The 57,176-nt window shown below is 66.0% G+C and carries 49 protein-coding genes and 2 pseudogenes (1 of these 51 running past the window's edge); 33 read left to right on the top strand and 18 right to left on the bottom strand.

Annotated elements, in window-relative coordinates; translation table 11 throughout:
• The first annotated feature begins 179 nt into the window (after window positions 1-179).
• From OH705_RS03300 to OH705_RS03225, 16 genes are read left to right on the top strand one after another with little or no spacing between them, the layout of a single operon-like run.
• Window positions 180-1,529 (top strand): UDP-glucose dehydrogenase family protein, encoded by a 1,350-nt coding sequence (locus tag OH705_RS03300; protein WP_023630082.1) that lies wholly within the window; start codon window positions 180-182, stop codon window positions 1,527-1,529.
• The gene (locus OH705_RS03295) at window positions 1,526-2,590 is read left to right on the top strand and encodes an NAD-dependent epimerase (RefSeq protein ID WP_038706031.1); all 1,065 of its coding nucleotides are present in this window, start codon (window positions 1,526-1,528) and stop codon (window positions 2,588-2,590) included. Before OH705_RS03300 ends, OH705_RS03295 begins: the two co-directional genes overlap by 4 nt.
• On the top strand, window positions 2,587-3,333 hold the full coding sequence (locus OH705_RS03290) for a sugar transferase (RefSeq protein ID WP_023630802.1): 747 nt from the start codon (window positions 2,587-2,589) through the stop codon (window positions 3,331-3,333). The genes OH705_RS03295 and OH705_RS03290 overlap by 4 nt, the downstream gene beginning before the upstream one ends.
• 1 nt (window position 3,334) lies before the next feature.
• Window positions 3,335-3,982 (top strand): CpsD/CapB family tyrosine-protein kinase, encoded by a 648-nt coding sequence (locus OH705_RS03285; protein ID WP_267300963.1) that lies wholly within the window; start codon window positions 3,335-3,337, stop codon window positions 3,980-3,982.
• 22 nt (window positions 3,983-4,004) lie between these two features.
• Window positions 4,005-5,024, top strand: coding sequence for a polysaccharide biosynthesis/export family protein (locus tag OH705_RS03280; RefSeq protein WP_038706030.1), 1,020 nt, complete (start codon window positions 4,005-4,007; stop codon window positions 5,022-5,024).
• Between the two features lie 14 nt (window positions 5,025-5,038).
• Entirely contained in the window at window positions 5,039-6,613 is a 1,575-nt protein-coding gene (locus OH705_RS03275; protein ID WP_023630804.1) for a GumC family protein, read from the top strand.
• Complete coding sequence (locus OH705_RS03270; protein ID WP_244891317.1) at window positions 6,610-7,716, top strand: glycosyltransferase family 4 protein; 1,107 nt, start codon at window positions 6,610-6,612, stop codon at window positions 7,714-7,716. Before OH705_RS03275 ends, OH705_RS03270 begins: the two co-directional genes overlap by 4 nt.
• The gene (locus OH705_RS03265; RefSeq protein WP_038706029.1) at window positions 7,713-9,083 is read left to right on the top strand and encodes an O-antigen ligase family protein; all 1,371 of its coding nucleotides are present in this window, start codon (window positions 7,713-7,715) and stop codon (window positions 9,081-9,083) included. Before OH705_RS03270 ends, OH705_RS03265 begins: the two co-directional genes overlap by 4 nt.
• On the top strand, window positions 9,080-10,045 hold the full coding sequence (locus OH705_RS03260) for a glycosyltransferase (RefSeq protein ID WP_267300956.1): 966 nt from the start codon (window positions 9,080-9,082) through the stop codon (window positions 10,043-10,045). Before OH705_RS03265 ends, OH705_RS03260 begins: the two co-directional genes overlap by 4 nt.
• A complete protein-coding gene (locus OH705_RS03255) occupies window positions 10,038-11,174 on the top strand; it encodes a glycosyltransferase family 2 protein (RefSeq protein ID WP_038706027.1) in 1,137 nt (378 codons plus the stop codon). The genes OH705_RS03260 and OH705_RS03255 overlap by 8 nt, the downstream gene beginning before the upstream one ends.
• Before the next feature lie 9 nt (window positions 11,175-11,183).
• Window positions 11,184-12,194 (top strand): polysaccharide deacetylase family protein, encoded by a 1,011-nt coding sequence (locus OH705_RS03250; RefSeq protein WP_267300953.1) that lies wholly within the window; start codon window positions 11,184-11,186, stop codon window positions 12,192-12,194.
• Window positions 12,191-13,495: an oligosaccharide flippase family protein gene (locus OH705_RS03245; RefSeq protein WP_094011226.1), complete on the top strand. Its 1,305-nt coding sequence runs from the start codon at window positions 12,191-12,193 to the stop codon at window positions 13,493-13,495. The genes OH705_RS03250 and OH705_RS03245 overlap by 4 nt, the downstream gene beginning before the upstream one ends.
• Window positions 13,492-15,402 carry a hypothetical protein gene (locus tag OH705_RS03240; RefSeq protein ID WP_267300951.1) on the top strand — a complete coding sequence of 637 codons (1,911 nt, stop codon included), beginning with the start codon at window positions 13,492-13,494 and terminating at the stop codon, window positions 15,400-15,402. The genes OH705_RS03245 and OH705_RS03240 overlap by 4 nt, the downstream gene beginning before the upstream one ends.
• Window positions 15,403-15,436: 34 nt before the next feature.
• On the top strand, window positions 15,437-16,126 hold the full coding sequence (locus tag OH705_RS03235) for a GNAT family N-acetyltransferase (protein WP_023632340.1): 690 nt from the start codon (window positions 15,437-15,439) through the stop codon (window positions 16,124-16,126).
• A gap of 4 nt (window positions 16,127-16,130) precedes the next feature.
• The gene (locus OH705_RS03230; protein WP_094011224.1) at window positions 16,131-17,303 is read left to right on the top strand and encodes a GNAT family N-acetyltransferase; all 1,173 of its coding nucleotides are present in this window, start codon (window positions 16,131-16,133) and stop codon (window positions 17,301-17,303) included.
• The gene (locus tag OH705_RS03225) at window positions 17,275-18,054 is read left to right on the top strand and encodes a ChbG/HpnK family deacetylase (protein ID WP_038706022.1); all 780 of its coding nucleotides are present in this window, start codon (window positions 17,275-17,277) and stop codon (window positions 18,052-18,054) included. The genes OH705_RS03230 and OH705_RS03225 overlap by 29 nt, the downstream gene beginning before the upstream one ends.
• Before the next feature lie 79 nt (window positions 18,055-18,133).
• Here OH705_RS03225 and OH705_RS03220 read toward each other — a convergent pair whose 3' ends face one another.
• The gene (locus OH705_RS03220; RefSeq protein ID WP_416383564.1) at window positions 18,134-20,377 is read right to left on the bottom strand and encodes a putative bifunctional diguanylate cyclase/phosphodiesterase; all 2,244 of its coding nucleotides are present in this window, start codon (window positions 20,375-20,377) and stop codon (window positions 18,134-18,136) included.
• Window positions 20,378-20,525: 148 nt separating this feature from the next.
• Between OH705_RS03220 and OH705_RS03215 the strand changes: the two genes are divergently transcribed.
• From OH705_RS03215 to OH705_RS03200, 4 genes are all read left to right on the top strand, one after another.
• Window positions 20,526-24,074: a dermonecrotic toxin domain-containing protein gene (locus tag OH705_RS03215; protein ID WP_267300947.1), complete on the top strand. Its 3,549-nt coding sequence runs from the start codon at window positions 20,526-20,528 to the stop codon at window positions 24,072-24,074.
• Window positions 24,075-24,171: 97 nt separating this feature from the next.
• Window positions 24,172-25,791, top strand: a complete 1,620-nt coding sequence (locus OH705_RS03210) for an NADP-dependent glyceraldehyde-3-phosphate dehydrogenase (RefSeq protein ID WP_267300945.1) — start codon at window positions 24,172-24,174, stop codon at window positions 25,789-25,791.
• 143 nt (window positions 25,792-25,934) lie between these two features.
• Entirely contained in the window at window positions 25,935-26,402 is a 468-nt protein-coding gene (locus tag OH705_RS03205; protein WP_038706019.1) for a VOC family protein, read from the top strand.
• Between the two features lie 87 nt (window positions 26,403-26,489).
• On the top strand, window positions 26,490-27,683 hold the full coding sequence (locus OH705_RS03200; protein ID WP_267300944.1) for a hypothetical protein: 1,194 nt from the start codon (window positions 26,490-26,492) through the stop codon (window positions 27,681-27,683).
• Between the two features lie 227 nt (window positions 27,684-27,910).
• On the opposite strand, the gene yiaY is transcribed toward OH705_RS03200, so the two are convergent.
• Window positions 27,911-29,059, bottom strand: a complete 1,149-nt coding sequence (gene yiaY, locus OH705_RS03195) for an L-threonine dehydrogenase (protein WP_104443955.1) — start codon at window positions 29,057-29,059, stop codon at window positions 27,911-27,913.
• A gap of 82 nt (window positions 29,060-29,141) precedes the next feature.
• Window positions 29,142-30,704, bottom strand: coding sequence for a threonine ammonia-lyase, biosynthetic (gene ilvA / locus OH705_RS03190; RefSeq protein WP_267300943.1), 1,563 nt, complete (start codon window positions 30,702-30,704; stop codon window positions 29,142-29,144).
• A gap of 352 nt (window positions 30,705-31,056) precedes the next feature.
• Between ilvA and OH705_RS03185 the strand changes: the two genes are divergently transcribed.
• Entirely contained in the window at window positions 31,057-32,058 is a 1,002-nt protein-coding gene (locus OH705_RS03185; RefSeq protein WP_094011218.1) for a FecR family protein, read from the top strand.
• Between the two features lie 108 nt (window positions 32,059-32,166).
• Here the strand turns inward: OH705_RS03185 and OH705_RS03180 are convergent, their stop codons facing one another.
• A complete protein-coding gene (locus tag OH705_RS03180; protein ID WP_267300941.1) occupies window positions 32,167-33,486 on the bottom strand; it encodes a Na+/H+ antiporter family protein in 1,320 nt (439 codons plus the stop codon).
• A 262-nt stretch (window positions 33,487-33,748) separates the two neighbouring features.
• On the opposite strand from OH705_RS03180, the pseudogene OH705_RS29190 reads away from it, so the two are divergent.
• The 7 genes and pseudogenes from OH705_RS29190 to OH705_RS03150 all read left to right on the top strand — a co-directional run.
• Window positions 33,749-35,038, top strand: a pseudogene (locus OH705_RS29190) (HAMP domain-containing protein); the annotation flags it as partial.
• A gap of 102 nt (window positions 35,039-35,140) precedes the next feature.
• Window positions 35,141-35,896, top strand: coding sequence for a methyl-accepting chemotaxis protein (locus tag OH705_RS29185; protein ID WP_371041468.1), 756 nt, complete (start codon window positions 35,141-35,143; stop codon window positions 35,894-35,896).
• 167 nt (window positions 35,897-36,063) lie between these two features.
• Window positions 36,064-37,074, top strand: coding sequence for an ABC transporter substrate-binding protein (locus OH705_RS03170; RefSeq protein ID WP_267300940.1), 1,011 nt, complete (start codon window positions 36,064-36,066; stop codon window positions 37,072-37,074).
• Window positions 37,071-37,919 (top strand): ABC transporter permease, encoded by an 849-nt coding sequence (locus tag OH705_RS03165; protein WP_046855806.1) that lies wholly within the window; start codon window positions 37,071-37,073, stop codon window positions 37,917-37,919. The genes OH705_RS03170 and OH705_RS03165 overlap by 4 nt, the downstream gene beginning before the upstream one ends.
• 68 nt (window positions 37,920-37,987) lie before the next feature.
• Window positions 37,988-38,851 carry a LysR family transcriptional regulator gene (locus OH705_RS03160; RefSeq protein WP_267300938.1) on the top strand — a complete coding sequence of 288 codons (864 nt, stop codon included), beginning with the start codon at window positions 37,988-37,990 and terminating at the stop codon, window positions 38,849-38,851.
• Window positions 38,852-38,983: 132 nt separating this feature from the next.
• Window positions 38,984-39,901 carry an AEC family transporter gene (locus OH705_RS03155; protein ID WP_267300936.1) on the top strand — a complete coding sequence of 306 codons (918 nt, stop codon included), beginning with the start codon at window positions 38,984-38,986 and terminating at the stop codon, window positions 39,899-39,901.
• Between the two features lie 46 nt (window positions 39,902-39,947).
• A complete protein-coding gene (locus OH705_RS03150; protein ID WP_023632291.1) occupies window positions 39,948-40,559 on the top strand; it encodes a cell wall hydrolase in 612 nt (203 codons plus the stop codon).
• 3 nt (window positions 40,560-40,562) lie between these two features.
• Here the strand turns inward: OH705_RS03150 and OH705_RS03145 are convergent, their stop codons facing one another.
• From OH705_RS03145 to OH705_RS03090, 12 genes are all read right to left on the bottom strand, one after another.
• Complete coding sequence (locus OH705_RS03145; protein ID WP_267300935.1) at window positions 40,563-42,947, bottom strand: TonB-dependent siderophore receptor; 2,385 nt, start codon at window positions 42,945-42,947, stop codon at window positions 40,563-40,565.
• A gap of 65 nt (window positions 42,948-43,012) precedes the next feature.
• Window positions 43,013-43,960 carry a FecR domain-containing protein gene (locus tag OH705_RS03140; RefSeq protein ID WP_104443961.1) on the bottom strand — a complete coding sequence of 316 codons (948 nt, stop codon included), beginning with the start codon at window positions 43,958-43,960 and terminating at the stop codon, window positions 43,013-43,015.
• Complete coding sequence (locus tag OH705_RS03135) at window positions 43,957-44,472, bottom strand: sigma-70 family RNA polymerase sigma factor (protein ID WP_104443962.1); 516 nt, start codon at window positions 44,470-44,472, stop codon at window positions 43,957-43,959. Before OH705_RS03135 ends, OH705_RS03140 begins: the two co-directional genes overlap by 4 nt.
• 141 nt (window positions 44,473-44,613) lie before the next feature.
• Window positions 44,614-44,850, bottom strand: a complete 237-nt coding sequence (locus OH705_RS03130) for a hypothetical protein (protein ID WP_023632539.1) — start codon at window positions 44,848-44,850, stop codon at window positions 44,614-44,616.
• 232 nt (window positions 44,851-45,082) lie between these two features.
• Window positions 45,083-45,706, bottom strand: coding sequence for an urease accessory protein UreG (gene ureG, locus OH705_RS03125; RefSeq protein WP_023632538.1), 624 nt, complete (start codon window positions 45,704-45,706; stop codon window positions 45,083-45,085).
• Window positions 45,707-45,717: 11 nt separating this feature from the next.
• On the bottom strand, window positions 45,718-46,392 hold the full coding sequence (locus OH705_RS03120; protein WP_094011209.1) for an urease accessory protein UreF: 675 nt from the start codon (window positions 46,390-46,392) through the stop codon (window positions 45,718-45,720).
• Window positions 46,392-46,937: a HupE/UreJ family protein gene (locus OH705_RS03115; RefSeq protein ID WP_038706008.1), complete on the bottom strand. Its 546-nt coding sequence runs from the start codon at window positions 46,935-46,937 to the stop codon at window positions 46,392-46,394. Before OH705_RS03115 ends, OH705_RS03120 begins: the two co-directional genes overlap by 1 nt.
• 19 nt (window positions 46,938-46,956) lie before the next feature.
• A complete protein-coding gene (ureE, locus tag OH705_RS03110; protein WP_038706007.1) occupies window positions 46,957-47,442 on the bottom strand; it encodes an urease accessory protein UreE in 486 nt (161 codons plus the stop codon).
• Between the two features lie 10 nt (window positions 47,443-47,452).
• Window positions 47,453-49,156: an urease subunit alpha gene (gene ureC, locus OH705_RS03105; protein ID WP_038706006.1), complete on the bottom strand. Its 1,704-nt coding sequence runs from the start codon at window positions 49,154-49,156 to the stop codon at window positions 47,453-47,455.
• Window positions 49,153-49,470, bottom strand: coding sequence for an urease subunit beta (locus OH705_RS03100; RefSeq protein ID WP_023632872.1), 318 nt, complete (start codon window positions 49,468-49,470; stop codon window positions 49,153-49,155). Before OH705_RS03100 ends, ureC begins: the two co-directional genes overlap by 4 nt.
• A 10-nt stretch (window positions 49,471-49,480) precedes the next feature.
• The gene (locus OH705_RS03095; protein ID WP_038706005.1) at window positions 49,481-49,783 is read right to left on the bottom strand and encodes an urease subunit gamma; all 303 of its coding nucleotides are present in this window, start codon (window positions 49,781-49,783) and stop codon (window positions 49,481-49,483) included.
• Between the two features lie 10 nt (window positions 49,784-49,793).
• The gene (locus tag OH705_RS03090) at window positions 49,794-50,627 is read right to left on the bottom strand and encodes an urease accessory protein UreD (RefSeq protein ID WP_038706004.1); all 834 of its coding nucleotides are present in this window, start codon (window positions 50,625-50,627) and stop codon (window positions 49,794-49,796) included.
• A 283-nt stretch (window positions 50,628-50,910) separates the two neighbouring features.
• On the opposite strand from OH705_RS03090, the gene OH705_RS03085 reads away from it, so the two are divergent.
• The 5 genes and pseudogenes from OH705_RS03085 to OH705_RS03065 all read left to right on the top strand — a co-directional run bounded on the left by OH705_RS03085 (window position 50,911) and on the right by OH705_RS03065 (window position 54,991).
• A complete protein-coding gene (locus OH705_RS03085; protein WP_038706003.1) occupies window positions 50,911-51,279 on the top strand; it encodes a glyoxalase superfamily protein in 369 nt (122 codons plus the stop codon).
• Window positions 51,276-51,630: pseudogene (locus OH705_RS03080) on the top strand (hypothetical protein). The gene OH705_RS03085 and the pseudogene OH705_RS03080 overlap by 4 nt, the downstream one beginning before the upstream one ends.
• A gap of 120 nt (window positions 51,631-51,750) precedes the next feature.
• Window positions 51,751-52,770: a branched-chain amino acid aminotransferase gene (locus tag OH705_RS03075; RefSeq protein ID WP_038706002.1), complete on the top strand. Its 1,020-nt coding sequence runs from the start codon at window positions 51,751-51,753 to the stop codon at window positions 52,768-52,770.
• Between the two features lie 171 nt (window positions 52,771-52,941).
• The gene (locus OH705_RS03070) at window positions 52,942-53,622 is read left to right on the top strand and encodes a response regulator transcription factor (RefSeq protein ID WP_038706001.1); all 681 of its coding nucleotides are present in this window, start codon (window positions 52,942-52,944) and stop codon (window positions 53,620-53,622) included.
• Complete coding sequence (locus OH705_RS03065) at window positions 53,600-54,991, top strand: sensor histidine kinase (RefSeq protein WP_038706000.1); 1,392 nt, start codon at window positions 53,600-53,602, stop codon at window positions 54,989-54,991. Before OH705_RS03070 ends, OH705_RS03065 begins: the two co-directional genes overlap by 23 nt.
• Before the next feature lie 118 nt (window positions 54,992-55,109).
• Here the strand turns inward: OH705_RS03065 and cysS are convergent, their stop codons facing one another.
• Both cysS and OH705_RS03055 read right to left on the bottom strand, forming a co-directional pair.
• Window positions 55,110-56,492, bottom strand: a complete 1,383-nt coding sequence (cysS, locus tag OH705_RS03060) for a cysteine--tRNA ligase (protein WP_038705999.1) — start codon at window positions 56,490-56,492, stop codon at window positions 55,110-55,112.
• A 9-nt stretch (window positions 56,493-56,501) separates the two neighbouring features.
• A protein-coding gene (locus tag OH705_RS03055; protein WP_104443965.1) for a glutamine--tRNA ligase/YqeY domain fusion protein crosses the window boundary here: on the bottom strand, window positions 56,502-57,176 show its 3' end. The gene runs 1,029 nt beyond the window's last position; only the last 675 of its 1,704 coding nucleotides appear in the window; its start codon lies off the right edge, out of view; the stop codon is at window positions 56,502-56,504.

Here is a 57,176-nt window from a genome sequence, read left to right as displayed (position 1 = left end):
ACTAGCTATGTTCGCTAACACACGGATTGGAAACGGGTTGATGGCAGATGGCCCTTTTGCTTGGCGTCTGTAAATGCGACGAAACATGCCATTGCTTTGACGCAATTCCACCGAGCTGAGCTATACCCAATTCACACCACTGTTTCATCTCCCTTACTCATCCATTCGAGGCACCGCGCATGGACGTGAGCGTTTTTGGCACCGGTTATGTCGGACTGGTACAGGCAGCAGCCCTGGCGGACGTAGGTCACCGGGTACTGTGCGTGGATGTCGATACCCACAAGATCAACCAGTTACGTCAGGGCGTGCCGCCGATCAGCGAGCCGGGCCTGTCGGACCTGCTCGAGGACAACATCAAGGAAGGTCGCCTGCTGTTCAGCACCCAGGCCAGTGACGCCGTCAGCCATGCCGAGCTGATCTTCATCGCCGTCGGCACGCCACCCGACGAGGACGGTTCGGCCGACCTGACCCATGTGCTCAATGTCACCCGGCAGATCGCCGCGCTGATGGAAACCGACCACACCCTGATCATCAAGTCCACCGTGCCGGTGGGCACCGCCGACCAGGTCATGGCGCTGGCCCGCGACGAGTTACAGCGCCTGGGCAAGGGGCAACTGCAAGTGCGCGTGGTATCCAACCCTGAGTTTCTCAAGGAAGGCAGTGCGCTGGCCGACTGCATGCGCCCGGACCGCATCATCGTCGGCACCCTCGACGAAGTTGCCCATGACCAGCTGGCCGAACTGTACGCGCCGTTCTGCCGCAACCACGAAAAACTGATGTTCATGGACAACCGCAGCGCCGAACTGACCAAGTACGCCGCCAACGCCATGCTCGCCACCCGCATCAGCTTCATGAACGAGCTGGCCAACCTCAGCGAACACTTGGGTGCCGACATCGAGGCGGTACGCCGCGGCATCGGCTCCGACCCGCGCATCGGCTACCACTTCATCTACCCCGGTTGCGGCTTCGGCGGTTCGTGTTTCCCCAAGGACATCAAGGCCCTGCTTCACACCGCGGCCCACAGCGGCATGCCGCTACGCCTGCTGCAGAGTGTCAGCGAGGTCAACGACCAGCAACGGCGCATCCTTTTCGCCAAGCTCAAGCAACGCCTCGGCGGCCTGGCGGGCAAATCCATCGCCCTGTGGGGCCTGGCTTTCAAGCCCAACACCGACGATATGCGCGAAGCGCCCAGCCGCTACCTGATGGAAGCACTGTGGGCCGAAGACGCCACGGTGCGCGCCTATGACCCCGAAGCCATGGATGAGTGCCGGCGCCTGTACGGCTACCGCGACGACTTGCAATTGTGCGCCACCCGCGATGACACGCTGCAGGACGCCGACGCCCTGGTGATCTGCACCGAGTGGAAGAACTTCCGCGTAGTGGACTTCTCGATGCTGGCCAGCAAGCTGCGCGCGCGGGTGATCATCGATGGTCGCAACTTGTACAACCCCGAGCAGGTGGCCGCCCACGGCCTCCACTACAGCGGCATCGGCCTGCGTCAGGTTCGTCCGCAGGCGGATGCGCCATGAAAGTGCTGGTCACCGGCGCGGCCGGTTTCATCGGTGCCCACACCTGCCGCCAGCTGTTGCTTGAAGGGCACCAAGTGGTGGGGCTGGACAACTTCAACGACTACTACGAGCCGTCGCTCAAGCATGCCCGCGTGCACTGGGTACGCCAGACGGCGGGCGATTTCCCGCTGCACTGCCTGGAACTGGGCGACCGCGACGGCATGGCCCGGCTGTTCGCCAGCGAACGCCCGGACGTCGTGGTGCATCTGGCGGCCCAGGCCGGGGTGCGCTACTCGCTGCAGAACCCGCAGGCCTACCTGGACAGCAATCTGGCCGGTTTCCTCAACGTGCTCGAAGGCTGCCGCCGGCACCCGGTCCAGCACCTGCTGTACGCCTCGTCCAGTTCGGTGTACGGCGCAAACCAGCAAACGCCGTATCGGGTCGAAGACGCCGTGGACCACCCGCTGTCGTTGTATGCCGCCACAAAGAAGGCCAACGAGGCCATGGCCCACAGCTACAGCCACCTGTACGCAATTCCCTGCAGCGGCCTGCGCTTCTTTACCGTGTACGGCCCCTGGGGCCGCCCGGACATGTCGCCGATGCAGTTCGCCAGGGCGATCAGCGAAGGGCGGCCGATCCAGCTGTTCAACCATGGCCGCCACCAGCGCGACTTCACCTATATCGACGACATCGTCGAGAGCCTGGTACGGCTGATCCCCCTGCCCCCGGCCGCCGACCCGCAGTGGGATGCGTTCGCTGCGGACCCGGCCAGCAGCCACGCACCGTGGCGGCTGTACAACATCGGCGGGCAGCGTCCGGTGGAGCTGCTCGACTACCTGGCGCTGCTGGAGAAGCACCTGCAGCGCAACGCGGTGATCGAACTGCTGCCGCTGCAACCAGGAGATGTCCTGGCCACCTGCGCCGATGCCAGCGCCCTGGCCAGGGTAACCGGATTCACCCCACAGATAGGCCTCGATGAGGGGCTCAGGCGCTTCGTCGCCTGGTTCAAGAGCTACTACTCGCCCGCCGCCAGCGAAGCGGCGCCCACGGGCGAGCAGCCAGATCAACGGAGGGCGGTATGACAGGACAACCCAAGAGCGCGCAACTGCAGGCGCTATACCAGGACAAACGCATGGACCCGGCGCACCGGCAGCGCATCGATGCCGCCATCCACATGCAGGGCCGCGGCTGGATCACCGGCCGCGTCGGTGGCCGCCCCTGGACCCTGTCACGCACCAACCGCGTGCTGTCGTGCCTGGCCGCGTTGACCCTGCTGCTGCTGCTGTCGCCGCTGTTCCTGGTGCTGGCGCTGCTGATCAAGCAGTCCAGCCCGGGCCCGGTGTTCTTCGTGCAGAAACGTACCGGCTACCGCGGCCGCGCCTTCGGCATGTTCAAGTTCCGCACCATGGTGGCCAACGCCGAAGCGTTGAAGGATTCGGTACGCCACCTCAACAAGCATGGCGCCGATGCCATCGACTTCAAGATCGACAAGGACCCGCGCATCACCTCGGTCGGCGGCTGGTTGCGCAGAAGCAGCCTGGACGAACTGCCGAACCTGATCAACGTGGTCACCGGCGACATGCGTCTGGTGGGCCCGCGCCCCACTTCCTTCAACGCCTACCGCTACCACGACAACCACCTGGCGCGGCTGTCGATCTACCCGGGCATGACTGGCCTGTGGCAGATCTCCGGGCGCAGCGATATCGATTTCGACCAACGTGTGGAGCTGGACCTGAGTTACATCAACGAACAGAGCCTGATGCTGGACCTGAAGATCCTGCTCAAGACCCCGTTCAAAGTTTTCACTGGCCACGGAGCAAGCTGAGATGGACGGTTCATCCTCGAGAAGCCTGACTATCGCTACCCCAAGCGAGACCAACCTGACCGCCACCGTGCTCGACCTCGACCAGCGCACCTTGCTGCTGACCGCGGCCAACACCGGCAGTGGCACCAGCACCAGCGCCCTGGCCTTCGCCAGCCAACTGGCCCTCATGAGCGCGGGCAACGTGCTGTTGATCGATGCCAGCCTGGCGCCTGGCGGCCTCAGCCAGCAGCTGGGGGTGGCCAAACTGCGCGGCTACAGTGACCTGCTGTTCAATCAGGACACCCCACCGCTAGCCCAGGACTGCATCGTGCGCCTGTCCGATCAGCCGTTCGACGTGCTGCCGGTGGGCACGTGGAAACGCGGCCGCGACCGTCTCGACCCAGAGCAGTTGCGCGTGCTGCTGCACCAATTAAGCAACCAGTACCGCTTCGTCGTGATCGACGGCGAGGCCATCTACGCCAGCGCCGACAGCCTGGTGATCGGCACCCTGGTCGACGGCGTGATCCTGGTGGTGTGCGCCGAGGAGACCCGCTGGGAGGTGGCCCAGGCCGCCAGCCAGCGCCTGACCCAGGCCGGCGCGCGGCTGATCGGCAGCGTGTTCAACAAGCGCAAGTACTACATGCCCAAGTGGCTGTACGAAAATCTCTGAGAGGCCGCACAGGATGAACGCCATGAGATATCCCTCGATTGCCCTGTGCGTACTGGCCCTGGCCGGCTGCGCCAGCCAGGAAAACCGCGAGATGCCGGTGCAGATCCTCACCGCGCCTCCCGCCGAAAGCCAGGCCACCGAAGTCGCCCGCCGCGAGCAGGTACTGCGCCCGCAGGACGTGCTGGAAGTGATCTTCCACGTCAGCAACCGTTCGGCCGGGGTCTACCGGATCCAGTCCGGTGACACCCTGGACCTGAACTTCATGGCCGCCAGCGGCCTGAACGGCAACCAGCTGGTGCAGCCCGACGGCACCATCACCCTGCCCAGCACCAACGCCGCGGTGCGCGTCGAGGGCATGACCCCGGGCGAAGCCGAAAGCGCCATCCGCCAGGCCTACCAGGACAAGCGGGTGTTCAAGCCCAACCGTGACCAGGTCACCGTGCGCGTGATCAGCCCGATGACCGACGAGGTCAACCTGAAGAACGCCCTCAGTCACCCCGGCACCGGCATGAGCCGCGACATCACCGTGGGCAACGACGGCCGCGCCACCTTCCCGGAAATCGGCTCGGTGCCGCTGCAGGGCATGACCGTCAACCAGCTGCGCGACTACCTCAACGAGCGCTACGCCACGTTGCCAGGGCGCATGAGCGTGGACGTGCTGCTCAAGTCCACCGCCGCCAACGAGATCTACGTGCTCGGCGAAGTCGGCCAGCCCGGCGCCTTCCAGATCCGCCGCCCCATCTCTGTGCTCGAGGCACTGACCCTGGCCCGCGGCCCGACCCTCAAGGCCAAGCTCGGCTCGGTGGTGATCATGCGTCGCGAGGGCAATACCGTGCATGCGGTCAACTACGACGTCGACCAGGCGCTCTCCGGCGGCAGCCAGAAGCTCGCCTACCTGCAGCCCGAGGACATGCTCTACGTACCCAAGACCAAGCTGGCCAGCGCCGCCGAGCTGTCCCGGCAACTGGCCGACGTGGTGCTGTTCCAGGGCTTCGGCTTCAGCTTCAGCTACCGCGTCGACAATAAAGAAAGCAACAACTGACCGGGGGACGGACCATGACCACGCAACCGAAAGAAAACTATGTGCATGAGTTCTTCCGCATCTTCTTCGCCAACCGCCAGTTGGTGAAACGGGTGTTCCTGGTGTTCGCGGTGATCGCCGTGCTGTTGCCGCTGGTGCTCAAGCAGAGCTACGACATCACCGCCGAAGTCATCGTGCAGTCCAAGAAACTCTCGCAGAGTGACACCACCTCGGCGCTCAGCCAGCAGGCCGACCAGTTCATCCCGCCGTCGCTGGCCGATATGGAGACCGAGAGCAACATCCTCCGCTCGCCAACCCTGATCCGCCAGACCATCGGCGAGCTGCGCAAGGAAGGCCACTATCCGGACGAGCCCGGCCTGCTGCGGCGCACCGTGCTCGACCCGCTGCGTCACGCAGTGATCGAGCCCCTGCACCAGCTGTTCGGCAACACCGTGGCAGACGATCGCGACACCCAGCTCGACACCCTCACCGACCAGGCGGTCAAGGACCTCAAGGTCGAGACCCTGCCCGGCTCCAACGTGATCTCCATCACCTACAGCGCCAATGACGCGAAGCTGGGCACGCTGTTCGTCAGCCGTCTGCTGGAGAACTTCCTGGCCAACCGCCAGGACCTGCAGTCCAACGAACTGCCCGAGGCCTTCTACGAGCAGAAGAAGCTGCACTACCAGGCCCGCCTGGGCGACCTGGAAAGCCAGCGCCTGGGCCTGCTGACCGCCATCGGTTCGTCGGATCCCAAAGAGGAGATCACCTTCCGCCTCAACGCCATCAACACCGAAGAGCAGGCGCTCAACCTGCAACGTGACCGCCAGCTGCAGAACCAGAAGTGGCTGGATTACCTGCAAAGCAGCCTGGCCGCGGCCAACAAGGCGAAGATGGCCGACTACGCCTTCCCCTACACCTTCACCACCACGGTCGACAACGTCGCCTTCGAAGACCGCGAGATCAAGCAACTCGGTGAGCAACTGACCACCCAGCTGGCGCGCTACAACGGAGACGCCACGGTGTTCCAGCCAGGCTCCGACCAGATGGTGATGGCCCGCCAACAGATTGCCCAGTTGCGCGCGCAGTTCCTCAAGATCGTCGAGAACCGCATTCGTGAACGCCAGCAGGACCTGGCCGTGACTCAACAGGTGATCGAGCAGAAGACCCAGCGCATCGCCGACTACAGCAAGCGCATCCTCCAGTTGCGCGAGACCCAGAGCAAGACGCGTCAGCTGGATACCGAGATCGACGCCCTGCACAAGGCCTTCTCCACCTACGCCCAGCGCTACGAGGAAAGCCGCGGCCAAGGCCTGCTCGATGGCAGCCAGTCCAACGCGCGCATCCTCAGCGCCCCCTACGAGCCCACCGCGGCGAGCTTCCCGAAACCCGGCCTGATCATTCCGTTCGGCCTGGTCACCGGCCTGCTGCTGGCCATTGCCGTGGTCTACGTCAGGGAGTTCTTCGACCACCGCTTCAAGCATCCGGCACAAATCAACCACGAGCTGGGCCTGCCAGTGTTGCTGGTGATCAACGATCAGGTTCCGGCGCTGCCCAACCCGCATAAAAGCTGGTCGCTGCCACGCCTGTGGCACTGGGTGCGCAATTGAACGCCGCGCTGCACGCCGGCCGGCCGATCCTGCACCTGCTGAGCAGCGGCGGATTCTACGGCGCCGAGCGCATGCTCCTGGACCACTGCCAGGCGACCCCGGGGCGGCATCGGGTGCTGTTTCTCGATGCCCCGGCCGAACTGGTGGCGCGCTTTCGCGAGGCGGGTGTCGAGTGCGACACCTGCCAGGGCCTGGGGGCGGTGCTCAAGGCGCTTGGCGCGCAGCGCGGCGAACGTCCGCTGGTCAACAGTCATAACTTCAAGGGGCAGCTGTTCGGCTGGATCGGCGCCAGCCTGTTGCGCCTGCCGATGGTCAGCACCCAGCATGGATTTACCCCGCGCAGCCGCAAGCAGCGCTTCTACACCTGGCTGAGCCTGCAACTGTGCCGCACGCCGAGGGTGGAGACGGTGGTGTGCGTGGCCGAGAGCATCGCCCGCATCCATCGCGATGCCGGGGTGCCAGCGGCCAAGCTGCAGGTGATACCCAACGGGCTGCCCGAGATCTATGAAGCGCAGGCAAAGGATGGCGTGGGCGCGGCACAGCCAGGCGGCGCTCCCTGGCTCGCTGCCTACGTCGGCCGGCTTTCCAGCGAAAAAGGCCCCGACCTGTTCCTCGACACGCTGATCCCGGTGTGCCAGCGCCACCCACAGGTCCACGCCGTGATGCTTGGCGAAGGCCCTGAGCGCGAAGCCCTGCAGCAGCGTATCAACGCTGCCGGTCTGGGCGAGCGCATCACCCTGCCGGGCTTCCAGCGCGACATGCGCGGCTGGATGAAACGCCTGGATGCGCTGGTCATCAGCTCGCGCACCGAAGGCACGCCGATGATCCTGCTCGAAGCCATGCAAGATGGCGTGCCGGTGGTGGCCTTCGGCGTTGGCGGTGTCCCCGACGTGATCGAGCACGGCCACAACGGCCTGCTTGCCCGTCCCTTGGCCACGACCGAACTGGGCGAGCATCTAGAAGCGCTACTGCAAGACCCCGAGCAGGCCGCCGAACTGGTTGCCCGAGCCCGCCAGACTCAACGCCAACACTACCACCTGCCGACCCTGGCACAACGCTGGGCCCGAGTGTATCGGGGCACGGCCGAGGAGGTTGTCGCATGATCATTCCCCTGTCGCTGGTGGCCGTAGTGGCCTTGCTCAGCCTGGGTCTGCTGGCCAGCCCTTATCCGTTCCTGGCCCCCGGCGGCGTGATCGGCCTGGCCGGCGTGCTGGTGCTGTACCGCAAGCCGGCCTGGGGCCTGCTGGCGATCGCTACCCTGGTGCCGCTGGAGGGCCTGCTCAAGGACGGCCTGGTGTCCGGCGCCAAGCTGGTGGGCATCGGCCTGGTGCTGATCCTCAGCCTGCAACTGGCGGTGCGCCAACTCCCCGGCGAGCGCCTGCGCAGTAATCAATGGCGTCTGTTGCTGCCGTTCATGGCCTTGTACCTGATGAGCCTATGGACCAGCGACGACATGGGCCTGTCGGGCGGGCACCTGCGTGAACTGCTGGTGGGCCTGGTGGTGTTCGTCATCACCCTGCTGGTCGGCCGTGACCTCAACCTGCCAATGCTGGCACGGCTGATCACCGTCAGCGTGTGCGTGACCTGTCTGTTCGCGATCTTCTCCACCAAGTACCAGGAGCAGGGCCGCGCTTCGGCCATGCTCGACCCCAACGCCTTCGCCCTGCTGATCACCATCGCCATGCCCCTGGGCCTGTGGCTGGCGATCAAGGCGCGGCAGATCCCGGTCAAGCTGTTCTGGGCCGGTTGCTGCCTGTTGCTGCTGGTGGGCATGACCAAGACCGAGTCGCGCTCGGGGCTGGTAGTACTGCTGATCAGCCTGGGCATCGTGCTGCACAACTACCGCGAGCAGCTGACGCGCATCCGCCCACGCCACCTGGGCTTCGCCATGCTCGGCCTGGCCATTGTCCTGCCCTTGGGCGTGGCCCTGATGCCCGCTGGCTACGCCGACCGCATCCAGTCACTGATGCTGCTCAAGTCCGGGGTCAACGCGCACCAGGACGAATCGCTGGGGCGGCGCGCCTCCTACCTCGTCGTAGGCAAGGAAATGATCAGCCATAGCCCGCTGCTGGGCACCGGCCCGGGTACCTTCCCACTGCACTATGCCGACACCGGTTTCTCCAAGGCCTTCGCCCCGGTAAACAGCAAGACCACCGACCTCTACCGCCGCGCCCACAACACCTACCTGGAGCTGTTCAGCGAGGTCGGGCTGCCGGCGGGCCTGCTGTTCGTCGGCATGATCGTGCTGGCCCTGCGCAATTTCTGGCAGGCGCGCGCGGCCTTCCGCGAGGCCGGCGACCCGGATCGCGCCGACCTGATGACCCACCTGACCATGAGCATGCTGGCGATCGGCCTGTTCCTGATGTTCCTCAGCGCCCCGAGCCACAAGTACCTGTGGCTGATGCTGGCGCTGTCCAGCGTGCTGCTCGGCCAGTCACGTGAGCAGCAGCCCGTGGAGGTGGCCCGATGAGCCGGGTGAGTATGGTCATCCCGATGTTCAACGAAGCCCGCCATATCGGCCGCACCCTCGACGCCGCAAGGCGCTCGGCCAGCGCGGCGGGGCTGGCCTGCGAGCTGATCGTGGTCGACAACGGCTCCAACGACGACGGCCCGGCGATCGCCCGCGCCCATGGCGCCCAGGTGCTGAGCGTGCCGGGCGTGGCCATCGGCGCCCTGCGCAATGCCGGCGTGAACGCCAGCCAAGGCGACTGGCTGGCCTTCCTCGATGCCGACATCGAGGTCCCGGAACACTGGCTGGACCTGCTGCTGGACCTGCAACGCCGTGGCGAGGGCGATGTCTTCGCCCTCGATTGCGACACCCCGCGCCACGCGCCGTGGTTCGCCCAGGCCTGGCAACGGCGCACCCTGCGTACCGGCCAGACGGTGCAGGACTGCACATGGCTGCCCACCCCCAACCTGTTGATGCGGCGCAGCTGGTTCGAGCAGGTCGGCGGCTTCGACGAGCGCCTGCGTACCGGCGAAGACAAGGACTTCACCTTGCGCCTGCACGAGTCCGGGGCGCGCCTGCGGGTACTGCGCCAGCCTGCGGTGCTGCACTGGGGCTACGAGGCCAACTGGCGCGAATGGCTGGGCAAGGAGATGTGGCGCCAGGGCAGCCACCTGCAATTACTGCGCAGCCATGGCGTGAGCCTGCGCCTGCTGCGTTTCCCGATACTTTCGATAGGCGCCTGGGTGCTGGACGCCGTGGCCCTGTCGGCGCTGCTCGACGGCTTCCCCCATGTCGCCCTGTTCTTCCTGCTGGTCAGCGCCGTGCCCGCGCTGCTCCTCAGCCTGCGCCAGAGCCGCAGGCAGCGCGACCCGCTGCTCACGCTGCAGCTCTGGGGCCTGCACTGGCTGCGCCTGCACCTCGCCGGCGCGGCCTTCATCCTCAGCCTGTTCAACCGCACCGCAAGGAGGCCCGCCCGTGGCTGAGTTCATTTTCTGGCTATGCCTGCTGCTGCCGTTATATGCCTGGGTCGGATACCCCCTGCTGCTGACCCTGGCCGCACCGTTCTTTGCCCGCCGCACCCATTCACCATTGCCGCCGCAGCGAGTGAGCGTGGTGATCGCCGCGCACAACGAAGAGCGGCATGTCGAAGCCAAGCTCGCCAGCGTGCTGGCCCAGGATTATCCGGCCGCCGCACTGCAGGTGGTCGTGGCCAGCGACGGCTCGAGCGACCGCACCGTGGCGCTAGCCCTAGCCCTGGGCGATCCCCGCGTGCAGGTGCTGGACCTGCCGCGCCTGGGCAAGGCCGAGGCGCTGAACCGAGCCGTGCAGGTGTGCACCGGCGACCTGCTGGTTTTCACTGACGCCGACAACCAGTGGTCGACCGACACCCTCGGCCTGCTGCTGGCCCCTTTCGCCGACGCCGCAGTCGGCGGCACCGCAGGCCATATGATCATCCCCGACCCGGGCAAAGGTCTGAGCATCGGCGACAGCCTGTACCGCCATTACGAAGCTTGGGTGCGCAAGGTTGAGAACCGTACCGGCTGCATGGTCTCGGCCGACGGCGCCCTGCTCGCACTGCGTCGGGGGCTGTACCAGCCGATTCCGAAACAGGTCAACGACGACTTCTTCATCAGCACCTGCGCGCCCGCTGCCGGCTTGCGCATTGTCTACGTGCCGGAGGCGGTGGTCCTCGACCAGGGCGTGGACGAAGCCGACAAGCAGTTCCGTCGCCGTCAGCGCGTCACCGTCGGTGGCCTGCTGAGCCTGGCCGCCCGCCGCGAACTGCTCAATCCGGCGCGCCACGGCCTGTATGCCATTGCCCTGATCAGCCACAAGCTGCTCCGGCGTCTGGCCCCGGTACTGCTGCTGCCGTTGCTGCTGGCCAACCTGTGGCTGGCCGCCGAGCCCGGTTTCTACCGCCTGACCCTGGCCCTGCAACTGCTCGGCTACGCCGCGGCCATCGCCGGCCTGCTCGACGCCCGTCGGCGCTTGCCCCGCCCGTTCCGCCTTGCCGCCTTCGTGCTGGTCACCCTCGCCGGCATGAGCGTGGGCCTGTGGCAATTCCTGCGCGGGCACAGCTACAGCCAATGGAACCCCGACCAGAATCGATGAGCGACGGACATGCCGATCAAGACCCCTATCAAGCAGGCCAGCGGCTGGTTCTATTTCAATTCGCCACGCGGACGCGCCGAACTGCGCGGCGCCGGGGTGATCCTCATGCTGCACAGGGTGCTGGCCGATGACGCCAGCGCCGCGTTGCCCCACCGCAACGAGCTGTGCGTCGGCCCGCGGGCCTTCGAGGGCTTGTTGCGCTGGCTGCCCCGGCATTTCGACTGCGTCAGCCTCATGGACCTGCTGCAGAGCCACGAGGAGCCTCGCAGAGACTGCCGCCCCAAGGTGGCCCTGACCTTCGACGATGGCTGGCGCGACAACGCCGTCAACGCCTTCCCCCTGCTGCAGCGCCACCAGGTGCCGGCAAGTATCTTTTTGTCCACCGACTACATCGGCAGCCGCCAGCGTTTCTGGTGGGAAAGCGTCGGCGAGACCCTGTGGGGCAGCCATGGCGAAGAGGCCCGGCGGCAACTGATCGAACGCCTGCGCAAGCTCGGCCGCCCGCTACCGGCGGCCTACTTCATGCACGACCACAGCAAGGCCCGCAGCCTGGTGCTGGCACGCTACCTGCAAACCCTCAAGAGCCTCAGCCCCCAGGCCTTGCACGTCCTGACCGACGCCTGCCCCACGGAATCGCTGCCCCAGGCCATGGACTGGCAGCAAGTCCGCGCCCTGGAGGACTCCGGCCTGGTGCGCTTCGGCCCGCATGGCGCCAGCCATGCCCTGCTGCCCTACCTGGACGACCATCGCCTCAACGAAGAATTGACCCGCAGCCATGCGGCACTCAACGAAGGCTGCCGCGCGCCGCTGCCGGTGTACTGCTATCCCAACGGCGACCACGACGAACGCGTGCGCGCCCAGGTCGCCGCGCATCGTTACCCCTACGCCCTGAGCACCCGCCCGGGCATCTGCCAGGGCCACGACGACCCCCTGGCGCTGCCGCGCATCGGCGTCAGCCAGCGCAATGCCAGCCGGCCCTCGCTGCTGGCCTGGCGCATCAGTCGCGGAGAACGAGGATGAACCGCAACAGCTACCTGCGCCATCTGGCGCTGAGCATGGGAACAAAGCTTGCGATGATCGCCCTGCGCCTGCTGCGCAACGTGCTGCTGGCGCGCATCCTCGGGCCCAGCGAGCGTGGCCTGTTCGCCCTGCTCAGTACCCTGCCCGACCTGATCAGCGCCGCCACCAGCGGTGGGCTCAACAGCGCGGTCGGCTACCAGGCCGCCAAGCAGCGCGACATGGGCCTGCTGCTGACCCAAGTACTGGTCTACGGTTGCCTGCTGGCCGGCGTGCTGACCCTGGCCTGCGTGTTCCTGGTGCGCGAGTTCGGCGCCGACCTTGAGGTTACTGTGCAACTGGGCCTGCTGGCCTGGCTGTTGCTGCTGGCGGTACCTATGACCGTGCTCAAGAGCGGCCTGCTGACACTGCACAACGCCAGCGGCGGCGTCGGCGCCTTCAACGCCCTACGCCTGACCGAATCGCTGGCACCGCTGCTGCTGTTCCTCGGGTTGTTCTGGATGTGGCGCGACGAAGCGCTGGAGGCGGCGCTGATCAGTTGGTTGTGCGGCATCGCCCTGGTCCTGGCGCTCGGTTTGTGGTGGCTGCGCCGTCAGCACCCGCTGGCGCTGCGCTGGGACCGTGGCGGCCAACGCGAGCTGCTCAGCTACAGCGCCAAGAGCCACCCCGACCTGTTGTTCCAGCAGCTGATCCTGCGCTCGGACTACCTGTTCATCGGCGCGCTGCTCGGCAGCACCGCCCTGGGCCACTACGCCATGGCCAGCGCCGCCGCCGAACTGCTGCTGATCGTTCCCGAGGCGGTGACCACGCCGCTGATGAAGCGCCTGCTGCAGCAGGATGCCGGCATGGAGCGCATCACCCCCCTGGCCCTGCGCCTGACCGCCACGGTGATGCTCGGTGCTTGCCTGGGTATGGCGCTGATCGGCCACTGGTTGATCGTCACCTTGTTCGGCGCCGACTACGCCCCGGCCTACCCGGCCTTGCTGGCGTTGCTGCCGGGCCTGCTGGGCCTGTGTTATGCCAGCATCCTGCGCCTGGACCTGCTGGGCAAGAACCGCCCCGGCACGGTATCGCTGATGATGGGCGCCGGTGCTGCGCTGAATCTGGTGCTCAACATCCTGCTCATCCCGGCCTGGGGCATCGTCGGCGCGGCCGCGGCCTCGTCCATCGCCTACCTGGCGGTCACCGTGGCCATGCTGGTGCTGTACTGCCGCCTGAGCGGCGTGCCGCTGGGCCAGACCCTGGTCATCCTGCCCGCCGACCTGGCACCGCTGCGGCAGATGCTGCAACGGAGGGCGGCATGAAAGCGGCATTGCTGTGCGGCGCGCTGCTGGCCCAAGGTGCGTTCGCCGCACCTGTGCAGTGGGGGGATCTGCGCGACGGCAGCTTGTACCTGCTGCCAGCACGCGCCGATGAACTGCGCATCCAGTGGCGTCCGGCCTGGCAGGCCGACGCCAACGCTGAACACCTGTATCTGCTGGACGGCCACGGCCGCCTGGCCGGCGAACGGCGCATCGAAGCCGGCCAGGTACGCGGCGAACAACGCTGGCCATTGCCCGCGAACGGCGGCACCTATCGGTTGGAGGTGCCCGGCTATAGTTTCCGCGACTACCGCATCCAGCACGATGCCAGCACCCGCGCGCTGTTCACTCCGGCGAAGGTGCACTTCTGCGCCGAAGTCGGGCCAGGTGTCGAGCTGTATTTCCGGGTCAAGGCCGGCGAGCAGGCGGTGTTGGCCGGCAAGCACCATGGCGGGGTTCATGGCCTGTTCGCCGAACGCCTCAGCGACGGCCGTCGCATCCAGCTGCCGCTCAAGCCCTACCGCGCCTACTGGCGCTTCGATCAACAGGCGTTGCCCACCAGCGGCCGCGACGAGACCTGGCGTCTGGGCCTGCAGGGCAGTGGCAAGGCAGCGTTCTGGCTCGACGGCAGCGCCAACCTGTTCGCCCAACGCCCCGCAGACCTGGGCGAGCTGCCGCAACTTCCCGGTCAGGTCACCCTTGCCCTGGGTGACAAGGTGCTCGGCCCCACCCCACGCTTAGGGGTTGCCCTGCCCTACGTGCTGCCACCAGCCTCGAGCTTCGCCGCGCTGGACGCCCTGCGCCCCCAGGCCGCCGGCTTCTACAGTTTCGTCGACGTACTGCAACGCCAGCCAGACTTCGAGAACGCCTGGCGCAAGCTCTATCAGGAGCGCTTCGGCATCCTCCAGGACATCACCCTGCTGGCCGGCAGCGCCCGAGTCGCCGACCTCAGGAGCGACCGCACCAGCACCGATGGGTTGAGTGCCTGGCTCGAGGCGACCAAGGCACTCGGCGGCAAAGGCACCCACTACCTGGCCTTCGCCGACGAGCCGAACCTCAACTATCGCGACTACGCCAGCTACCGCGATTTCTTCCAGGCCATGGCCAAGCGCGTGCGCGACTACCCCGGCGCCCGCGACGCTGGCGTACGCATCGCCATGCCGGCCTCCTCGCGCCTGCTCGGCGGGCCCTTCAGCGACGACGGCAAACAGCGCCGCGGCATCGACTGGGCACGACGCCTGCTGGCCGAGCAAGGCGCGCAGATCGATGCCCTGGCCTGGCACGAATGGATGGTCCGCGACCTGCTCGCCACCCGCAGCTACCGCGACAGCGTGCGCCAAGCTGCCGACCTGGTGGGCCTGGACGGCCAGGGCCGGCCACGCAAGGCGCTGCTGCTGGACCAGACCAACCTGTCCAGCGGTTCGAGCCTCAGCCCTTACGAACAGGACACCCATTACGCCGGCCTGTGGTGGACCTCGGTGGTGATCAATGCCGCCAGTGACGGCCTGCTTGACATGCTCAACTGGTTCCACGTCGCCGATGAGCCCGAATGGCCCAAGGGCATGTTGCGCGATGCCGGCGGCCAACGCTACGAACTGAAGCCGGTGGGCCTGGCCCAGCAGTTCATCCAGCGCCACTGGCTGGACCAGGTTCTGGCCCTGGACAACGACGCCTTCGAGGTCGATGCCCTGGCCATGGCCCGCCAGCATCAGCGCAGCGTGCTGGGGGTGAACAAGGCCGAGCGCCTGCAGCAGGTGGTGCTGAGCCTCGACGGTTGCCCCGACGGCCAGCTTGAACTGTTCGGTCCCGACAACCAGAGCCGCCGCGCCAGCTTCAGCTGCAGGGAGGGCCAGGTTCGTTTTCAACTGCCAGGGCAGACCGTATTCGCCCTGACCTGGAGCGCGTCATGAGACGCACTACGTTCAGCCATGCCCAGGAGGCACCATGACTGCATTCACCAAGATCCAGGACCGTATCAAGCGCAAGGGACTGCGTGACACCTTCCGTAGCGCCTTCCGGCATTACGTCTTCTATCATTGGGAACTGTTGTGGATGGAACGCGACCTGGACAGCCCGGTGCCGCCGCACCGGCTAAAACCCTATGGCGAGCTGCGGGTCGAGCACATCACCGTGCACAACGTGCGTGCCTTCGCCCGCCACTTCGGCGATCGGGTCGAGACCATGCGCGAGCTGGCCGCCGAAGGCCATACCGGGCTGATGTTCCTCAACGATGACAACGACGCCGTGGCCTTCATCTGGGGCAGTAGCCGCCATTACCACGACCGCCACTACTATGGTTGCTGGTTCCCGGTCGGCCCGGGGGAGTTCTTCGAGTTCGGCGGCGAGCTGATCCGCAAGTATTGGGGTACCGAGCTGTCGGTGGACCTGCAGCTGGAGCTGTGGAAGGCCATGGCCGCCCAAGGTTGCACCAAGGTGGTGGACGTGTGCGAACAGCACAACATCCCGGCGCTCAAGTTGCACCTGCGCATGGGCTATCAGGAGCAAGGACGGATCATGAACGTTTACTGCCTGTTTGGTCGCTGGAAATTCTTCCGCGAAAGCCACTACATCACCTCGCGTCTGGAGCCGTTGCGCAAGCCGGAGGCTCCGGCTTCTTCGGCCACGGCAGGGTGAGCCCATGGGCCTGCAACTGAAATGGTGCGCCTCGCTTGGCGCCGGCGACTTTCCCGCCGCCGACTACGAGGCGCTGCGCAGGCGCCTGCCCGGCAGTACGCCTTTCAACCATCTCGGCTGGCTGCGCGCCGCCGAGGCCGCCTTGCTGCCAGGCCAATGCCTGCAGGTGCTGCTCGGGTATCAGGACGAGCGTCTGTGCCTGTGCCTGCCGCTGATACGCGCGCGCGAACCGTTCGGCCCGCTGTTCGCCCCAGTGGTGCGCCACCTGGGGTACCCACTGAGCGACCGCATTGCCCTGCTCATCGACCTGCCGGCGCTATATGCCGAGCAGGTCCTGCAGGCCATACGCAAGCGGCTACCGCATGCCTTGCTGCAATTGAGCGAGGTACCGGACAACACCGAGCACGATGGCTGGCTGCGCCAGTGGGCCGGCGCCAGCTCGACCTGGCAGCAGCGCCTGACCTGCCGGGTGCCGGTGCACCGCATCAACGAGCAGGACCGCCAGGAAGTCAGCGGCGACCCGCGCTACAAGCTGCGCCGCGCGCGCAAACGCATCAAGGCCTGCGGTGCCAGCGTGCGCCGGGTCGTCGCCACTCCCGAGAACATGGGTGAACTGCTCGACGCCATCAGCGCCGTCGAAGCGACCAGCTGGAAAGGCGACGACGAGGTCGGCATCTTCTCCGGCCCCCTGCGTCGCCCATGGATGTACAAGGCCTTCACCGCCCTGGCCGGAGAGGGCCTGGTGTGCCTGGTACTGCTGGAACTGGAGGGGCGCTGCATCAGTTACCGCCTGGGCCTGTTGGAGCGCGGCCGAATCTACGACTACAACCTAGCCTTCGTCCCCGAACACCGTGACCTGGGCAGCGGCCGCGTGCTGCTCGAGGAATGGATCCACTGGGGCCTGGACGAAGACTGGAAGTGGGTCGACGCCTCGCGGGTCAGCCTGGACAACTCCAGCCACCAGTTGCACGAGCGCATGACCGGTCAGGTCGAACAGTGGCGTCTGAGCAGCTACAGCTGGCGCCCCGACGGCGTGCTACTGGGCCTGGCGCTTCGCTGCTGGCACTGGCTCAAACCCCGCTTGCGCAGACAGCCGCCACACCCCGCAGCCGACATTGTCGCCCCCACCCCGCCACAGGAGCGCCCGGATGCCATCCCAGGTCATAGTCAACGCTGACGATTTCGGCCTCAGCGCCCACACCAACGCAGTCATCCTTCATGCCTTCCAGGCCGGGCTGATCAGCTCTGCCACCGCCATGGCCAACATGCCGGCCTTCGCTAGCGCCTGCTCGCTGGCCCAGCAACCAACGCTCAAAGGACGCGTGGGATTGCACTTCAACCTCACCTATGGCCGCCCGCTGAGCAAGGCGATCCTCGCCGAGCCGCGCCTGTGCACGCCCCATGGCGAATTCGACCTGCGCCTTAAACAACGCACCCTGCGCTTGTCGCGACGCGAGCGGGCCGCCGTGCAAGCAGAGCTGCAGGCCCAGTGGCAACACTGCCTTGACCATGGCCTGATGCCCAGCCACCTGGATTCCCACCAACACGTGCACAACATCTGGCCGGTGGGCGTCATTGTCGCCCGTTTCGCCCGCGCCCAAGGGGTTCCGATCCGGCTGGCGCGCAATGTGGGGCACAACATCGGGCCGGCCAAGCGCCTGTTCAAGAGCCTGCTCAACCGCCGCCTGCGCCAGCTCGCCGGGAGCACCGCCGATTTCGTCTGCACCCCGGCCGACCTCAAGGCCGGATTGGCCCCCTCGCACGGCGTGCTGGAGGTCGTAGCCCATCCCAGCGCGCTGGGCGGGCACGACTTCGGTGATGCCTACCTGGCCAGCGGCGAATCGCTGCTGGCGTTGGTCGAGCAGCGCCTGGGGCAAGTGCCGCGGGTGGGCTATGCGAGCCTGGGCATGCAGGAGGAGATGAGTTGATGGCCGCTGGGTGTCCGACGTCAGAAGTGCTGCGCCTGTGAAACCGAGCGGCAAACCTGTGTCGACGGAAACCCTATCGCTACCGCCCCGGCGGCCGATGCCGGCGCTCGTGGTTCTCGGCCAGCCAACCGCGCAACGCCTCGGCCGGCATCGGCCGCCCGAGCAGGAAACCCTGCCCCTGGTCGCAACCGGCGTGGCGCAGGAAGTCGTACTGCTCTTGGGTCTCGATGCCTTCGGCGGTGATGCGAAACCCCAGGGCATGCCCGAGATCGATGATCGCCCGGGCGATGGCCACCGCGTCGTCGTCCCCGGGCAAGTCCTTGATGAAGGCGCGGTCGATCTTCAGGTGGTCGATTGGCAGCGCGCGCAGGTAGGCCAGTGACGAATAGCCGGTACCGAAGTCGTCCACCGCCGTTGCCACGCCCATGGCCTGCAGCTGCGCCAGCACCGCGCAAGCCTGTTGCTGGCTCTCCATCAACAGGCTCTCGGTGATTTCCACTTCCAGCAGGTTGGCTGGCAGACCATGGCGCTCCAGCGCCGAGGCGAGGCTGGTCACATAGTCGCTGCGCTCGATCTGCAGGGCTGCAACGTTGATCGCCAGCGGCCCGGGCAAGCCGTCATCGGCACGCCATTCGGCCAACTGGGCGCAGGCAAGCTCCAGCACGCGCTCTCCGAGAGGGATGATCAGGCCGGTGCGCTCAGCCAGGGGAATGAACGCCCCGGGCGAGACCAGGCCATGCTCCGGGTCGCGCCAACGCAACAGGGCCTCGACGCCTTCTAGCTGCCCGCTGAACAGATCGACCTTGGGCTGATACCACAGCTCGAACTCGTTGTGCTCCAGCGCCCGGCGCAGATTGCGCTCCAGCTCCAGACGCTGCTGCAGGCGCTCGGTCATGTCCGGGTGATAAGGCCGCCAGGCATCGCGGCCGGCTTCCTTGGCGGCGTACATGGCCGTGTCGGCATGGCGCAACAAGCTATCGGCGTCCTCGCCATGTTGCGGGCACCAGGCCAGACCGATGCTGCCGGTGACCAAGGCGGCGTTGCCATTGAGGTCGAATGGCCGCTGCAGGCACCGCAGCAAGGCGCGAACCTGCTGGTTCACCTGCCCCTGGGCACCTTGCAGCATGAACACGAACTCGTCGCCGCCCAGGCGGCAAAGCCGGTCCTGGCTGTCCAGTTCCTGGAGGAAGCGCGCGGTCGCCTGCTGCAACAGCAGGTCGCCCATCGGGTGCCCCAGGCTATCGTTGACCTGCTTGAATCCGTCGATGTCGAGCATCAGCACCGCCAGGCCATGGCCCTGCAGGATGGCTGTGCTGAGTTGCTGCTGAAACAGGATGCGATTGGGCAGCCCGGTGATGGTGTCGTAGTGGGCCAGGCGTTCAAGCTGGGCCTGGTAGCGGTGCAGCTCGCGGTTACGTTGTTCGAGCAGCCGCTGCTTGCGGTTGAGCTGCGCGACGAACAGGCTGAACACACCTGTGCAGCCCAAGGCGAACAAGAACAGCGGCGAGCCGAACAAGTCCAGACCCGACCAGCCACCGCGTGGCGCGGCGACCAGTTGCCAGAGCCCACCCGGCACCTCCACCGTCGTTTTCACCTGCGGGTCGTCGAACAGCCGTGAATCGCCCCAGATCAGCGTACCTTCGGCGCCCTTGCCGTCGCCTCCGCGCACGGCCAGCTCGAACTCGGTATCCGGGTGCAATCCGGCGGTAAGCAGCAAACGGTCGATATCGGCAACGATCGACACATTGCCCCAGTAGAACCGCACACCCCGTTTGCCGGTGACGAACACCGGCCGTCGGTAGATCAGCGCCCGCCCGCCCTGATACAGCTGCAGCGGCCCGGCCAGCACCGGGTGGGCTTGGTCGCGGGCCGCGCGCAGCAGGGGAAATTGGTCCGGCAGCTGACGGTAGTCCAGCCCAATCAGCCGCTCGTTGCCGGACAACGGGTAGACGTCGCTGATCACATCTCCCGGCGCCAGCGCGATATGGCGCATGTAGCGCACCGACTGCAAGGCATCGCGGGCCATTCCATGAAAGTGCGCGGGGCTGATGCCGCCGTCGGCACTGATCAGTTGGGCGATACCTTCAGCCTCGCCGAACGCCGCGCCCAACTGTGCCTCCAACGCACCGCGCATCCCCGCCAGGTGGGCCGCAAGGTTGCCCAGTTGCTCACTGCGTTCGCGCTGCGCGTCAAGGTGGCCCAGGGCGACCGACAGGCCAATGCCCACCAGCGCCAGGCCGACCGGCAGCAGGCGGTTTAGCGTGCGACGCAAGGTTCCGGATGGAAGGTGCGTCGGTTCAGAAGGGTTCTGGGGAATGGTCATAGGCAGGCGATGGCAGTCGATTTAGGGGTTATCGGCGTTGCGCGGCCAATATTGAGCCCCGTTTTGCCAGGCCGCGGTCCGGGATGCATATGCACCACCGACGCTGGCACCGCGACTGCTTTGATGTGCGTTTTGCGAGGAGCCGAACATGACAGTGGATACCCCCAACCCGCACCAGCACATCCTTGAGCGCCGCCTGCCGGCCTGGACACGGAAGGCCACGCCGGAACACTGGCAGCGGCTGCACGAAAGCATCCTGCCTTCCCAGGGCCTGCCCGACAGCGAGGCGGCCTGGTTCGCCAACGCCGCGCCGCATCTGCGCGAAGCAGTCGAGGTCAGCCAGGCTAGCCTGATGCGCAGCCAACGCACATTAGCCAGGCATCTGCGGGGTTTGCAGAACATCACCGAATTCGCCGAACCTCTGCTCACCGAACGCCTGCGCATGCAGCACGGCTTGATCACGCCGCTGCGCAGTACATCACTGATCGTGGTCAAGCGACTCTATACCTTCCAGGTCTATACCACGCGCCACGAACACCGTGGCCTGCTGCAGGCCGCCCTGCAGAACTTCGCTGAAACCTTCACCTTTGATCGCCACAGCGCGCTGGCCCTGGAAGGCGATTGGCAAGTGCGCGAGGGCCTCGTCACCGGTAAGACCACGCTGGGCGACAGCGACACCGAAGTCGATATCGAGTTGCCCAGCGAACAGGTCCGGATCAAGCCGCTTGCCCTGTCACCAGCGGCCTTTGCCACCACCTGCCGTGAACTGGATATCGGCCAGCGTTACCAGGCCCATCTCGATGCCTTGTTCACGCCCCCGCCCGTTCACCAGGCGGCGGGCGCCGTTCATAAGGCCCGCCTGCGCCTGGCGGCAGACTTGGCGCGCCTACGCAATCAGCTGGACAGTAAAGGTTGGGACGCGGTACAGGCGTTGCTCGACGATGGGAAGGCGCTGGCCTGCAGTCAACTGAGCCTGCTCGGCATCACCTTGCACGAGGCAATCCTGATCGATGCCGGTACAGCGGGCATGCTGCTCTTTCTACCGGGTCACGTCGACAGCCTGCGCGGCTTCGACAACCTAGATGCCTTGCACCGGCAACTGCACAGCGAACTGCAGCAGCCGTCGTTTCGCCAAGGCTTCATGGACTATGTGCCCCGCGAGGCGCAAGGCCCCTTTGCCAGCCGGCTGCGACAGAATGCCGGGGGCGACCTGCACATGCGCCGCGTACCGATCAATGCCAACCTGTATGAGTTTCTTCACGATGATCACGTGTCACGCTTGAAGCACGAAGCCCTGCAACTGGCAGTGCCCACCGCACTGGCCGACGAGCAGGCCCGCAAAGCGCGCGAGGCACTCTGGGACAGCGCCGGCCTCGACATGCTGATGATCGCCGGCCTGTTCGTCCCCATGCTGGGTACGATCATGACCGCAGTGGTGGCCTATCAACTGCTGGATGAAGCCTACGAAGGCTATGAGGCATGGCAGGTCGGTGACCGGGAACAAGCCTTCGGCCATCTCAAGTCGGTAGCCCTCAACCTGGCGGTGATCGGCGGGATGCACATGACGGGCAAAGCGCTGAGCCGCCTGGCAACCAGCCCGTTGCTGGAGAGCCTTGACCCGGTCATGCTCGAAGACGGCAGCCAACGCCTGTGGCGACCCGACCTGACCCACTACCGCAGTGCGGTGGTGCTGCCGGCGGAACTCGAAGCCAATGCACAGGGGCAGTTCCTGCACCAGGGCCGGCACTTCATGCGCATGGATGGACACCTCTACGAGCAGCGCCTGGATATTCGCCAGGCACAATGGCGCATCGTGCACCCCGAAGACGGCGTCGCCTTCCAGCCGCCCCTCGAGCACAATGGCGCCGGCGCCTGGCGCGGCAGCCATGAGCAACCCCGCGACTGGTCGCTGGCGACCTTGGTCCGGCGCCTGGACAGCCGCCTGCAACACTTACCGGACGCGGCGCTCGAAGGCGCTGCCAGGGCCAATGGCCTGAACACCGCAGCCCTACGCCAGTTGCACCTGGCAAACAACCCACCCCCCACCGCACTGCGCGCGACACTCGAACGCCTGCCCCATGCCAAGGCCAGTGAAGGCGTCGAGCAAGCCGCACTGGAAGGCCTGCACATTCCCGAGCTGGCCAACGTGCACAGTGAGCGTTTGATCGTCATGGCCATGGCCGATCTACCGGGCTGGCCCACCGAACTGCGCCTCGAGCTACGCGCAGCGTCCCCCGCAGGGCCTGTGCTGCTTAGCGCCGGAGCCGAAAATGCCAGCCGTACCTGCATTGTGCTCAAGACAGGTGACGGTTACGAAGCCTACCTGGGCGAGCGCCCTGTCGCGCTCAGGCAAGACACCGATTTGTGTCGAGCGATCTTGCAAGCGTTGTCTTCGGTTGACCGCCAGGCCCTGGGCATGGCCGCCAGCGGCGTCGATGAACTGCGCCGACGGATTCACCGCCTGGTCCTGGCCGAGCCCGCCGCGGCCAGACGCCTGCTGGCCAGTCATTTGCCTGGATGGGGCAAGCGCGTCCGGTTACCTGGCGGCATGGAGGAGCCAGCGCTTGAGCCCCCCCGCATCGAAGTCGGCGCGCTCTTTCGCCGCTACCGACAGCTGTACCCTGAGGCCGCGGACTACCAGGTCAACGAACAGTTGAGCCAGTGGCTCGAGGCCGGCCTGAGTCCGGAACGGCAACTTGGAGATTTAGAACAACAGTTGCGGGAGTTCCGTGACCAGATGCGCGATTGGGCCGGCAATGACCCATTGCGCCATGCCGCCGGGCGAAGGTTGGTCAGCAACTGGCAGCGCATGACGGAGTTTTCCCAAGAGGAACGGCTTGCCATTCACCAGATCAGCCTGGTCGACCTGGCACTGACCAACGAGGACCTGGCGGCCCTGGCATTGCCAGACCGTTTTACCCATATCGAGCGAGTCGACCTGGGCGCGAACCCCGGCTTGAGCCAATTGCCTGCCGAGTTTCTGGAACGGTTCCCAAGGTTGCAACGTATGCATCTGGTCGGTTGCGGTTTCGAGCAGTTGCCAGCAATTGCCGTGCCGCAAACATTGGAGTGGCTCGACATGCAGGGTAACAACCTGGTCTGGAACGACGTGAACCAAGCCGCTCTGGATCGTCTTGGCGCGCTTCGAATGCTGGACTTGTCGCACAACCCGCTGGCCCGCAGCCCCGACCTCAACCGCCTGCGCGAACTGGATGTGCTCAACCTCAACAGTTGCGAACTCGTCGATTGGCCCAACGGTATTCGTAGCGATGAAGATTGGCGCCCCGTCGTCTTCGACCTGCGAGACAACCGCTTCGCCAGCTTGCCGCAGGATCTTCAGCTATCGAGGGTGGCGGCCCAGAACCTGTGGCTGGAAAGCCCCGACCTCAGCGAGCGGGTCAGCCAGCAGATCCAGGCCTATTACGTACAGCATGGTATCGACTTGCTGGTTGCCGACGCCGACTACGAGGAAATGCTGGAGCATACCGATGCCGGCGACTGGACCATCTGGAACGCACTGCCGCTGCAATACCGGCGCGAGCTACGTGGACTGCAGGATCAGCCGGACTATGATCAAGCCCGATTGTGGCAGCGGCTGCGCACTTTTGCAGATCCGCGAGTCATGGATTATGGCCTGGCGATCGGTGCCATGAGGCTGCTGGAGGCCGAGACGTTCCCGCCGCCGTTCGAGGAATGATCGGCAACGACGGCTCCAGGCTGGTAATTTGATGATGGTCGGCGCATGCTCGCAAGCTGAAGCGTTTCACCATCCGGATTTGAGAGGTGCATTACCCATGAACCGTCTGCTCGACTCGCTGTTCCCCACCCTCGAGGATATCCCCGAAGCCTGGCGCCTTGGCTCGCCCCTGGAGCAACGTGACTATCTGGTCAACGGTGAGCTGCGGCACTGGGACGGCCCGTTGGCCACCGTGCGCAGCCCGGTCTGGCTCGAGGAAGGCGGCAGTGAGCGCCAGGTCATCCTCGGCAGCGCCCCCCTGCTCGACGCCGAAACGGCGCTCACCGCCCTCGACGCGGCCGTGGCCGCCTACGACAAGGGCCGCGGTGCCTGGCCGAACATGCGCGTGGCCGAGCGTATCGGGCATGTCGAAACCTTCCTGGCGCGCATGCGCGAGCAGCGCACGGCGGTGGTCAAACTGCTTATGTGGGAGATCGGCAAGAACCTCAAGGATTCGGAGAAGGAGTTCGACCGCACCTGCGACTACATCGTCGACACCATCGAGGCGCTCAAGGATCTCGACCGTCGCTCCAGCCGCTTCGAGCTCGAACAGGGCACCCTTGGCCAGATCCGCCGCGCCCCGCTGGGCGTGGCGCTGTGCATGGGCCCGTACAACTACCCGCTCAACGAAACCTTCACCACGCTGATCCCGGCGCTGATCATGGGCAACACCGTGGTGTTCAAGCCGGCCAAGTTCGGCGTGCTGCTGATCCGCCCATTGCTCGAAGCCTTCCGTGACAGCTTCCCGCCCGGGGTGATCAACGTCATCTACGGGCGCGGCCGCGAGACCGTCAGTGCGCTGATGGCCAGCGGCAAGGTCGACGTGTTCGCTTTCATCGGCACCCACAAGGCCGCCAGCGACTTGAAAAAGCTCCACCCACGCCCGCACCGCCTGCGCGCGGCGCTGGGCCTGGACGCCAAGAACCCCGGCATCGTCCTGCCCCAGGTCGACCTCGACAACGCCGTCGAAGAGGCCGTCACCGGCGCCCTGTCGTTCAACGGCCAGCGTTGCACCGCGTTGAAGATCCTGTTCGTCCACGAGGACGTGGTCGAGGCATTCCTCGACAAGTTTCAGCGCAAGCTCGCCGCCCTCAAGCCCGGCATGCCCTGGGAGCCCGGGGTGGCGCTGACGCCGCTGCCGGAACCCGGCAAGCTCGACTACCTCGACGGCCTGGTGGCCGATGCCACCGCCAAGGGTGCCAGGGTGCTCAATGAAGGGGGTGGGCAAAGCCGAGGCTCGTTCTTCTACCCCGCCCTGCTCTACCCTGTCAGCCAGGACATGCGCGTCTACCACGAGGAGCAGTTCGGCCCGCTGGTACCAGTGGTGCCCTACCGTGACCTGCAGACTGTGATCGACTACGTGCTCGACTCCGACTACGGCCAGCAGCTAAGCCTGTTCGGCAACGACCCGCAGACCATCGGCGCGCTGGTCGATACCTTCGCCAACCAGGTCGGCCGGATCAACCTCAACGCCCAGTGCCAGCGTGGGCCGGATACCTATCCGTTCAACGGCCGCAAGAACAGCGCCGAAGGGACCTTGTCGGTGCATGACGCATTGCGCGTGTTCTCCATTCGCACCTTGGTCGCTACCAAGTTCCAGCAAGCGAACAAGGAGTTGATCAGCGAGATTATCCGCAACCGGCAGTCGAGCTTCCTGACCACCGACTACATCTTCTGAACAATTCGCCTGATCGGGGCTGCTGCGCAGCCCATTGTTTTTATAGAGAATCGATATAAAGCAAGTGTCGATTTTCCAGGCTCATGAGCGACTCTAATCACCACGGCGTTGCAACCCACCCCACGTGAAAGGAGATTACGCAAATGGCAGCCAAGCCCATCCCCGAAGGCCAGCACAGCCTGACCCCGTATCTCGGCATCAAGGACGCCGCCAAGGCCATCGAGTTCTACAAGAAGGCCTTTGGCGCCGTCGAGATGTTCCGCCTCGAAGGCCCTGACGGCAGCATAGGCCATGCCGAGTTGAAAATCGGCGACTCCTCGCTGATGCTCGGCTCGCCCTGCGACATGGAGGGCGGCCTCAAGCCCAGCGAGACCATCGAGACTCCCGCAGTCGGTCTGCACCTGTATGTCGAGGACTGCGACAAAGTCTATGCCCAGGCCTTGAGCGCTGGCGCGATAGCAATACGTGAAGTCCAGGACCAGTTCTACGGCGACCGCAGCGGCACCCTGAAGGATCCGTTCAACAACATGTGGTTCGTCTCCACCCACAAGGAAGACCTCAGCCCCGAGGAAATCCGTGCCCGTGCCGCCAAACTGTTCGGCGGCCAGTGAGCGGCGGGCTCCAGGCCGCAAGCTTCAAGTTGAAAGCCGCCGCGCTTTGCTTGAAGCTTGAGGCTTGTAGCTTGGAGCTGCCCCTCAATGCGAATCATCGAAAAATCCGGCGCCCTGGTGCGCAGCCTGACCCCGGCAGAGGACGAACTGCTGGTGGACTTTGCCCGTGGCACCCTCACCGGCCCGCGGCTGTTGCAGGCTAACCAATGGCTGATGAAGATACGCAGCGCCAACCAATGGCTGGCCTGCGACTGCCGCAAGGATGCCCTGCCGGTGCTCAACGTCTCGTTGAACGGCAGCACCGGCACCCTGTTCCTGCGCAACAACCCCGAAACTCCCGAGCACACCCCAGGCTGCCCGTTCAGCAAGGATGAGCGTGAGGCCGGCGAACGCGCCGATGAAAACGCCGCCCCGGCCGCCTGGCTGGCGCCGGATGCGCCACTGCGCCTGCTCGGCGACTATCGCCGCGCCAGTGACGGCGAGGCACCCGCAACGCCGCGCGAGCCCGGCGAGCGCCGCGAACAGCAGCGCCTGCTGTCGCTGCTGCTGACCTGGATCGAGGCCAGCGGCCTGAACGTCTACGCCACCCACCTGAAAAAGGACCTCACCGCGCAGTTCGCCGACCTGCGCACTGTCGCCAGCCGCTACCCGCTGCTGGAGCGGGTGCCCGCCAGCAACTACCTGGAAACCCGCCTGGACATGAAGCACATGATGATGCTCAAGGCGCGCCTGCGCGAGGCCACGGTGTTCGGCAACCACCGTCGGCACGGCGTGCTGCTCGACTGCGTGGACCAAGTCAAGGGGCGCAAGTTGTTCAACAACCGCAGCGAGGATGGCTTCGACTTCCAGGGCCACCACCAGTACTGGGGCGGTAACCGCGCCAGCGGGCCACTGCTGGCCCTTGCGCTGTACTCTCCGGCCACCGCCGGCAGCCATTTCTACGAATTGATCCACGTCGCCAGCGTGCCGGTGCTATCGCGCGGGCATCTGTTCCCGGTGTACCGCGATGAAGAACGCGAGCCGCTCAAGGCGCTGGTGTCGCTGATCGACTGGATGGCCGGCAAGGGCGTCAAGGTGCTGATGCGCCGCCCGGTGATCGGCGGCCAGGTGATGGATGAACTGGTGCTGACGTCGGACCAGGACCGGGTACTGTCGGTGTCGCTGCTGGAGCAGCCGATCGGGCCCGAGCCGGATGCCGAGAATTTCAAGCGCTATGCCGACTTCAAGAGCCTGGACACCTTCCGCAAGTATGTGGCCGGGTTCTTCATGCGCGAACGCTGAAGGGAAGTCCCACAAGAGCCAGCCCTCGCGGCCCTTGTGGGAGCGGGCCTGCCCCGCGATGACTCGACCAGGCCAGGCTCTGTGCGAAATGCATCTGCACTCGCCCATACTGCATTGAAACGGGGCTCGGAATGCTCATGTACTCCAGTACAGTCGGGCGCGACCCCGGCCGTTCCTCCCCCGTTTCGTCTTGTCTGGCCTTCGCGCAGACACATTTCGTACAGCGCCTAGAACGCCGCCTTGAAGATCGTTTCGATCTCCACCTGGCTGGCCACCCGTGGATTGGTCAGCCCGCAGGCATCCTTCAACGCATTGGCCGCCAGCACCGGTACATCCTCGACCTTGGCCCCCAGTTCCGCCAGCCCGGCCGGGATGCCGATGGCCGCCGCCAGGTGCTCGATGGCCGAAATCGCAGCGCCGGCCCCCTGCTCGGCGTCCAGCGCGCAGACCTTCACCCCCATGGCCTTGGCCACATCACGCAGGCGCGCGGCGCTGACCTTGGCATTGAAGCGCTGCACATGGGGCAGCAGCACCGCGTTGCACACGCCATGGGGCAAGTCGTAGAAACCACCCAGCTGGTGGGCCATGGCATGTACATAGCCCAGCGAGGCATTGTTGAACGCCATGCCCGCGAGGAACTGGGCGTAGGCCATGTTCTCCCGCGCCACCAGGTCACCGCCGTCGGCAACCGCCTGGCGCAGGTTGGCACTGACCAGACTGATGGCCTTCAGCGCGCAGGCATCGGTGATCGGCGTGGCGGCGGTGGACACATAGGCCTCGATGGCGTGGGTCAAGGCATCCATGCCCGTGGCCGCGGTGAGCCCCTTGGGCATGCCGACCATCAGCGCCGGATCGTTCACCGACAGGATCGGCGTGACGTTGCGGTCGACGATGGCCATTTTCACGTGGCGCGCCTCGTCGGTGATGATGCAGAAGCGAGTCATCTCGCTGGCGGTGCCCGCCGTGGTGTTGATCGCGATCAGCGGCAGCTGCGGCTTGCTCGAGCGGTCAACGCCCTCGTAGTCGCTGATATGCCCGCCGTTGGTGGCGCACAGCGCGATGCCCTTGGCGCAGTCGTGGGGCGAGCCACCGCCCAGGGAGATCACGCAGTCGCAGCCCTCGCGACGCAGCATCGCCAGGCCCGTCTCGACGTTGGCGATGCTCGGGTTGGGCTTGGCGCCGTCGAAGACCCGCGAATCGATGTCGCGCATGGCCAGCATGCCGGCTATGCGCTCGGCCACACCGGCCTTGGCCAGCCCGACGTCGGTGACGATCAGCGCCTTGCGCAGGCCGTAGCCGGCAATCGCCGCCATCGCCTCTTCCAGGCAGTCGATGCCCATGATGTTTACGGCGGGGATGAAGAACGTGCTGCTCATGGCCGGGGTCCTCTCAGGCTGACGGTAGGTTGTCAGCATCCGCCGGAATGGACAGGTGGGCATTGATCCAGCGCAAGCCGGCCTACCCCATGAACAACCGATACGCCGGGTTCTCCGTCTCGTCCCAGTACTGGTACCCCATCTCGTCCAGTGCCCGTGGCAGCCCGGCCAGCTCGTCCTCGGGCACTTCCAGCCCGGCGAACACCCGCGCCTGTGCCGCGCCGTGGTTGCGGTAGTGGAACAGGCTGATGTTCCAGCGCTTGCCCAAGCGTTCGAGGAACCCCAGCAATGCGCCCGGGCGCTCGGGGAACTCGAAGCGCAGCACGCGCTCGCCGGCGCCGGGTGCCGCGTGGCCGCCGACGGTGTGGCGCACATGCAGCTTGGCCAGTTCGTTGTCGGTCAGGTCGAGCACCTGGTAGCCCTGTTCGCCCAGGCTGGCCAGCAACTGTTGCCGCGGATCCTGCTGCGGGTGGGTCTGCACGCCGACGAACAGGCGTGCCTCCTTGCCTGGGTAGTAGCGATAGTTGAACTCGGTGATCTGGCGCTTGCCCAGGGCCAGGCAGAACGCGCGGAAACTGCCGGGGCGCTCGGGGATGGTCACGGCGATGATCGCCTCGCGCTGCTCGCCCAGTTCGGCGCGCTCGGCCACGTGGCGCAGGCGGTCGAAGTTGACGTTGGCGCCGGAGTCGATGGCCACCATGGTCTGCCCTTGCAGCCCTTCGCGGGCCACGTAGCGCTTGATGCCGGCTACTGCCAAGGCCCCGGAAGGCTCGGTGATCGAGCGAGTGTCATCGTAGATGTCCTTGATCGCGGCGCACAGTTCGTCGCTGCCGACCGTCACCACCTCGTCGACAAAGTGACGGCACAGCTCGAAGCAGTGCGCCCCCACCTGCGCCACCGCCACCCCGTCGGCAAAGGTGCCGACCTGCGGCAGGACCACCCGCTCGCCTGCGGCCAGGGCGGCCTGCAGGCAGTTGGAGTCTTGCGGTTCGACGCCGATCACCTTGACCTCCGGGCGCAGGTACTTGACGTAGGCGGCGATCCCGGCGACCAGGCCACCGCCGCCGACGGGGACGAAGATCGCATGCAACGGGCCCGGGTGCTGGCGCAGGATCTCCATGGCCACGGTACCCTGGCCGGCGATGACGTCGGGATCGTCGAACGGCGGTACGAAGGTGGCGCCGTCGCGATCGGCCAGTTGCAGGGCATGGGCCAATGCGTGCGGGAAGCTCTCGCCGTGCAGCACCACATGGCCGCCCCGTGAGCGAACCCCTTCGACCTTGAGCGAAGGGGTGGTGGTCGGCATGACGATGGTGGCCTTGATGCCCAGGTGCGACGCGGCCAGGGCCACACCCTGGGCATGGTTGCCGGCCGAAGCGGTGATCACGCCGCGGGCGCGCTGTTCGGGGGTCAGGCGTGACAGACGGGTGTAGGCGCCGCGGATCTTGAAGGAGAACGTCGGTTGCAGGTCTTCGCGCTTGAGCAGGACCTGGTTGCCCAGGCTGGCCGACAGGGCCGGCGCCGCTTGCAAGGGGGTTTCGATGGCCAGGTCGTAGACCGGCGCCGAGAGAATCCGGCGCACTTGCTCGGACAGCAGTTGCCGGGGGGTTGCCGGGGTGCGAGGGGTGGCGCTGAAACTGGTCATCGATGACTCCTGGTTTTTTTGTCGTGCCCAGGAGTCAGAGAGAAGAAACCCGCCTCCAGGGCGGGTTCAGTGCATGTGTGCTCTAGCCCGCCAATCTGATAATGGCGGTAATAATGCTGAGGGCGCTGTACTGCGGGAATAGGTTCATGGGCTGGGAAACTAGCGTGTGGCGCGAGAAAAAGTCAAGGCTTGGCGCTACCGCCCTTGTCGATGCTCACGAAGTGCCTGCCCAGTCGCAGATGAAATCCAACCGCAGATACGACGAAAAACTGCACAATTGATAGTCATTCGCCATTAACTCGTTCTCGGAACCACCGCCCGGGGGTAGAATGCCGCAAAACCGGGAGCCGCGATGAACCACGACCGCCACATTCCAAGCGAAGACGATGCAATCACCGATGCCGCCGCGCATTGGTGCATGCGCCTGCACGCCGACGATTGCACGGCGGTCGAGCGCGAGGCGTTCGGCCAGTGGTTGGCGGCCGACCCGCGGCATGCCGAGGAATACCAGGCGATGCTGGAGATCTGGGACACCGCCGACCTGCTGCCGCGCAGCGCCCAGGTGGTCCCGCTGCCCGTGCGGCGCCCGGTGGCGACGCGCCAGTGGCGCCCGTTCGCCTCCGCCGCAGCTGTCGCCCTGCTCGCCCTGCCGCTGGCCGGCTGGGTCGGCTGGGAACAGGGTTGGCTGCCCAACAGCTACCAGCATTTCGAAGCCAGCGACCACCTGCGGCAGGTGCGTCTGAGCGACGGCAGCAGCGTCGAGCTGAATCTCCACAGCGAGCTGCGCTTCCTGAACTTCAAGGATGAGCGCCAAGTCACCCTGATCAAGGGCGAGGCGTTCTTCAAGGTCACCCACGACAGCAGCCACCCGTTCATCGTCCACGCCGCAAACGGCCAGACCCGGGTCACCGGGACCCAGTTCAACGTGTGGAAATACGAAGACCAGGTCAAGGTGACGCTGGTGGAAGGTTCGGTGCTGGTCAGCAGCGGTGGCAACGCCGGCGGCTATCGCCTTGGCCCGGGCATGCAGGCCAGCTACCACAAGGGCGATTTCGAGCCCGAGCTGAACCAGAGCGACGACTACGCCAACAGCCTGGCCTGGCGCAGTGGCAGGCTGGTACTGGACAACCTCAGCCTCGGCCAGGCGTTGCCAGTGATCAATCGCTACCTGGACAAGCCGCTGATGCTGGCCGACGACAGCACCGCGAGCATTCGCATCAGTGGCGTCTACAGCACCCGCGAGGTCGAACGCCTGGTCGACACGCTGCCCAAGGTGCTGCCGGTGTACCTGACCCGCAGCAAGGACGGCAGTACCGTCCTCAACCGCATCGTGCCAGCGCCGACCCGCGGCTGATCAGAGGCCGCCTGTGCTCCCCTGGTGCGCGTGGGAGCGATGCGTCATATGGCACCGGCTTCGCCGGTGATCGCGGGGCTAGCCCGCTCCCACGCTGGCCCCTCGGAATCAGAGCGTCATCGCCGCAAACCAACCAAACGCCAGCAGCGGCAGGTTGTAGTGCAGGAACGTCGGCACCACGGTGTCCCAGATATGGTGGTGCTGGCCATCCACGTTCAGCCCGGAGGTCGGCCCCAGGGTCGAGTCCGAAGCCGGCGAACCGGCATCACCCAGGGCACCGGCAGTACCGACGATGCACACGGTGGCCAGCGGATCGAAGCCCAGCTGCACGCACAGCGGCACGAAGATCGCCGCCAGGATCGGCACGGTGGAGAACGACGAGCCGATACCCATCGTCACCAGCAGCCCCACCAGCAGCATCAACAAGGCACCAATGCCCTTGCTGTGGTCGATCCACTGCGCCGAGGTCTCCACCAGGCTTTTCACCTCGCCGGTGGCCTTCATCACTTCGGCGAAACCGGAAGCGGCGATCATGATGAAGCCGATCATCGCCATCATCTTCATGCCTTCGGTGAACAGGTCGTCGATGTCCTTCCAGCGCACGATGCCCGACAGCGAGAAGATCAGGAAGCCGACCATCGCGCCGATGATCATCGAGTCCAGCCACAGCTGGATGATGAATGCCGCGGCGATCGCCACCCCGGCCACCAGCAGGGTCACCGGGTTGTACTGCACGCTGACTTGCTCGACCTGCTCGATCCGCGCCAGGTCGTAGTCACGTTTCTTGCGGTAGCTGAAGAACACCGCCAGCAACAGGCCGGCGAGCATGCCTGCGGCGGGAATGGCCATGGCGTGGGTGACATTGACCCCGCTCACGTCGACACCGGCGCGGGCGACGTTGGCCAGCAGGATCTCGTTGAGGAAGATGTTGCCGAAACCGACCGGCAGGAACATGTACGGGGTGATCAGGCCGAAGGTGATCACGCAGGCGATCAGCCGGCGGTCGATGCGCAGACGGGTCAGCACGTACAGCAGCGGCGGCACCAGCAACGGGATGAAGGCGATGTGGATCGGCAGGATGTTCTGCGACGACACCGCCACCACCAGCATCAGGCCGATCAGCAGCCACTTGACCTTGCCACCGTCGGCATGGCCCTGGCGATCGATCATCGCCAGCGCCCGATCGGCCAGGGCATGGGCCAGGCCCGACTTGGCGATGGCCACCGCGAAGGCGCCGAGCAACGCATACGACAAAGCCACCGTGGCACCGCCACCCAGGCCACCATTGAAGGCCTTGAGCGTGCCCTCGATACCCAGCCCACCGACCAGGCCTCCGGCCAGGGCGCCGATGATCAGGGCGATGACCACATGCACGCGGGACAGGCTCAGGATCAGCATGAGCCCGACCGCGGCAATCACTGCATTCATGGTGTGCAAACCTCGTTACGACAGACAAAAAGCGGGTATTCCGGCGACAGACTGCGCGCAGGCAGTGGCCGGACCAGGGGATGTTGTTATGAAGGGCGCACACTCTGAAGCACAGACCGGCAGAAGTCAAAAGCGTCTGCGCCGCGGCCCTATGTAGGAAATAGACGAAAGTCGCAGGGTTTAATTGAACGTTTGAATAAAGAAAAATCCGAGCACGCCGACACAGTCGGCAGCATCAAACCTATTACAAGGGATTTTCCCCATGCCTTTGCTGCGACAACTCTCCATCCAATGGAAGATCACCCTGCTGGCGGGCCTGTGCCTGGCGGCCATCGTCACCCTCCTCGTCGGCCTTTCGCTGTACCGCATGGACCACAGTTCGGACCTGGTCAAAGCCAGCAGCATGCGCATGCTCTCCGACTCGGCGCAGTCGCGCATCGAGTCCCAGGGCGAGGTCCAGGCCCTGAACATCCGCCGTCAGTTCATGGACGCCTACCAGTACGGCGCCGGTTTCGCCCGTCAGGTGCTGTTCCTGCGTGAACAGGCCGAGAAACGCTTCCTCGACGCCTACGACCTGCGCCAGGACATGACCGCCCAGGTGCGTGCCGCGCTGCAGGCCAACCCCGACCTGCTCGGCCTGTCGCTGGTGTTCGAACCGGGCGCGCTGGATGGCAAGGACAAGCTGTTCGCCGGCCAGGGCGAACTGGGCAGCAACGAGACCGGGCGCTTCGCCCTGTACTGGTCGCAGCCGCGGGTCGGCCAGCTGACCTCGATGGCGCTGCCCGAGCACGACATGGCCAACACCGAGATCGGCCCCAGTGGCCAGCCGGCCAACACCTGGTGGGTGTGCCCGCGCAGTACCGGCACCGTGTGCGTGGTAGAGCCGTACTTCTATGACATCGACGGCCAGCGCGTGCTGATGACCAGCATCGTCTTCCCGCTCAAGGCCGGCGACAAGGTCATCGCCACCCTGTCCATCGACATCAACCTCAATAGCCTGCAGGCGTTGAGCCAGACCGCCAGCCGCAGCCTCTACGAGGGCCAGACCACGGTCGGCATCCTCAGCCCCGTGGGCCTGCTGGCCGGCTACAGCGCCGATGCCGGCAAGCTGGCCCAGCGCTTCGATCAGGTCGACCGGACCCAGGGCGCGGAACTGGTGCGCAAGCTCGCCGAAGGCAAACTGCAGATCCTCCACGATCAGCAGCGCCTGAAAGTGCTGGCTGCGTTCGAGCCGATCCCTGGCGGCAAGCCCTGGGGCGTGCTGCTGGACGTGCCGGAAAGTGCCCTGACCGGGCCGGCCGAGGCGCTCAAGGTTGAACTCGACGCCCTCAACACCAGCGGCACCCTGCTCGAACTGGGCCTGGGCCTGGCCGCCGCCATCACCGGCCTGCTGCTGGTGTGGCTGATGGCCCGCGGCGTGACCCGGCCGATTCTTGGCGTGGCAGCCATGCTCAAGGACATCGCCAGCGGCGAGGGCGACCTGACCCGCCGCCTGCAATACGACAAGCAGGACGAGCTTGGCGAGCTGGCCGGCTGGTTCAACCGCTTCCTCGACAAGCTGCAGCCGACCATCGCCGAGGTCAAGCGCTCGGTCCAGGCCGCGCGCGGCACCGCCGACCAGTCCGCGGCCATCGCCGCCGAAACCAGCGCCGGCATGGAGCAGCAATACCGCCAGGTCGACCAGGTGGCCACCGCCTCCCACGAGATGAGCGCCACCGCCCAGGATGTCGCCCGCAGCGCGGCCCAGGCCGCCCAGGCCGCGCGTGAAGCCGACCAGGCCACCCGCGAAGGCCTGGCGGTGATCGACCGCACCACCACCAGCATCGACACCCTGGCCGCCGACATGAGCGGCGCCATGGCCCAGGTCGAGGGCCTGGCACGCAACAGCGAGAAGATCGGTTCGGTGCTCGAGGTAATCCGCTCGATCGCCGAGCAGACCAACCTGTTGGCGCTCAACGCCGCGATCGAAGCGGCCCGCGCCGGCGAGGCTGGCCGCGGTTTCGCCGTGGTCGCCGACGAAGTGCGCAACCTGGCGCGCCGCACCCAGGAGTCGGTAGAGGAAACCCGCCAGGTGATCGAGGCCCTGCAGGCCGGCACCCAGGAAGTGGTGGGCGCCATGGACAGCAGCCATCGCCAGGCCCAGGGCGGTGTTGAACAGGTCGGCCAGGCCGTTACCGCGCTGCAGCGCATCGGCCAGGCGGTGACCGTGATCACCGACATGAACCTGCAGATCGCCAGCGCCGCCGAGGAACAGAGCGCGGTGGCCGAGGAGATCAACAGCAACGTCGCCACCATCCGTGACGTGACCGAGTCGCTGAGCGGCCAGGCCAACGAATCGGCGCGCGTCAGCCAGTCGCTCAACAGCCTGGCCAACCAGCAGCAGGGGTTGATGGATCAGTTCCGCGTTTAAGCCTTTAGAGTTGCAGTGCCTGTCAGACCGAACGCCGCGCGGGCGGCGCTCGATTTGACAGGCACTACAAAGCTATCGCCACACCCCGCAGCCCATCGCCCATAGCTGAAAAACCTCGTCGTCTACACTCTTGCCGGAACCCACGGACCGGCACCGACGAGGCCCCGATGAAGAAAGTTCCTACCCTGCTGGCCAGCCTGCTCCTTGCCTTCGGCCTGGCCAGCACCGACTCCGCCGCTGCGGCCGAGCAACCCATCCACTTCGGCGCCATCGGCTGGGAAAGCGGTGCACTGACCACCGAGATCCTGCGCCTGATCGTCGAACGTGGCTACGGCTACCCCACCGACACCCTGCCCGGCAGCACCGTGAGCATGGAAGTGGCCCTGGCGCGCAACGACCTGCAAGTGATCGCCGAGGAATGGGCCGGGCGCAGCCCCGCCTGGGTCAAGGCCGAGCAGGCCGGCCAGGTGTTCGCCCTGGGCGACACGGTGAAGAACGCCGAGGAAGGCTGGTGGGTACCGGCCTACGTCATCAAGGGCGATCCCGCACGTGAACTCAAGCCCTTGGCCCCGGACCTGCGCAGCGTTGACGACCTCAAGCACTACCCCAAGGTATTCAACGACCCCGAGGCGCCCGGCAAGGGTCGTTTCCTCAACAGCCCCAGCGGCTGGACTTCCGAGACCGTCAACAGCCAGAAGCTCAAGGCCTATGGCCTGGACGGGCTGTACAACAATTTCCGCAGCGGCACCGGCGCGGCACTCGACGCCGAGATCGCCGCCAAGATCAAGCTCGGCGAGCCTGTGCTGTTCTACTACTGGAGCCCTACTCCGCTGATGGGCCGCTACGACCTGGTACGCCTCGAAGAACCTCCGTTCGATGCAGCCGCCTGGGCCACCCTCACAGATCCCGCCAATCCTGCTCCCAAAGGCAGCCGTTCGCTGCCGGCCAAGCTCTCCATCGGGGTGTCGAAGGCGTTTCGTGACGCCCACCCGGAACTGGTCGCCGTGTTCGAGAAAGTCGACCTGCCCATCGACACCCTGAACAAGGCACTCGCCCGCATGAGCGAAACCCGGCAGAAACCCCGCGACGCGGCGATCGCCTTCCTGCGTGACAACCCTGCGGTGTGGAAGGCCTGGCTGCCCGCCGAAAACGCCGCCAAGGTCGAGGCCGGCCTGTGAGCGGTGGTTTTCCCGAAGCCCTGCAATTCTCTTTCGCCGCCTGGGTCAACCGTCTGGTCGACTGGCTGGTCCTGCACTATGGCGACCATCTGCGCACCGTCTCCGACCAGTTGCTGCAACTGCTGCTAGGCCTGGAAAACCTGCTGCGGCTGCTGCCCTGGTGGCTGCTGCTGGTGCTGGTCGGCCTGCTGGCCTGGCATGCCAGCCGCAGTCTGGCCCGGGCGTTGATGCTGCCACTGCTGCTGGCGCTGATCGGCATGCTCGGGCTGTGGGACAAGCTACTGCAGACCCTCGCCCTGGTGCTGGTCAGCACCGGCCTGTGCGTACTGATCGGGGTGCCGCTGGGCATCCTGCTGGCCACCCGCCCGCTGGCCCGGCGCCTGATCCTGCCGGTGCTCGACGTGATGCAGACCCTGCCGGCCTTCGTCTACCTGATTCCGGTGCTGATGCTGTTCGGCCTGGGCAAGGTGCCGGCGGTGTTCGCCACCCTGATCTACGCCCTGCCGCCGCTGGTGCGCCTGACCGAACTGGGCCTGGCGCAGATCGACCCGTCGCTGCTGCAGGCCGCCCATGGCCTGGGCGCCAGCCGCTGGCAACGGCTGCGGCGCATCGCCCTGCCGCTGGCCCTGCCGAGCATCATGGCCGGGCTCAACCAGTCGGTGATGATGGCCCTGTCGATGGTGGTGGTAGCTTCGATGATCGGCGCCCGCGGGCTGGGCGAGGACGTGCTGGCCGGTATCCAGACCCTGAACGTTGGCCAGGGCGTCGAGGCGGGCCTGGCGATCGTCGCGCTGGCCATGGTGATCGACCGCATCAGCCAGGCATACGGACGCCCCGGGCGTTGAGGCGCGCATTCGCGTATCGTAGCGCCCTCGACAAGGTGAGCCTGCCACGTCAAGAACCGGAGCCCCGCGTGTCCCTCAAAGCCCTGCGCACCCTGGTCACCATCGCCCGCCATGGCACCTTCGCCCGCGCCGCCGACCTGCTGAGCCTGACGCCCTCAGCGGTGAGCCTGCACATCAAGACCCTGGAAGACGAATTGCAGGTCGCCATGTTCGACCGCAGCCGCCGCCAGGTGATGCTGACCGAGGCGGGTCAGCTGGCGGTGGCCCGCGCCGAAGGCATCCTGGCTGCCTACGACGAACTGGCCGACACCCTGGCCAGCGGCCCGAGCCTGCGCGGTCGCCTGCGTATCGGGGCGATCCACACCGTGCTCGCCCGGCGCCTGCCCAGGGCTCTGGTGTGGATCAAGGCTCACCACCCCGAGCTGCATGTCAGCGTGGTGTCGGGCATGTCTGCGGAACTCGCCCGGCGGGTCGAAGATGGCGAGCTGGACGCGGCAATCACCACCGAACCGGTCAGCCCCTACCCGCAAAGCCTGCAGTACACGCCGCTGTTCGAGGACCGTTTCTGGGCCATCGCCAGCCCGGATCTGGCGGGCCAGAGCCTGTCGGCGCTGCTCGCCAGCCAGCCGTTCCTGCGCTTCGACAAACGCGCCTGGGCCGGCCGCCAGATCGAACAGGAACTGCGCCGTCAGCGCCTGCAGGTCAACGAGCAGATGGAGCTGGACAGCCAGGAGGCCCTGGCGCGAATGGCGGCCATGGGGCTCGGGGTGGCGGTGATCCCCATGAGCGACGACGACCTCGAACGGCTGCCAGCCGCCACCGTGCTGCCCTTCGGTGAACCGCAACTGACCCGGCGCATGGTGCTGCTGGAACATGAAAAGAGCCAGCGGCGGCACCTGAGTGCGGTATTGAAGACCGCACTCGAGGCATGAACGCTGGCGAAAGCGCTGCGCAGCTGTCATGGACAATGCATTTTTCCTCAACGGTCACTAAAGAAAACACCGTTTTTTCTGCTCACTCAACTCCGCTAGTCTGTGCCCGTACCCGGCCACGGACCACCCGCCATGCTCCACCTGCTGCTCACTACGCTCGTCCCGATCATCCTGCTCATCGCCCTGGGCACCTGGCTGCGGGTCCGTGGCTTTCTCGCCGAAACCTTCTGGCCCGGCGCCGAACGCCTGAGCTATTACGTACTGCTGCCGTCGTTGTTCCTGCACGGCCTGGCCACCGCCAACCTCGACGGCGTGCCGGTACTGGGCATGGTCGGCGTGCTGATGCTCTCGACCCTGCTCGGCGCCCTGCTGCTGGTGCTCTACCAGGCCGTCGCCAGCCATGACGGCGGCGACTTCACCTCGGTGTTCCAGGGTGGCGTGCGCTTCAACAACTACATCGGTGCAACCCTGGCCGCCGGCCTCTACGGCGCTGCCGGCATCGCCCTCGCGGCGGTGGCCAACGCGGCCATCGTGCCGCTGGTCAACCTGCTCTGCGTGCTGGTGTTCGCCCGCTTCAGCGCACGCCACAGCTCACCGACCACGGTGCTCAAGGCGATCTTCGCCAACCCGTTGATCATCGGTTGCGCGGCTGGCCTGTTGCTGCGGGTAACCGGCCTCGGCCTGCCGGCCGGCCTGGAGCCCACGGTCAAGGCCCTGGGCCAGGCAGCGTTGCCGCTGGGCCTGCTGTGCGTGGGCGCGGCGCTCGGCGGGGCGCGGCTGGGGCAGCAGGTCAGGCCGGTGCTGGCCGCGTCGCTGTTCAAGTTCCTGATCATGCCGGTGGCCACCTGGGGCCTGTGCCGGTTGCTCGGGCTGAGTGGCCAGGCCGCGGTGGTGGCGGTGCTGTTCCAGGCGCTGCCCACCGCGTCGTCGTCCTATGTGATGGCCCGGCAGATGGGCGGCAACGCCCCGTTGATGGCCACCATCATCGCCCTGCAGACCATCGCCGCCGCCGCGACCCTGCCCCTGGTGCTGAGCCTGACACTGAATTGAAGCCGAACGGCTAGACTGTGGACAGCCCTCTCGCGGAGTCTCGATCATGCGCCTTGCGTGGATGCTGTTCGGTCTGTCCCTGACCCTGTTTGCAGGCCCCCTCCTCGCCGCCGACAGCCAACAGGCCGCGGTTGCCGAAGACAAGGCGCAGGTGCTCGAGGAGAAGGTGGTCGAGGATGCCCCACCTCCCAAAAAACAGGAAACCCTGACCCCCGGTGAAGTCCAGGCCGTCGACCCGGCAGGCCAGGCGCCGATGGACGACAGCATCACCTGCCTGGCCCGCACCATCTACTGGGAAGCCAAGGGCGCCGACGCCGAGGACATGAGCGCGGTGGCCAGCGTGGTGCTCAATCGCCTCGGCCACGAAGGCTTTCCCGACAGCATCTGCGCGGTGGTCAAGCAGGGGGTGGAGAGCAAGAGCTGCCAGTTTTCCTGGTGGTGCGACGGGCGCCCCGACCAGGTCGAAGAAGCGGAGCGCTACGCGGTGGCCAAGGAAATCGCCCGCAAGGCACTCAACCAGCAGCTCAAGGACCCCACCGGCGGCGCCCTGTATTTCCATGACCGCAGCGTCCGCCCCGACTGGGCCAAGGCCTATCGCAAGACGGCCCAGACCACGCATTTCCTGTTCTACAAACCGAACCAGGCCCTGGCCCGCTAGACATTAGAACCCGACCGTCGCCGATACCAGCCAGGTGCGTGGCGTCGACAAGGTCAGGCCAGTAGCGGTGCCTTCCGGCACGTTCGCCGAAGCCCAGTACGTCTTGTCGAGCACATTTTCCACGCTGGCGCGCAAGGTGATCGCCTTGCCGCCCAGTTTCAGCGCATAGCGCGCGCCCAGGTCATAGCGCTGCCAGGCATCGATCTTCTGCTGGTTGGCCGCATCCAGGTATTGGTTGCCGGTGTGGATCACCCGGGCGCCGAGCGTCAACCCGGCCACCGCCGGCAGGTCCCACTCCACGCCCAGGTTGGCGTTGACGATCGGCGCGCCGATGGCCCGGTTGCCATCGTTGCGCCCGTCGGCGGTGCGGGTCTGTTCGGCGTCCAGCAGCATCGCCCCGCCGAGCAGGCGCACGCCGGCCAGGGGTTCGCCGAACAAGTTCAGTTCCAGCCCTTGGTTGCGTTGCTCGCCATCGGCCCGCAGGTTGTTCTGCGCATCGGTGTAGTAGGCCGGCTTGTCGATACGGAACAGGCTCAGGGTGGTGCTGAAGCTGCCGGCGTCGTACTTGGCGCCCACCTCCACCTGCTTGCTGCGATAGGGCGCGAACACCTTGCCGGCGTTGTTCGCCGTCTCCGGCGCCACCTGGCCCTGGGTCAGCCCCTCCATGTAGTTCAGATACAGCGACAACCGCTCGCTGCTGCGCCACACCAGCCCCAGGGCCGGCGAGGTGGCATGTTCGTCGTAACGCTGGTCGGGCTCGCCAGGCTCGGAACTGTCGACCTCGACCCGCTGCAGCCGGGCGCCGAGGGTGAGCAGCACGCGGTCTTCGGCCAGGCTCAGGGTGTCGGCCAGAGCCAGGCTGGAGAGCAGCGTCTTGGTGTGGGTCGGGTTGTCCAGCGCCGTCGTAGTGCCGGGCGCAGCCAGGGCCACCGGGTCGAACAGATTGCTCACACCTGCGGCATAGCGCGCGCCGCTATTGTCGAAGGTCATGTCGAAGCGATTGAGGCTGATGTTCAGGGTATGGCCGACCGCGCCGGTATCGAACCAGCCCCGCACCCCGACAGTACCGGTGATCACTTTTTCCTCGCGCTGGAATGCCCGAGGGCTGACGCTGAAGCGCCCGGCATCATTGGTGACCTGCACCGCGTGGCGCAGGAAGTCGTAGTCACCTTTGCGCGCCCCCAGCGCGCCATGGACCATCCAGTTATCGCTGACATCGTATTCGCCGCGCACCGCGCCGAAAGTGTCCTCGGCCCGCGAGTAGCTCCAAGGTTGGGCGAAGTTGTGGTGGATGGCCTTGGCGTGCGGCACATTGACCCCAGGATTCAGGCCAACCCGCTCCATAGGCGCGTCGACATCGCGCTGCTGATGCCCGACATCCAGCGACAGGCGCAGGCGCTCGCCGCGCACATCGAAGCCCAGCACCGAGGCCTCGCGCTCCAGGCGCTGGTGCTCCCATTCTGTATCGCCGGCCTGACGCACCGCATTCAGACGCAGGCCCACACGCTGCCCTTCGCCGAAACGCCGGCCGATGTCCACATGCCCTCCCCCCTGACCGGCCGAGGCATACAGCGCGGTGAACTCGGTCAGCGGCGTCTCGCCCGCGCGCTTGGGTTCTATGTTGACTCCTCCGCCAACGCTGCCATTGGGTGCCAGCCCGCCCAGCAAGGCACCGGGCCCTTTGAGGATATCGACGCGGTCGACCATTTCCATGTCGATGGAGTAGGTGGGCAGCACCCCATACAGGCCACCGTAGGCGACATCACTGTTGTACAGGCTGAAGCCGCGCACCGAGAACTGCTCGAAGCGCCCGGCGGACGGGTTGGTGGTGCGTACGGACGGGTCGTTGGCCACCGCGTCGGCCAGGGTCCGCGCCTGCTGGTTCTGTAACAGCTCGCTGGTGTAGGAGGTGATGTTGAAAGGCGTGTCCATGTAGTCTCGCTCGCCCAGCAGGCCCTGGCTGCCGCGCCGCGACACCTGGCCGCCCGCGTAGGAATCACTGGCCGAGCCGATGCCCTGGCCATTGATAGTGGTACTGGGCAGCTCATGGGCGCCGTCACCCGGCGCTATCTGGCGCATCAGGGTGTAGCCGCCCTGCCCGGCGGGCACCAGGTGCAGGCCCGAGCCCCGCAGCAATGCCGTGAAGCCCTCTTCGACAGCGTACTCGCCGGCAAGCCCATTGCTGCCGTGCCCGGCCACCAGCGCCGGGTCTACCGAGAGGTTGACCCCGGCCTGGCCGGCAAAGCGAGTCAGCGCAGCGGCCAGGCTGCCTGCCGGGATCTGGTAGCTGCGCCGTGGCGCGTCATCGGCCCAGGACATCCCCGGCAAACCCAGGGCAAGCAACAGCACAGGCGTGGACAAGGGGCGAATCAGAGGGTTCAGGGACATCCGCAATGCTCTTGTTGGAGGGTGATGCCCTGAATGACCGGTGAGCAGGAAAAAAGGGACAGCCGTCAGGCAGTATTTTCGCGCGGTGTCAGCGACACCCAGTAACGAGTGCGGTAATGCACCACCAACGGCAGGCTCGCGGCCAGCAATGCAAGGATGCGGTCGGTGTCGTCCAACTGGAAGGTGCCGGTCACCGCAAGGCGCTCCAACGCCGGGTCCCAACGCAGCAAACCAGGGCGATAGCGGCGAAGCTCACGCAACAACTCGCCCAGCCGCTGGTTGTTGGCCAGCAGCAATCCCTGCTGCCAGCCTGGCAACTGCGCATCGAATGGCTGTAAGGCACCGATGCCGCTGGCCCCGAGCAGCGCACGCTGTCCGGCATCCACCCGCGCGCCTGGGCCGGACAACGGATGCAGATCGACCTGGCCACGGCTGACCGAAACGGCGCAACCCCGCCCGCCCAGGCGCACGCAGAAGCTCGCCCCCCCTGCGCGCAACAAGCCCTGCCGGGTCTGTACCTGCAGCGAGCCGGCGCTGTCCACGGCGATCTCGCCGGCGACCAGTTGCACCTGCTGCCGACCGAGGCTGAAATCGAGGTTCACCGCGCTGGCCGTATTCAACTGCAAGCGGCTGCCATCAGGCAACGTCAGGCCGCGACGCTCGCCGGTGGCGGTGCGCAGGTCGGCACGCCAGCTATCGACCGGCAATTGCCGATAACCCAACCACCCCAGTGGCACCAGGGTGCCCACGGCAAGGGCCTGCCCCAACAAGCGACGGCGGTCTGGATCGGGGCGGTCCAGGCAGGTCGCCGCCAACGGTGCCGGCACCTGGCTGAAGCGCTCGCGCAGCGCCTCGGCCTTCTGCCACAGCGCCTCATGGGCAGCACTGCGCTCACGCCAGCGACTCAGGCTGTCGCGCTGCTCGGCACTCAAGCCACCGGCATCCTGCAAGGCCAGCCATTGCGCCGCCTCGCGAGCCAGGCGCCGCGCCGCGTCATCGGTGCGCGCGTTCACAGCGCCACCAGCAAGCAATGCTCGTAGGCCCTGACCATGTAGCGCTTGACCGTGCGCTCACTGACCCGCAGGCGGGTGGCGATACTGGCGTAGTCCAGGCCCTCCAGCTGTGACCAGATAAACGCCTGGCGCACCGGGCGGGGCAAGCCATCCAGCAGTTCATCGAGGGCCTGCAGGGTCTCTAAGAGCACCCAGCGCTGCTCAGGTGATGGCGCCAGCGCCTCGGGCAACTGGCGCAGCGCCTCGAGATAGGCATGCTCAAGCGAACGTCGTCGAAAGTGGTTGACCAATAGCCGACGGCCTACGGTGAGCAGATACGCCCTGGGCTCGCGCAGGCTGGCCAGGGTCTGGGACTGCTGAGCGGCCAGCACGCGCAGGAAGGTGTCCTGGGTCAGGTCGGCAGCCGTCCAGGTGTCGCCCAGGCGTCGCAGGAGCCAGCCGTGCAGCCAACCGCGATGTGCCCGATAAAGAGCGCTTAGCGAGGGTTCAGGGGCCGCGGTGGACTCAGTCATCAATGGCACGCTGCTGCAGGTGTAAATGATATTTATTCTAATTGACCTCAATGCATTGGCCAATAGCATCGCGCTGGCCGGGCATAGGGCTGGATTCACCGCAGGTCGGGTATTTCACAAGGCGGTCCGCGCCACGCTTTATCAATCGAATTCAGCAGGCGGCTGGCAGTCGCCGGTAGAAGTGCGGGCGGTCCTGCCCGGGCATGCGCTTGATCCCATGTCACCAATAAACGGGGCGTCAACCGGCAGGCTTTTTGCCGCCATGCTGCTTTGGATGAGCGCTGGGGTGCCCTTTGGAGAGCCCGCCGGTTGGCTGCCATAAGCCATCTGGGTCAAGCTTGCGGCTGCCAGCGACGCGACCAGTACGATCTTTTTCATACAGTGTCCTTTCAGTGATTTCCCGGTTTGATTTGCACAGGCGAAGCGCTCCTCCTGCAGCCCGGTTGACTCTATCTTCTGTTCCTGCCAGGCAGCGTTAGGAAGAAGTCACTTCGCCACGTGAAAGCGCTTCATTAACTCGTAGGAAATCGTCCTTGAGGACGTACTGGCACCCAGGTGAAGCGCCGCAACCGTTAACGCAGCGCGGTGTGGGCTGCGCTCGGTCTCATGGCTAGCGCGCAACCCCCAGCATCCCGCGCTCGACAATGAAATCGATCACTGCCTGCAGCCCCTCGCCTTTCTTCAGGTTGCTGAACGTCCACGGCCGCTCCGGGCGCATGCGCCGGGTGTCACGTTCCATCACCTCCAGCGACGCCCCCACATAGGGCGCGAGGTCGGTCTTGTTGATCACCAGGAAGTCCGACTTGGTGATGCCCGGTCCGCCCTTGCGCGGGATCTTCTCGCCCTCGGCGACATCGATCACATAGATGGTCAGGTCGGCCAGCTCCGGGCTGAAGGTGGCGCTCAGATTGTCACCGCCACTCTCGACGAAGATCACCTCGAGGTTGCCAAACTGGCGCGCCAACGCCTCGACGGCCGCCAGGTTCATCGAGGCGTCCTCGCGGATCGCCGTGTGCGGGCAACCGCCGGTCTCGACGCCGACGATGCGCTCAGGCTCCAGGGCCCCGGCTTCGGTAAGGATGCGCTGGTCTTCCTTGGTGTAGATGTCATTGGTCACCACGGCGATCTGGTAGTGATCCCGCATGGCCTTGCACAGGGCTTCAAGCAGCGCGGTCTTGCCGGAACCGACCGGGCCGCCGACGCCGACACGCAGGGGTTGCTGATAGTTTTGCATCGTGGCTGTCCTCAGGAACGGAACAAACGGGTGTATTGGGTTTCATGGCGCGATGAAGCGATGGCCAGCAGCGGCAGGCCGCCGCCGAGCTGGTCGTCGTCAAGGCCCAGAGCATGATCAAGCACGGCAGGCAGTTCCTCGCCCAAGTCGCGTAGCAGGGTTTGCGCGGCCTGCTGGCCGAAGGGCACCAGCTTCACCCCCGCCATCACCGCACCCTCGAGCCAGGCGAAGCCATGGCCCAGGGCGAGCTGACGCAACGGGATCGACCAGTGCGCCCCGAGCCAGGCCATGCCGCCCAGCTGGCTGAGCTCGAGGCTGGCGCGCCAGGCTGGCTCCTGCCCCAATTGCCAGCCATCGAGCAGACGCGCCAGGGCGCTGCCGCGCTGCCGTTCTTCCAGGCGCAGTTCGGCGGTCTCGCGGTTGGCCAAAAGAAACTGGCTCCAGTGCGCGAAGGCGTCGGCATCTTCGGCCTGGCAGGCCTTGTACAGGCGCGCCAGCAATGGCCAGTCGAGGTGGCCGAGGGTGTCGTGCAACTGCTCGCGCTGCCAGGCGGCGAAGCCTTTGGCATCCTTCACCCAACCGGCTTCCACGGCCCACTCCAGGCCTTGCGAGTAGGTGAAGCCGCCCACCGGCAAACCCGGGCTGGCCAACTGCAGCAAGCGCAGCAGCGCCAGATCAGTGTGCATCAGCCGGCCAGCACCAGCGCGGCGCCCGCCAGCAGGCCGCCGCCGAAAGCCTTCTGCAGGGCGGCATGGCGCCGCAGCAGGCAGCCTACGCCAAAGCCCGCCGCCAGTAGCAGGCCGCTGACCGTTACAAAACCGGCACTGAATTGCCAGAACGCGCTAGGGGTGGCTTCCACGCCATGGGCCCAACCGTGGAACAGGGCGAACACCGGCATGATCAGCGACAGCAGCAACTGACGACTCGGCACCAACATGGCCGCGGCCGCCACCAGCAGCGAGCCGAGGATCATCTGCTCCATGCCGACCACATCGCCGAACAGATGGCCGCAGACCGCGCCGCCGAACATCGCCGCCAGGGTCGCCAATGGCAAGGTCAGGCTGCGCCCCGTCAGGGCGGCCAGCACACCCGTGCCGAGCAGCATCAGCAAGTGATCGAGGCCGGTCAGCGGGTGCAGCAGGCCATCCTGCAACGGATTGCTGTCGTGGCCAGGATGGGCGAAGGCCGGCAAGGCCACCATCAGCAAAACCAGGGCGAAAGTCTTTTTCATTGTGGGCTCCGGGATGAAGTCAGGAATGGGCAGGAAGACGCACGAACGGGTGATCGTGGCCATGGGAATGGCTGTGGGGGGCGCTCTGGTAGGCACCGGCCTCGGGCTCGAATGGCGCCTGTTCGGCGATCACTTCCAGCCCCAGGCCACGCAGCATGTCGTCGAGCACATGGTCGTGCTGGAAGCGCAACAGACCCGGCTCGATCTGCAACGGCACATGGCGATTGCCCAGGTGATAGGCGGCGCGGGCCAGCAGGTGAGGATCGGCGCAGCGCACAGTCGAGACCGCCTCGGGGGCGGCAAGCACGCGAATGACCTGTTGGCCATCGGCATCGGCCAGCAATTCCCCGCCGCGCAGCAGGTGGCCGCGTTCGAGCATCAGCCCGGCCTCGCGGCCGTCGTCGAGGGTGACGCGCAGGCGGCTCTTGATGCGGCTGTCGACATTCAGGGTGACGCTGCCGGTGATGGCTTGGGCTGCAGTGATCCGGCGTGTGAGGACAATCATGTTCGCTCCTTCAGAACAGGAAATAACGCTGTGCCAGCGGCAACTCGTGCGCCGGCTCGCACACCAACAGCTCGCCGTCGGCACGCACCTGGTAGGTCTGGGCGTCGACCTCGATCAGCGGTTGCAGGGTGTTGTGGACCATGTCGGCCTTGCGCACCTGCCGGCAACCGTGGGCCAGGCCGATCAGGCTCTGCAGTTTCAGCTCTGCGGGCAGGCCTCGGTCCAGGGCGGCCTGGGGCAGGAAGGTCATGCGCGTGGCATGCCGCGCCGCCCCCAGGGCGCCGAACATCGGCCGGTAATGCACCGGCTGCGGGGTTGGAATGGAGCCATTGATATCTCCCATCGGCGCCGTGGCGATCATGCCGCCCTTTACCACCAGCGCCGGCTTGACCGCGAAGAACGCCGGTGCCCACAGCACCAGGTCGGCCAGTTTACCCACCTCCACCGAGCCGACCTCGTGGGCGATGCCGTGGGTCAGCGCCGGGTTGATCGTGTACTTGGCGATGTAGCGCTTGACCCGAAAGTTGTCGCTGTAGGCGCTGTCCGGGGCCAGCGGGCCGCGGCGCAGCTTCATCTGGTGCGCAACCTGCCAGGTGCGCAGCACCACCTCGCCGACCCGGCCCATGGCCTGGGAGTCGGACGAGGTCATGGCGAAGGCGCCCATGTCGTGGAGGATGTCCTCGGCGGCGATGGTCTCGCGACGGATGCGCGACTCGGCGAAGGCGACGTCCTCGGCGATGCTCGGGTCCAGGTGGTGGCAGACCATGAGCATGTCGAGGTGCTCGTCTACCGTATTCACGGTGTAGGGCAGCGTCGGGTTGGTCGAGGATGGCAGCACATTGGCCTGGCCGGCCGCGCGGATGATGTCCGGCGCATGGCCACCGCCCGCCCCTTCGGTGTGGAAGGTATGGATGGTGCGCTCGCCGATGGCCGCCAGGGTGTCCTCGATGCAGCCCGACTCGTTGAGGGTATCGGTGTGGATCGCCACCTGGATGTCCATGTCCTCGGCCACCCCCAGGCAACAGTCGATGGCCGCTGGTGTCGAGCCCCAGTCCTCGTGCAACTTGAGGCCCACGGCACCGGCGGCAATCTGCTCGCGCAGGGCTTCGGGCCGCGAGGCATTGCCCTTGCCCAGCAGGCCGATGTTGATCGGCAGGCAGTCGGCGGCCTGGAGCATGCGCGCCAGGTACCAGGGCCCTGGGGTGCAGGTGGTGGCGTTGGTGCCGGTGGCCGGGCCGGTGCCGCCGCCGATGAAGGTGGTTACCCCGCTGGTCAGCGCCTCCTCCACCTGCTGCGGGCAGATGAAGTGGATATGCGAGTCGATGCCGCCAGCGGTGACGATCTTGCCTTCGGCGGCGATGACCTCGGTGCCCGGCCCCACCGGTACCGTGACGCCGGGCTGCACATCAGGGTTGCCGGCCTTGCCGATGGCGGCGATACGGCCATGCTTGACACCGATATCGGCCTTGACGATGCCCCAGTGATCGATGATCAGCGCGTTGGTCAGCACCAGATCCATGGCCTCGGCGGCGAGCATCTGGCCTTGGCCCATGCCGTCGCGGATCACTTTACCGCCGCCAAACTTGACCTCCTCGCCATAGATCGTGAAGTCCTTCTCGACCTCCACCCACAGCGCGGTATCGGCCAGGCGCACGCGGTCACCAACGGTAGGCCCGAACATATCAGCGTAGGCCTGGCGGGAAATGCGGCTCATGCCCTTTCCTCCAGCACGCCCATCACCTTGCCCTGAAAGCCGTGCACCTCGCGCTTGCCGGCATAAGCCACCAACTGCACGGTGCGTGATTGCCCGGGCTCGAAGCGCACCGCGGTGCCGGCCGGGATGTCCAGGCGAAAGCCTCGGGTCGGCCCGCGCTCGAACACCAGGGCATCGTTGACTTCGTAGAAGTGGTAGTGCGAGCCCACCTGTACCGGGCGATCGCCATGGTTGGCCACGCTGACGCTGACGCTCAGGCGACCGACATTGAGCTCGATGTCGCCTGCGGCGACCTGGACTTCTCCGGGAATCATGCCGGCCTCCTCAAACGATGGGTTCATGCACGGTCACCAGCTTGGTGCCGTCGGGGAAGGTCGCCTCGACCTGAACGTCGTGCAGCATTTCCGGCACGCCGGCCATCACCTGCTCGCGCACCAGCACCTCGCGACCCAGGCTCATCAGCTCGGCAACCGTGCGGCCATCGCGGGCGCCTTCGAGCACTGCGGCGCTGATCAGCGCCACCGCCTCCGGGTAGTTCAGTTTCAGGCCACGGGCCAGTCGTCGCTCGGCCAGCAAGGCGGCGGTGAACAGCAGCAATTTGTCTTTCTCTCGCGGGGTCAGCTCCATGGCGGCTCTCTCAGGTGGCCCAAATGCGCGGCGGGCACGGTGCCAGGCCGAGCACGGCCGGGCGCAGCAAGTGCCAGAGGCGCTGCAGGTTGCGTTGCAGGTGTTGGTTGTCGTGGTCGAGCAGGCGGATCACCAGCAGCGGGCCGAGCAGCGTCGCGCCGGCTGGGGTTTCGAGTTCGTCGAGGATCTGCCGCGCCCGCTCCAGCACCGTCTGGTCGGCGGGTACTGCGCAGAAGGTGGCGAGCAACGGATGCCCGGCGACCTTGTCCAGCAGCCCACCCTCGATGCGCAGGCGCTCGTGCAGGCCCGGCTCGCCGGGCAGTTCGATGCGCAGGCGGCTGTCCAGCGCGCCCTCTTCGAAGCACTCGTTCATCACCGGACGGCCCAGGCACAGCGTCTCCCAGGCCAGCAGGCGCGCGCCGGGTTCAAGGCTGAAACGGCTGTCGAGGCCAGCGCGGGCGCCGTTGAAAAAGATACTGTCCTGCGGCAGCCATTCCAGGGTGCTGCCGGCGGCGAGGTGAAAGCGCTGGCCCAGCCGCGCTGTTGGGCCGATGCTGCGGTAGAACTTGCTTGCGCCAGGCATGGTGAGCAAGGCATGGCTGCCGGGCTCAAGGTGGACGTCAAGCTCGAGACGGTCGCCGGCGACGATGCCCCCTGGAGGGTGCAGCACATAGACATGGCATGGTGCTCCCTCCGGATAGAAAGGCCGCTGCACCAAAAGAGGTCCGACATGATGGCGCGCACCAAGCCGGGTCACGCCGTCACGCTGGACGAAGCGCAACCGCAGGTGGGCGCGCCAGCCTGGCTCTGCCTGTAGCGGGTCGATCTGTTGCGCCGACGACATCCTCAAACCCCTGAAATCCATGGCCTGACGGCCGGATGAGGGCCCTGCGCGGGGCGCTTGCAGGCGCGCCGGGCTGACCACTCGATCAATATTCGCTGGAGGGATATAGCAGGGAGCGGGCCAACTGCGCAGATGAACGATGATGAAACTTTCGGACCGTCAGTCATGCCGCAAGGCTGCGGGCCAGAGCGGCTACGCCCGGACGCGCGATTCAAGTGCCTGCCGGCGTGGCGAAGTAGGCTACAGTGACCACCCTGCCCCTTTTCGAGCCAAGGACGCCCCCATGCAATTCGCCCCCGCCATTCCGATCCTGCGGATCTTCTCGGTCGACAAGGCCCGGGAGTTCTACCTCGATTTCCTGGGCTTCCAGCTCGACTGGGAACACCGCTTCGCCCCGGACCTGCCGCTGTACATGCAGATCCACCGCGACGGCTTGATCCTGCACCTGTCCGAACACCACGGCGACGCCACGCCGGGCTCGGCGGTGTTTGCCCGGGTCGAGGACCTCAAGGCGCTGGAGTGCGAACTGCTGGCCAAGCGCTACGGCTACGCCCGCCCGCAGGCCGAGGCGGTCGACTGGGGCCTGGAAATGCAGGTGGCCGACCCGTTCGGCAACCGCCTGCGCTTCTGCCAGCAGATCGACAACGTCTGATGGCCAGCGGCAAGCGCGCCCTGGCGCGCCTGGAGCGGGAGATGGTCGCCTGCTTGACCGAAGCCTGCGCCACTGCCCAGGGCGAGATCGTCGGTTTCGCCTGGCTCACCCACCAGGTGGACCTCGACGACTTCCCCGCCAGCCTGCGCATCATCTGGGTGTTCACCGATGACACCGACAAGGCCCGCGCGCTGGCCGGCGCGGACTAAGGCGCGGATGATCGCGCTGACGGCCCAGGCGCTGCGTGACGCAGGCATCGAACTGGACCATGTGGCCTGGCATGTGCGCTTCGACAGCGAGGAGGCGTGCTGGCGCGATCATGGCGGGGACTGGAACCGGCGCTTGCGTTGAACCATGTGCCCCGCTCCTACAGATTTCCTACAGTTCCCGATCCGCGCCGGATGTATTAAGGTGGCGGGGTGCGCATATAAAAGCAGCCCGCCGTGTTCGGGCAAGAGCAATGAGGGTGTCATGAGTAACGAAAGCATTAACTGGGACAAGCTGGGTTTCGACTACATCAAGACCGACAAGCGTTACCTGTCCGTATGGCGTAACGGCGAATGGGACAAGGGCACCCTGACCGAAGACAATGTGCTGCACATCAGTGAAGGCTCCACCGCCCTGCACTATGGCCAGCAGTGCTTCGAAGGCCTGAAGGCCTACCGCTGCAAGGATGGCTCGATCAACCTGTTCCGTCCGGACCAGAACGCCGCGCGCATGCAGCGCAGCTGCGACCGCCTGCTGATGCCACGGGTATCGACCGAACAGTTCATCGAAGCCTGCAAACAGGTGGTCAAGGCCAACGAGAAGTTTGTCCCACCGCACGGCAAAGGCGCCCTGTACCTGCGCCCATTCGTGATCGGCACCGGCGACAACATCGGCGTGCGCACCGCCCCTGAATTCATCTTCTCGGTCTTCGCCATCCCGGTCGGCTCGTACTTCAAGGGCGGCATGACCCCGCACAAATTCCTCATCTCCGACTTCGACCGTGCCGCCCCGCAGGGCACCGGCGCGGCCAAGGTCGGCGGCAACTACGCGGCCAGCCTGCAGCCGGGCTATGAAGCCAAGAAAGCCGGCTTCGCCGATTGCATCTACCTTGACCCGCTGACCCACAAGAAAATCGAGGAAGTCGGTTCGGCCAACTTCTTCGGCATCACCGCCAACAACGAATTCGTCACGCCGAAGTCGGTCTCGGTGCTGCCGGGCATCACCCGCTTGTCGCTGATGGAACTGGCCGAATCGCGCCTGGGCCTGAAGGTCATCGAAGGCGACGTGGAAATCGACAAGCTCGACCGTTTCGTCGAAGCCGGTGCCTGCGGTACCGCTGCGGTGATCACGCCAATCGGCGGCATCCAGTACAACGGCAAGCTGCACGTATTCCACAGCGAAACCGAAGTCGGCCCCGTGACGCAGAAGCTGTATGCCGAGCTGACCGGCATCCAGAGCGGTGATGTCGAGGCGCCAGCGGGCTGGATCGTCAAGGTCGTTTAAGCCCGTGCCGTCATGAGAAGGGGCGTGCCAGCAATGGCACGCCCCTTTCTTTTTACTGCTGCGCCATCTGAGCGTCAGCCGCGGCAGTATTGCCTAGATGAATTTTTCTTAAATCGCCGGTTGTCTATTCTTTGGCACAATCAGGTCTCCACTCGCCGCCCAGGAACCAGCATGCCTCGCGTACTGACTATCGAAGACGACGCTGTCACCGCCCAGGAAATCGTCGCCGAACTGTCCAGCCACGGTCTGGAAGTCGACTGGGCAGACAATGGCCGTGAAGGCCTGGCCAAGGCCATCGCCGGCGGCTACGACCTGATCACCCTGGACCGCATGCTGCCCGAGGTCGACGGCCTGACCATCGTCACCACCCTGCGCAACCTGAAGATCGCCACGCCGATCCTGATGATCAGCGCGCTGTCGGACGTCGACGAGCGCGTGCGCGGCCTGCGCGCCGGCGGTGACGACTACCTGACCAAACCGTTCGCCTCCGACGAAATGGCCGCCCGGGTCGAGGTGCTGCTGCGCCGCAACAGCGTGCCGATGACCCAGACCCGCCTGCAGGTCGCCGACCTCGAGCTTGACCTGATCAGCCACGAAGCCCGCCGCGGCGAACAGGCGCTGAACCTGCTGCCCACCGAATACAAGCTGCTCGAGTACCTGATGCGCCACTCCGGCCAGGTGATCACCCGGATGATGATCTTCGAGGAGGTGTGGGGCTACCACTTCGACCCCGGCACCAACCTGATCGACGTGCACATCGGCCGCCTGCGCAAGAAGATCGACTCGCCCGGCCAGAACCCGCTGATTCGCACCGTGCGGGGCTCCGGCTATGCCATTGCCGAACCCGTCTAAGGGCTGGAGCTCCTCCACCAGCCGTCTGCTGGCGCTATACAGTTTCCTGTTCGTGGCCTGGAGCAGCATCCTCATGGGGGTGCTGTACTTCGAGGTCACCAGCTACCTGAACAAGCTCACCCGCCACTCGATGCTGCAACGCCAGCACCTGTTCGCCCACATGAGCGGCAAGCAGCTGGACGACGCGTTGGTCGCCAGCCAGGCCTTCGAGGAGCGCAGCTTCGACGCCTACGGCCTGTTCGATACCCAGCTCAACCCGATCGGCGGGCGCATCCGTGCAATTCCCTCGGAGCTGGGCCTGGACGGCAAGGTCCATGAGCTCAAGCGTTGCCTGGACGCCGACGATCCCCATCTGCCCCGCGACAGCTGCGATGCCGTGGCGATCAAGGTGCAGGACGGTCGCTGGCTGGTGCTGGTGCGCGACAACGGCTCGCTGTTCGTGGTGACGAGGATCATCCTCGACGCTCTGCTCTGGGGTATCTCGCTGACCTTGATCCCGGGCTTCGCCGGCTGGTACCTGCTACGGCGCAGGCCGCTCAAGCGCATCCGCGCGATCCAGGCCCAAGCCGAGCTGATCGTCGCCGGCGACCTCACCCACCGCCTGCCCCTGTCGGCCCGGCGCGATGAACTGGACATGCTCGCCGCCATCGTCAACGCCATGCTTGACCGCATCGAGCGGCTGATGCACGAGGTCAAGGGCGTCTGTGACAATATCGCCCACGACCTGCGCACCCCGCTGACGCGCCTGCGTGCCCAGCTCTACCGCATCCGCCAGCAAAGCGGCAGCGACTCCGCCGAAGGCGCGGCGCTGGACCAGGCGATCGGCGAGACCGACACGCTGATGGCCCGCTTTCGCGGGCTGCTACGCATCAGCGAACTGGAAGACCGCCAGCGCCGCGCCGGATTCGTCCGGCTCGACCCGCAAGGGTTGCTGGCGGAGCTTCATGACTTCTACCTGCCGCTGGCCGAGGATGGCGGCATCCGTCTGCACCTGGAGCAGCCTGCGCAGCTGGCGGCGCTACATGGCGACCGGGAACTGCTCTTCGAAGCACTGGCCAACCTGGTGGGCAACGCGATCAAGTTCACCCCCGAGGGCGGACAGGTGCGTATCGTCGCCAGCGAGGACGAGGCCGGCGTGCATATTGCTGTCGAGGACAGTGGGCCGGGGATTCCGGCAGATGAGCGCGAGGCCGTGTTGAAGCGCTTCTACCGCAGTGAGGAAGGCCATCGCCACGCAGGGTTCGGGCTGGGGCTGTCGATCGTCGCGGCGATCGTCGACCTGCACGGCTTCGGGCTGGAGGTGGCCAGCAGTGCGCTGGGTGGGGCAAGGCTGGTGCTGCATTGCCCACTGGCGGGGCCGGTAAAGTAGCAGCCTGAAAAGCATCGCGGGGCAAGCCCGCTCCCACGTTGACACCCGATTGCAGATGCGTCGACGTGGGAGCGGGCTTGCCCCGCGATTGGGCCGCACAACGGCCCCGGTTGCAGTATCAGTCAGCCAGGCGCCAGGTAGTGGTGCCCTTGCTGTCTTCCAGCACCACGCCCATGGCGGCCAGCTGGTCGCGGATGCGGTCGGATTCAGCCCAGTTCTTGTCGCTGCGCGCCTGCAGACGCGCCTGGATCAGCGCCTCCACTTCAGCGGCATCGACCTTGCCCTCGGCGCCGGCGCGCAGGAAGTCATCGGCTTCCAGCTGCAGCACACCCAACACATCCCCCAACTCGCGCAGACGACCTGCCAGGCCGGCGGCGGCCTCGGGGTCGCTGTCACGCAGGCGGTTGATCTCGCGCACCAGGTCGAACAGCACGGCGCAGGCTTCAGGTGTACCGAAGTCGTCGTTCATCGCCACGGTGAAACGCTCGACGAATGCCTCGCCACCCTGGGCAGCCACGCGCGGCAGGCCACGCAGCGCATGGTAGAAGCGCTCGAGCGCGCCCTTGGCGTCGCGCAGGCTGTCCTCGGAGTAGTTGATCGCGCTGCGGTAGTGGCTGGCCACCAGCAGGTAACGCACCACTTCCGGGTGATACTTGTCGAGCACATCGCGGATGGTGAAGAAGTTGTTCAATGACTTGGACATCTTCTCGCCGTTGATACGGATCATGCCGCAATGCATCCAGGCGTTGGCGTACTGCTTGCCGGTGGCCGCCTCGCTCTGGGCGATCTCGTTCTCGTGGTGCGGGAACTCCAGGTCGCTGCCGCCACCGTGGATGTCGAAGCTCTCGCCCAGGCAGCAGGTGGACATTACCGAGCACTCGATGTGCCAGCCCGGACGGCCCGGGCCCCACGGTGAATCCCAGTAGGGTTCGCCGGGCTTGACGCCCTTCCACAGCACGAAGTCGAGCGGGTCCTGCTTGGCCTCGTCCACTTCGATGCGCGCGCCGATGCGCAGGTCTTCGATCTTCTTGCGCGACAGCTTGCCGTAGCCGACGAACTTGCCGACCCGGTAGTACACGTCGCCATTGCCCGGCGCGTAGGCGTAGCCCTTGTCGATCAGGGTCTGGATCATCGCGTGCATGCCGGGGATATGGTCGGTGGCACGCGGCTCCAGGTCCGGCTTGAGGATGCTCAGGCGGCGCTCGTCCTCGTGCATCGCGTCGATCATGCGGGCGGTCAGCGCGTCGAACGACTCGCCGTTCTCGTTGGCCCGGTTGATGATCTTGTCGTCGATGTCGGTGATGTTGCGCACATAGGTCAGCTCATAGCCGCTCTTGCGCAGCCAGCGGGTGACCAGGTCGAAGGCCACCATGCTGCGACCGTGGCCCAGGTGGCAGTAGTCGTACACGGTCATGCCGCACACGTACATGCGCACCTTGTTGCCGTCCAGCGGCTTGAAAACTTCCTTGGTCTTGCTCAGCGTGTTGTAGATGGTAAGCACGAAGGTTCCTCAGCTGCCCCACGAATCGCGCAGGGTCACGGTGCGGTTGAACACCGGGCGACCCGGCTGGGAGTCTTTCAGGTCGGCGCAGAAGTAACCTTCGCGCTCGAACTGGAAGCGGTCTTCCGGTTGGGCCTGGCCCAGGGAAGGTTCCGCACGACAACCACTGAGCACCTGCAGCGAATCGGGATTGATGTTGTCGAGGAACGTGCCGCCGTCTTCGGTCTTCTCCGGGTTGGCCGAGCGGAACAGGCGGTCGTACAGGCGCACTTCGCACTCGATGCTGCCCTCGGCCGGCACCCAGTGGATCACGCCCTTGACCTTGCGGCCCTCGGGGTTCTTGCCCAGGGTGTCCGGGTCGTACGAGCAGCGCAGCTCGACGATGTTGCCGTCTGCGTCCTTGATCGCCTCGTCGGCACGGATCACGTAGCTGCCGCGCAGGCGCACTTCACCGGCCGGCTCCAGGCGCTTGTAGCCCTTGGGCGGCTCTTCCATGAAGTCGTCGCGGTCGATGTACAGCTCGCGGGCGAACGGCAGCACGCGCACGCCCATGTCTTCCTTCGGGTGGCGCGGCAGTTCGAGCTGCTCGACCTGACCCTCGGGATAGTTGGTGATGACCACCTTGAGCGGGCGCAGCACGCACATGGCGCGTGGCGCGGTGCGGTCCAGGTCGTCACGGATGCT

The organism is Pseudomonas sp. BJa3 (genome assembly GCF_026343815.1).
Classification (GTDB): Bacteria; Pseudomonadota; Gammaproteobacteria; order Pseudomonadales; family Pseudomonadaceae; genus Aquipseudomonas; species Aquipseudomonas soli.
Note: the sequence above shows the minus strand (reverse complement) of the source record. Positions and strands in the feature narration are given on the sequence as shown.

What these genes read in the sequence shown, in the direction of transcription:
- ureE (WP_038706007.1), bottom strand. Translation starts at nt 47,442, where the DNA reads ATGATTGTCCTCACACGCCGGATCACTGCAGCCCAAGCCATCACCGGC.
- OH705_RS03070 (WP_038706001.1), top strand. Translation starts at nt 52,942, where the DNA reads ATGCCTCGCGTACTGACTATCGAAGACGACGCTGTCACCGCCCAGGAA.
- OH705_RS03280 (WP_038706030.1), top strand. Translation starts at nt 4,005, where the DNA reads ATGAGATATCCCTCGATTGCCCTGTGCGTACTGGCCCTGGCCGGCTGC.
- OH705_RS03155 (WP_267300936.1), top strand. Translation starts at nt 38,984, where the DNA reads ATGCTCCACCTGCTGCTCACTACGCTCGTCCCGATCATCCTGCTCATC.
- OH705_RS03245 (WP_094011226.1), top strand. Translation starts at nt 12,191, where the DNA reads ATGAACCGCAACAGCTACCTGCGCCATCTGGCGCTGAGCATGGGAACA.
- OH705_RS03170 (WP_267300940.1), top strand. Translation starts at nt 36,064, where the DNA reads ATGAAGAAAGTTCCTACCCTGCTGGCCAGCCTGCTCCTTGCCTTCGGC.
- OH705_RS03265 (WP_038706029.1), top strand. Translation starts at nt 7,713, where the DNA reads ATGATCATTCCCCTGTCGCTGGTGGCCGTAGTGGCCTTGCTCAGCCTG.
- OH705_RS03285 (WP_267300963.1), top strand. Translation starts at nt 3,335, where the DNA reads ATGGACGGTTCATCCTCGAGAAGCCTGACTATCGCTACCCCAAGCGAG.
- OH705_RS03135 (WP_104443962.1), bottom strand. Translation starts at nt 44,472, where the DNA reads ATGACTGAGTCCACCGCGGCCCCTGAACCCTCGCTAAGCGCTCTTTAT.
- OH705_RS03100 (WP_023632872.1), bottom strand. Translation starts at nt 49,470, where the DNA reads ATGATTCCCGGAGAAGTCCAGGTCGCCGCAGGCGACATCGAGCTCAAT.
- yiaY (WP_104443955.1), bottom strand. Translation starts at nt 29,059, where the DNA reads ATGAGCAGCACGTTCTTCATCCCCGCCGTAAACATCATGGGCATCGAC.
- OH705_RS03120 (WP_094011209.1), bottom strand. Translation starts at nt 46,392, where the DNA reads ATGCACACTGATCTGGCGCTGCTGCGCTTGCTGCAGTTGGCCAGCCCG.
- OH705_RS03085 (WP_038706003.1), top strand. Translation starts at nt 50,911, where the DNA reads ATGCAATTCGCCCCCGCCATTCCGATCCTGCGGATCTTCTCGGTCGAC.
- OH705_RS03150 (WP_023632291.1), top strand. Translation starts at nt 39,948, where the DNA reads ATGCGCCTTGCGTGGATGCTGTTCGGTCTGTCCCTGACCCTGTTTGCA.
- OH705_RS03220 (WP_416383564.1), bottom strand. Translation starts at nt 20,377, where the DNA reads ATGACCATTCCCCAGAACCCTTCTGAACCGACGCACCTTCCATCCGGA.
- OH705_RS03095 (WP_038706005.1), bottom strand. Translation starts at nt 49,783, where the DNA reads ATGGAGCTGACCCCGCGAGAGAAAGACAAATTGCTGCTGTTCACCGCC.
- OH705_RS03240 (WP_267300951.1), top strand. Translation starts at nt 13,492, where the DNA reads ATGAAAGCGGCATTGCTGTGCGGCGCGCTGCTGGCCCAAGGTGCGTTC.
- OH705_RS03250 (WP_267300953.1), top strand. Translation starts at nt 11,184, where the DNA reads ATGCCGATCAAGACCCCTATCAAGCAGGCCAGCGGCTGGTTCTATTTC.
- OH705_RS03300 (WP_023630082.1), top strand. Translation starts at nt 180, where the DNA reads ATGGACGTGAGCGTTTTTGGCACCGGTTATGTCGGACTGGTACAGGCA.
- OH705_RS03290 (WP_023630802.1), top strand. Translation starts at nt 2,587, where the DNA reads ATGACAGGACAACCCAAGAGCGCGCAACTGCAGGCGCTATACCAGGAC.
- OH705_RS03090 (WP_038706004.1), bottom strand. Translation starts at nt 50,627, where the DNA reads ATGTCGTCGGCGCAACAGATCGACCCGCTACAGGCAGAGCCAGGCTGG.
- OH705_RS03275 (WP_023630804.1), top strand. Translation starts at nt 5,039, where the DNA reads ATGACCACGCAACCGAAAGAAAACTATGTGCATGAGTTCTTCCGCATC.
- OH705_RS29185 (WP_371041468.1), top strand. Translation starts at nt 35,141, where the DNA reads ATGGAGCAGCAATACCGCCAGGTCGACCAGGTGGCCACCGCCTCCCAC.
- OH705_RS03260 (WP_267300956.1), top strand. Translation starts at nt 9,080, where the DNA reads ATGAGCCGGGTGAGTATGGTCATCCCGATGTTCAACGAAGCCCGCCAT.
- OH705_RS03200 (WP_267300944.1), top strand. Translation starts at nt 26,490, where the DNA reads ATGCGAATCATCGAAAAATCCGGCGCCCTGGTGCGCAGCCTGACCCCG.
- OH705_RS03295 (WP_038706031.1), top strand. Translation starts at nt 1,526, where the DNA reads ATGAAAGTGCTGGTCACCGGCGCGGCCGGTTTCATCGGTGCCCACACC.
- OH705_RS03205 (WP_038706019.1), top strand. Translation starts at nt 25,935, where the DNA reads ATGGCAGCCAAGCCCATCCCCGAAGGCCAGCACAGCCTGACCCCGTAT.
- OH705_RS03075 (WP_038706002.1), top strand. Translation starts at nt 51,751, where the DNA reads ATGAGTAACGAAAGCATTAACTGGGACAAGCTGGGTTTCGACTACATC.
- OH705_RS03130 (WP_023632539.1), bottom strand. Translation starts at nt 44,850, where the DNA reads ATGAAAAAGATCGTACTGGTCGCGTCGCTGGCAGCCGCAAGCTTGACC.
- OH705_RS03215 (WP_267300947.1), top strand. Translation starts at nt 20,526, where the DNA reads ATGACAGTGGATACCCCCAACCCGCACCAGCACATCCTTGAGCGCCGC.
- OH705_RS03180 (WP_267300941.1), bottom strand. Translation starts at nt 33,486, where the DNA reads ATGAATGCAGTGATTGCCGCGGTCGGGCTCATGCTGATCCTGAGCCTG.
- ureG (WP_023632538.1), bottom strand. Translation starts at nt 45,706, where the DNA reads ATGCAAAACTATCAGCAACCCCTGCGTGTCGGCGTCGGCGGCCCGGTC.
- OH705_RS03145 (WP_267300935.1), bottom strand. Translation starts at nt 42,947, where the DNA reads ATGTCCCTGAACCCTCTGATTCGCCCCTTGTCCACGCCTGTGCTGTTG.
- OH705_RS03235 (WP_023632340.1), top strand. Translation starts at nt 15,437, where the DNA reads ATGACTGCATTCACCAAGATCCAGGACCGTATCAAGCGCAAGGGACTG.
- OH705_RS03115 (WP_038706008.1), bottom strand. Translation starts at nt 46,937, where the DNA reads ATGAAAAAGACTTTCGCCCTGGTTTTGCTGATGGTGGCCTTGCCGGCC.
- OH705_RS03230 (WP_094011224.1), top strand. Translation starts at nt 16,131, where the DNA reads ATGGGCCTGCAACTGAAATGGTGCGCCTCGCTTGGCGCCGGCGACTTT.
- OH705_RS03225 (WP_038706022.1), top strand. Translation starts at nt 17,275, where the DNA reads ATGCCATCCCAGGTCATAGTCAACGCTGACGATTTCGGCCTCAGCGCC.
- ilvA (WP_267300943.1), bottom strand. Translation starts at nt 30,704, where the DNA reads ATGACCAGTTTCAGCGCCACCCCTCGCACCCCGGCAACCCCCCGGCAA.
- OH705_RS03185 (WP_094011218.1), top strand. Translation starts at nt 31,057, where the DNA reads ATGAACCACGACCGCCACATTCCAAGCGAAGACGATGCAATCACCGAT.
- OH705_RS03065 (WP_038706000.1), top strand. Translation starts at nt 53,600, where the DNA reads ATGCCATTGCCGAACCCGTCTAAGGGCTGGAGCTCCTCCACCAGCCGT.
- ureC (WP_038706006.1), bottom strand. Translation starts at nt 49,156, where the DNA reads ATGAGCCGCATTTCCCGCCAGGCCTACGCTGATATGTTCGGGCCTACC.
- OH705_RS03210 (WP_267300945.1), top strand. Translation starts at nt 24,172, where the DNA reads ATGAACCGTCTGCTCGACTCGCTGTTCCCCACCCTCGAGGATATCCCC.